Raw genomic sequence first — 57671 nt, 5'->3', positions numbered from 1 at the left:
AAACATGCTTATTATCAAGTCAAACAAGTTTTTAGTCAGCCAGTAGGTATCTATTATGGTAGGAAATACTTTGGTCCAAAAGCTAAAGCAGATGTGCAAGAGATGGTTGACCAGATGATCAAGGTCTATCAAGACCGATTAAATCAGAATGATTGGTTAAGCCCAGAGACGATCGAAAAAGCAATTCAAAAATTAGATGCCTTTGAAGTCTTGGTAGGTTATCCTGATAGCTATCCTGCTTATTATTCCGATTTAAAAGTCGATTCGGACCAATCTTATTTTAAGAATTTTTGTCAATTACAAGAAATAATAGTGGCCCATCATTTTGAAAAAATGGGTAAAAAAGTAGATCGTACAGAATGGCATATGCCAGCAGATATGGTTAATGCTTACTATAGTCCTTCAGGGAATTTAATTTGCTTCCCAGCGGCGATCTTACAAGCGCCATTTTATAGTTTAGACCAGTCTCGGTCTCAGAATTACGGTGGGATTGGAGCAGTTATTGCTCACGAGATTTCTCATGCATTTGATAATAATGGTGCGAAGATGGATGCTGATGGAAACATTAATAATTGGTGGACAGAAGAAGATTTCCGATCCTTTGAAGCCAAGGCTCAAGCTATGATTGATCAGTGGGATGGTATTCCTTTTAGGCAGGGAAGTGTTAATGGACGACTGACGGTTTCTGAGAATATTGCTGATTGCGGGGGCTTAACGGCAGCTTTACAAGCTTTAAAGCATGAGTCTGACTACCAAATTGATGAATTTTTCTATAATTGGGCGCGGATTTGGTGTCAAAAGGCTCGACCAGAATTTGAAGCGATGTTATTACAAATCGACGTTCACGCACCGGCGGAATTGCGGGCCAATATTCAAGTTCGAAATCTGGATGAATTCCATCAAGAGTTTGCAACGAAAGAAGGAGACTCCATGTATCTTGCTCCTGAAAAACGAGTTCGAATTTGGTAAAACAAATTACAATTAATCATTGACAAGATGAAGATCAGTCTGCTAGAATAAGACTGTTGTTGTATTGTGTAGCACCACATCTGCAACCGCTCAGCTTGTGTATTAAGCACATTGGTCGCGCAAGTTGGCGAGTCTCAAAATAAATTATAGGAGGTGCTTAAATGTACGCTATTATTAAGACAGGCGGTAAGCAAATCAAAGTTGAAGAAGGACAAACAATTTTTGTTGAAAAATTGGACGCTCAAGAAGGTGATAAAGTAAACTTTGAAGAAGTAGTTCTTGTAGGTGGCGAAGGCGAAACTAAAATCGGTTCACCATTCGTATCAGGAGCTTCGGTAGAAGCAACTGTTGAAAAACAAGGACGTGCTAAGAAAGTCGTTACTTTCAAATATAAACGTCGTAAAGATTCACATCGTAAGCAAGGACACCGTCAACCTTATACTAAGTTGACGATTAATGCTATTAAAGCCTAATGATTCGAATTCAGATAGGATTGAGCTCAGATCAAAAGCAAGTTCGTTTTATTGAATTGAAAGGACATGCTGAGATGGCTGATCCAGGATTAGATATCGTTTGCGCGGCAGTTTCTAGTCAGATTATTTCGCTTGAAAATTCTTTGGATCAATTGTTGTCACTTGAGACAGAAGTTGAAATAGATGATGTTCATGGCGGATATTTGAAGCTGACGATTCCACACTTGGACATAAAGAATAGAGATCATGATATCCAATTGTTATGCCAACATGTGATTTTGGCGCTGACAGTGACGCAAGAATCTTATCCAGAGTATATTCAGATCAAACAAGTTATCGCATAGGAGGTGCAAGTTGATGTTAAAATTAAATTTACAATTATTTGCGACTAAAAAAGGTGGAGGTTCGACTCAAAACGGCCGTGACTCCATTGCTAAACGTTTAGGTGCTAAGGTTGGCGACGGTCAAACGGTTACCGGAGGATCGATCATTTTCCGTCAACGTGGAACAAAAATCCATCCAGGACATAATGTAGGTCGCGGTGGCGATGATACTTTATTCGCAAAAATTGATGGTGTTGTTCGTTTCGAACGTAAAGGCAAAAAAGCAAAGCAAGTTTCTGTTTATCCAGTAGCTGCTGAAGCATAAATTTTTTAATAGATCTAAAAAGGCCTGCTAGATTCATGGGATTTAGCAGGTTTTTTTATTGCTTTATTTACTTTGATAAATTTTATGGCCGAAATAGTCTTTTAAGTATTCATGGTTGCCGAGGATTATTTGTTTTTCTTTAAGGATAGAATAGGATCGGATATTGATGGGTTCGCATTGACAATCCTGTAGACTAGGATTGGGTAATTGTTGCCAACGGATACTTAGTGGATCCTGATCATCGATTTGTAGGCTGACAATAGCTGGGTGGTCAGCGGTAAGGTAAGTAGCTAGATTGTTGTGGTCAATTGGATAGGGATAACCCTTGATGTTGGCAAGGATCGATGATCGATTAAGTACTAGCTGATATTGATCGATTTGTCCGTTTTCTATTTGATAGTTAAAGTCGTCAATTTGACTGATTGGAATGATGATCGTTTCAAGATCAGTAAAGTGAAGTTTTATGGAATGGTTCATATATATCCCCCTTTTAACTATATTATGAAGGTCAGTGGGTTAAAAATAAAGGGATTTGCTGAAAAAAACCAAGATTTTCCTTTACAATTGATTGTTTTCTAGTATAATTAAACAAGTGGTCAAGTGACCCTAATTAACGATATTCCGCTAAATAGAATGACTATTTAAGAATGTTTGTTGGAAGGAGAAATAAGAATGAGTCAATTGATTGAAAAGATCACTGCAGGTCAATTACGTAGCGATATCCCAGATTTTCGTCCTGGTGATTCCGTGAAAGTTCACGCTTTAATTGTTGAAGGCGAACGTGAACGTGTGCAAATCTTTGAAGGTTTAGTGATTAAACGCCGTGGTGCAGGAATCAGCGAAACGTATACTGTTCGTAAGATTTCAAACGGTGTTGGTGTTGAACGGACTTTCCCAGTTCATTCACCACGTGTTGCTAAAATCGAAGTGACCCGTAAAGGTAAAGTACGTCGTGCGAAACTTTACTACATTCGTGCTTTATCTGGTAAAGCTGCTCGTATTAAAGAGCGCGGTTTCTAAGATAAGAATTATAGGCCCATTAATAGGGCCTATTTTTTATGGACTGATAAGAAATCCTCCCAAGTACATGTTTGTTAAGTGTTTGGGAGGATTTCTTTTATAATTATTCATTTTCTAAAAGCATTTCTTTTAATCGGTCAGCCTTTTTATCGAATTCCATACCTAAATCGGTATCTGCGACAAAGAGTCGTTTAGGACGTTCGGTAACAATGTATTTTTTAGGGAGAATGTCTTTCTTCGATTGGATTGCTTCAGATCGACTCGTAAAAGGCTGGTGGGCACAGATATATATTTCATGGGAATTATCGACGAGTGTGTAGCCGGCAATGCCGGTGACTTTTTGGTAGGGTTTAGCAAGACCTCCGTCTATCACGAGCATTTTTCCATTTGCTTTTACTGGTTTTTCTCCCTCAATGGCTTTGATCGGTGTATGACCATTAATAATATAACCAGATTCATCAAGACCAAATTCCTTTAAGACTTTGAAGCAAAAGTCCTCTTCTTCTCGCAAGCTATAATATATATTTTGCTTTTCTTTATGGCTGGATTTATCCTCGATGAAGTAACGTTCAAAGGTGGTCATTGCATGTTTTCCAAAGAGTGGAGAAACTGGACCACACCAGAGATACCAAATAAGATCTTTATTAAAGTCATCTTGATCATTTTTATGAATGTAGGCTTGGCGGATCGCATATTCAAAGCGGTCCATTAAGGAGCGTCCTTGATAGGTCTTGCCATCTAGGGTGAGTGACATAAAGTCGCCATCATCGGTCATCGGTAGGCAACCATGAAAGAGTAGATTTTTATTATAAGTCAAGTATAGAGTTCCCTGTTGGGCTAAAAAGTTCATATGACGACTAAGGGCTGGAGAAGTTTGAAATTGATGCAATAGGTCTAATAGGACGAGTTCTTCACCAAGTGTTAGCTCATAGGGGTTATCTGGATTGACCCGTTGGAAGCAACCGTTTTTAATACTATATTTTTTACCGTTCAGATGAATTGATTGTCGATCTGCTGATAATTTATCCAGTAAGAGTCGATCCTCCATTTGGAAGTCACTCCGTCGTTGAATGACTTGTCCTTCAACCTTAAATTGCATAATGGAAATTGCTTGATGCATCAAGGTGATTTCTAGCTCATCTTCTGGGCTTAAGTTTAAGTTGCTACCCCGAGGACGAAAGGCTTCATTATCTTGGTAGTAACGGTGACCATATTTAGCAAGACGGGAAAGATCGATACCATAATCTTTAAGTAGTTGGGTATTTCCGTAACGCAGTTGAATTCGCAAGACAGTCGTTAGACATGCCAGTGAGCCGGCATAAGCTCCCATCCAGATAATATCGTGATTGCCCAATTGAATATCCATTGATGGAATCACCATGAGTCGATCCATGATCTTATCTGGATTCGGACCACGGTCATAGATATCCCCTAATACATGGAGATGATCGACTACAAAGCGTTGAATTAAATGGGCCAGAGCAACCGCAAAGTGACGAGCGAGATCAAGGTCGATCATGGTGTTGAAGATCGTATGATAATAACGCATCTTATCGTTTTCAGCATCATATTGATAGATGAGTTCCTCCAGAATATACGCATAAGCGGAAGGCAAGGCCTTGCGGACTTTTGAGCGCGTGTATTTTGAGGTAACATGACGCGTTAGTCGAACTAATTGGTCGAGCAAGATCATCCATTCTTCTTTGGATTTTTCAGCATTTAAGACTAAATCTTCCGGATAGTAAATGTTAAAGCAGAGATCGAGTTTTTCTTCTTCGCTTAATATCCCATCAAACAAGTCGTCTACTTTAATGGATATAACACCGGAACAATTCCGGAGCAGATGGTCAAAGGCTTCAAATTCCCCATGCACATCCGAAATAAAGTGCTCTGTGGATTTAGGTAATTGTTTGATGGCTTCGAGATTAATAATTTCCATTAGGTCATTGATTGTGTGATCAGATAATTGATTTTTCATGAATTCGATCCCATCGCTTTCTCTGGTATTTTAAGCGCTTGCTTACTCTTATAAGTTACCATTTTTGCAATGCTTGTCAATCGCTTTAAGATTATATAATAATTTGTTATACTTAAGAAGATTTCAAACAAATTAGAAAGTTGGGTAGTTATGTTAGAATTTAAAACACAATTTGAGGCCCTGTTAAAAGAAAAGGAACTTCCGACACAGTATCAAGCTATTGAAGGGGGACACCATTTATATCGTTTTCAGTTTAGAGCATCCAAAGAGCGAATGTTAATGGTAGAAGTCATCTTACAAAAGAGTGAGGAAGCTTATTTTGATGCGCAAATTATTTATCGTCAAGTTCATGTTTTGGACGATTACCAAAAGAAATTCCAAGCTTTAGAAGCGATTAATGACTTAAATGGTGCGAAAACAGGTTATTATAATCTTTATTTAGCTGGGGATGGGGAAATCTATCTACGCAGTCTCATCAGATGCGGTCAGGATCCCAGACCTTTATATGATACCCTAGTGATCGGATCGACGATTGCACGACTATTGCAAAAATCATTGCCTGAAAAGTTGGGCAAAAGTCTCTAATCTATGATAGAATGATCTGGTTTCATTTTATTAATAAGGGGGAGTATGGTTGTTTGAACAATATATTCAAGATAGGCCATTGGTGCGTATCTTATTTCAAGTGTTGATTGCAAATATGGCTGCGTTTTTTATAGCCATGGGTTTAAATTTCTTTTTGATTCCGGGAGACATTTTTTCTTCGGGGACTTCTGGGATTGCTCAAATTATTAATTATTTTGCACCCGTTATTCCAGTGATTGGGCCTTTCTTGACGGTCGGAAACCTAGTGTTTATTCTGAACGTGCCCTTACTCTTATTGTCATGGTTTAAGATTGGTCGTGATTTCACTTTACTAAGTTTGTTGGTCGTTTTTTTATCGACTGTTTTTACGAATATTGTACCAGTAATTCAAGTTTCAACGAATCCCTTACTTAATGGCATTATGGGGGGCGTGATTTGTGGTTTAGGTTCAGCCGTTGCAATTAAGTTTGGCCTATCCTGTGGTGGATTGGATATTGTGTCGCTGGTCTTAGCACGGGTTGTGAATGTGAATATCGGGATCTTAGGATTTGCGATTAACTCCTTGATCATTTTTGCGTCGGGTGTTTTGTTCGAATGGGAGAATGCACTTTATACGTTAATTTCGATTTATGTATTAGCCAATACGATTGATAGCATACATACCTCTGAACAACGTCTCACTGCCTTGGTAGTCACTAACAAGATGGATGAGGTTGTGAATGCGATCTATAAGTCCATTGTTCGTGGTGTAACGATATTAGATGGTCAGGGAGGCTATCTTCGAGACAAGCGGAGTGTGGTCATGGTTGTGATCAACCGTTATGAATTATATGCCTTACAGCAAGCCGTTAAGCATGCTGATGATAAAGCCTTTATTAATATCGTGCCTTCGATTAAGGTCGTTGGTCATTTCTTTAGTCGAGATCAACAGCGAGCCATGAAGAAACAAGTTCAAACCACCCAGCCTTTACCTGAAAGCTTGACGGATAATAGTCACAACTATAGTTATGGGTTAGAGTTCGATCAACTTTATGAGAATGTGGATGATTTAAACGATTAAAAAGCCTGTCAGGCTTAGAAACTTTGTTGGATCAAACTGTTTGAAACAGTTATCCTCATAATGTTCCTGAGTCTGCAGGCTTTTTTATGAAAGAATTTTTAGATCAAAGGCTTTAATCAAATGTTTGGCGAGACCATCTTGATCATTGGTAAAATCAGTAATTTCATCTGCGCTATTTTTGATCGACGCAATGGCATTCGCCATTGCGACACCATGTCCAGCATACTCAATCATTTCCCGATCGTTATCTTCATCGCCAAAGGCGTAAATACTTTCTCTGGGGATATGGTAGAAGTCGGCAATAGCCTTAACACCGACCGCCTTATTAATTCCGGCTCGAACGACTTCAAGAACTGGAAATTCTCCTCCCCAAGTTCTTACTGCAACTTGATTTGAATACTTATCTTCAATCTGTTGTTTGATAAACGTTTGCTGGTCTTCACTTGAAAAGAGGGTTAGGGCGGTAGGGTTTTTAGTTAAGCTTGATCGGGTCAGCTTAGACAATTGGGTTTCTTCTTTAGGATAGTAAGGTGAATCTGGTAAGTTCATCGATGAAGAATAGAGGCGATCAATCCCTTCAGCACAGATTAAATTGACATTTAAGCTGTCTTGCCTTTTTAAAAGCTCTAAAGCGATTGACCGGTCTAAGTCATAATGATAGGCAGCAGTCCAAGCTGGACGCTGAGGAAAACAACAATAGGCCCCATTGAAATTAACCATCGGACTTGTAATCCCTAATTCTTGATAAAGGCCAATGGATGTGCGATAGGGTCTTCCTGTTACGATTGCTATAAGATGCCCCATTTCATCGAGTTTTCTTAAGCATTGTCGTGTTAAGGGGCTAAGTTTGGATTGGTTATTGAGAGTGGTTCCATCTAGATCAATGGCAATTAAATGTTGTTGCATAGTTTTCCTCCTTGATGATTGTCCATTATATCATAGTCAGACTCTTGTTTTAAGAAGATAATGATCACTGGTTTTCAATTGGTCGTTGATATTTCCTAATTATTCAAAATATCTAGAAGACTCAATGGTCACTGAATTCGTATTGATTGCAATCTCATTCATTTTATTTACAATAGAGTAGTTAAAGGAGGTAGTGTATGGATTTAGAGATGATGCGACAGGGAAGAGATTTAACGGAATTTCAAACTCAAATTGTAGATCAGTTGTCTCAAGTCATTGATCCAGAATTAGGCTTGGATTTGATTAATTTAGGATTAATTTATGAGGTGATCGAGGAAGCGCCTGGTAAGTTAAAGGTCTTAATGACATTAACGACTCCGATGTGTCCCTTAGCGGGGGTTTTAATTGGGGACATTCAGGCAGCATTAGGAGAAATTCCTGGCGTCGAGGATATTCAAGTTGAACTGACCTTTGACCCACCTTGGTCATTGGAAAAATTATCTCGCTATGCCAAGATTGCCTTAGGGATGCTTTAGAATTAAGAGGACAGGATGATTATGTCTCAAGTTAAACAGTGTATTACTCATCAATGTTATTTAAGTCGTTACTTTAGTGATTTAACGAAAGAGTCTGTGAGTCATTTTTCACTAGAATTTATATTATTAGCCCCTGCATATTTAATTTCTACGGATATTCAAACAGGTTTTCCTTATCTTCAGGTCAGTTACCGTCAAGCATTGGACCAATTTATTAAAGAACAATTACGCCTCTATATTGATAAACACCCTTATCAAGAAAAAGAAGAACTTCCATATATAGCGGATTTTCTAAAGGAATTGAATGCTCGTTTAGACCTTTATTTTTCGTCGCAGAATGAGTTGGACTTTGATTCATATGCCTTGAATTTATCTCTACAATTAAATCGATAAAAATTTTTAAAAAAAGATTGACCTTTTTTGACCAATGGTATATACTAAACATAAGCTCTTAAGTAAGAGCTATTTTAAAACATTAAAAAGTTTGACTAATTTTGACATAAGGAGTGATACGATGATCGATAAAATGACAACCACGGTCCAAGAGGCCTTGGGTCAAGCCCAACAAGTCGCCATTACTCGTCACCATCAAGCGATTGACATACCACATCTCTGGTTGATCTTTACGCAAGATGATCATTTTGCAGGAAAAATTTACCAAGATTTGGGGATTCGCTTAGCAGATTTTCGCCAAAAAATTGAAAGCGAGATTGATAAGATATCCGAAGTGACAGGGAGCAATGTCACTTATGGTCAGCAGTTATCCAGTCGTTTGAATCAATTGATCAGTGATGCTTCTGCAATTGCCGAGGAATTTGAAGATCAGTATATTGCGACGGAAGTATTATTGCTGGCTCTATATAAGCAGAATAATAATCCATTAACTCAATATTTATTGGAGAATGGATTGGATGAAGCCACACTCAAGGAACGAATTAAAGTATTGAGAGGAGGAGAGTCTGTGACCTCACAAAATCAAGAAGAAACTTATGAATCTTTAGCGAAGTATGCTAAGAATTTAAATGAAGCTGTTAAGAACAATGAACTGGATCCGGTAATCGGTCGTGATGAAGAAATCCGGGATGTTATTCGTATACTTTCACGTAAAACGAAGAACAACCCGATATTGATTGGTGAACCTGGGGTAGGTAAGACCGCTATTATAGAAGGCTTGGCTCATCGAATTATTAAAAAGGATGTTCCTGAAAACTTAAAAGGTAAGGAGATTTATTCCCTTGATATGGGTGCTTTAATCGCGGGTGCAAAATACCGCGGTGAATTTGAAGAACGGCTAAAAGCGGTACTCAAAGAAGTTAAAAAGTCAGAAGGCCGAATCCTTCTATTTATTGATGAGATCCATACCATTGTCGGTGCCGGTAAAACAGAAGGATCCATGGATGCGGGGAATCTTTTAAAACCTATGCTGGCTCGTGGTGAATTGCACTGTATCGGAGCAACGACCTTGGATGAATATCGTGAAAATATTGAAAAGGATAAGGCCTTGGAACGGCGTTTCCAAAGGGTTATGGTGCATGAACCCACGGTTGAAGATACTATTTCAATTCTAAGGGGATTAAAGGAGCGTTATGAAATCCATCATGGAGTATCCATTCATGATAATGCTTTGGTAGCGGCAGCGACTCTATCTGATCGTTATATTACAGATCGCTTCTTACCAGATAAGGCAATTGACTTGGTCGATGAAGCTTGTGCGACTATTAAAGTCGAAATGAATTCCATGCCGACCGAGATGGATGCAGTAAATCGGAGACTGATGCAATTAGAGATTGAAGAAGCCGCTTTGAAAAAAGAGGAAGACGAAGCTTCTAAGAAGCGTTTAGAGAACTTACAAGAAGATTTATCTGCCGTTCGGCAAGAAGCTAATGAATTAAAAATGCGTTGGGAAATCGAGAAGGAAGCTTCGAACAAGATTCGTGAAAAACGCGAAAAATTAGATCAAGCTCGTCATGATTTGGAAGAAGCTGAAAATAATTATGACCTTGAAACGGCGGCGCGTTTGCGGCACGGTGAAATACCTAAGATGGAAGAAGAGCTTCAAGAAATCGAAGCGCAAGCGAGTCAAGAAGTCGGTCATCAAGCGGAACGGCTAACCCAAGAGAGTGTTACCGAAACGGAAATTGCGAAAGTGGTGGAACGATTGACCGGTATACCCGTTAATCGTTTAGTTGAAGGAGAGAGAACCAAGTTGTTACACTTGGATCAAACGCTCCATCAAAGAGTGATTGGTCAAGATGAAGCTGTACAGAAGGTCAGTGAAGCAGTCCTTCGTTCACGTTCAGGTCTACAGGATCCTAATCGTCCAATTGGTTCCTTCTTATTCTTAGGACCAACTGGGGTAGGTAAAACTGAACTAGCTAAATCCTTAGCAGAAGTGCTTTTTGATGATGAACACCATATGGTCCGAATTGATATGTCGGAATATATGGAGAAACACACGGTTTCTCGGCTAGTTGGAGCCCCTCCAGGTTATATTGGTTATGAAGAAGGAGGCCAATTAACGGAAGCGGTACGTCGTAGTCCCTATTCGATTGTCTTATTGGATGAGATCGAAAAGGCTCACCCCGATGTCTTTAATATTCTATTGCAAGTACTTGACGATGGTCGATTAACTGATTCTAAGGGTCGTGTAGTAGATTTTAAAAACACGGTGCTAATCATGACTTCAAATATTGGTTCTCACTTGTTATTGGAAGGAATGACGGATCAAGGAGAAATTAAAGATGAGACCGCTCAAGCCGTAGAAGGATTATTAAAGGATCATTTTAAACCAGAATTTCTCAATCGTATTGACGATATTGTCATGTTTAAACCATTGACTCAAGATAATCTCCATGGCATTGTAGAAAAATTCTTAGGTCAATTACGACAACGGTTGGCTCACCAAGACTTGGGCTTGACTTTAACCGATAAAGCCATTGATTGGATTGCAAGGAGTGCTTATGATCCAATATATGGTGCCCGTCCACTCTTGCGTTTTATTACTCGTGAATTGGAAAATCCATTAGCTCGAGCGATTATTAAAGGGGATGTGCTTCCTCATAGTATGATTGAAGCTGATTTAGAAGAAGATCATTTGGTCTTTAAATATAGCCCATTAAAAGACTAATCGGGTTAGTTAATGGATTTGATGAAGAAGTTGCAACAGTTTGTTGCAACTTCTTTTTTGTTCTTTCTTACTTATCTTAAAGGGTATTCAAGGGAGTTTGTAATCAGTAAGTTGAGTTAAAATAATGCTAATAGCGAGTCAGTATAAATTAAACTTTGTGAGCTTCAATGATGGACGATTATTGGAGCTTAGTAGCCAAGTAAAAGCATGTTCGTGATGCGTTAATTGATCGCTTTTGATAAAGTTTCATGGTAAAATGAAGAAAAAATAGAGAGGGTGAGTGAATGCAGGGATATCAAAAATTGGATAAAATTGTTGTGCGCTATATTCTATTGGTTGCGGCCTTAACCTTGGCCATTTTCAATTATAAGCTGATTTTTGCTTGGGTTGGTAAATTATGGATGGTAATGACCCCAATTATTGCCGGTTTTGTTATTGCTTATATCTTGAACATTCTGATGGTTCAGTTTGAAAGGATCTTGTGGCCTCATAAAAAGCAAGGTTATTGGCAAAAATCGCGGCGCCCCTTAGCGATTACTTTGTCTTTGTTAACGATACTCCTGGTTATGCTTTTTGTAATTGGATTGGTTGTACCACAAGTTTATAATGTTGCTACAGAAGCTATTAAGGCTTTTCCGGTCTTTATTTCTCACGTTGAAAAATGGACCCATCAGTTGGAAAGGGTTTTACCAGATAATTCGAACCCAGTTATGTCTCGCTTTGAAATAGACTGGTCAACCATGCTATCGAATTTTAAATCTTGGACGAATGATTTTCTATCTGGCTTTGTCAATACCACCTTATCGACGGTTGGTTCTCTAGCTTCGATTATCGTTAATGGTGTTTTGGCTTTAATTTTTTCATTATATCTGTTAATGTCTAAGGAAAAGCTAATAGATCAGTTTCTTCATGTTCTAACGACTTATGTCTCGAAGAAACGATCTCGAAAAATTTTATACGTTCTAACAACTTTAGATGAAGCATTTACGAACTTTTTAACCGGTGAAGTGATTGAAGCTACCATTTTAGGAGTGATGGTCACCTTAGGAATGTGGTTATTCCGCTTCCCATATGCAGGTATGATTGGTGTTTTAACAGGGGTATTTGCCTTAATCCCAATGCTTGGAGCTTATATCTCAGGTATTTTAGGAATGGTCTTGATTTCCGTTCACTCGATTTCACAGGCATTCTGGTTTTTACTTTTTATTATTATTCTCCAGCAGTTTGAAGGAAATGTCGTATATCCAAGGATTGTGGGATCTTCATTAGGGCTTCCGGGTATGTGGGTTCTATTTTCTATTACCATTGGAGGTGGCCTATTAGGAATTCCAGGAATGTTATTGGGGGTGCCGATTGCATCTGCTTTATATCGGATCATTAAACGAGATATTCTTGAACGAGATGGTTACTCGTATTCACAACGCCAGGCCTTTCTACGACATGCACCAAAGGACTCTTTCCAACAGATAGCTAAAGATGAAGCAAAATCTATAAATCCATAAAGAGTTAAGGAAAGGAGATGGTTTAATATGACTTTCTTTATTCTAATAGGTGTGTCTTTGTTAGTTTTATCAATTTTTACGAAACGTTCTTGGCTACTTTATCTTTTAGCATTGTTAGCCTTTATGATTTATTTTGGTTGGCAGGGGGCAAATTTATATTATTTTTTATTATTTGCCTTTGGTATGGCCTTGTTAGTGGTGGAATTGTATGTGCCAGATTTAGGTTTAGCAGGCCTTCTGGGCTTGATTCTTGCATTTGTTGGTCTGTGGTTAAAAATAGGACGTGTTGAGCTGACTTTGCTCTTCTTTCTTGGAACTATTATCTGGTCTGTGATCGAAGCAATTCTGTTATTGAATTGGGGCTTTCAATTGCAGATGAGTCCACGGTTTGTTCTTGATAAAACCATTGGCCATTCATCTGCGGACCAATCAGAGCTGTTATCAGACTTATCTCAATTAGTTGGCGAAACGGGGATTGCACGGACGGACCTTAAACCAGTTGGCAAGATTCAGTTGGGAGAGAAACTTTTTCAAGCTTTCAGTCAAGATGAATTGATTGAAGCTGGATCAAAAATAATGATTGTTGGCTACCAGTCGAATCAATTATATGTTAGGAGAGTGAAATAATGGAAAGTTTAATGTATGAGATTATGCTGAATCCTGGTTTCTTTTCAACACTGATGATAATTGTATTGATTATCATCCTGTTGACCTTGTTCTTACGGTTTGTTCCAATCGGCTTATGGATTACAGCTTATTTCTCTGGAGCCAAAGTATCCATTGCAGATCTAGCAGGAATGCGGTTAAGACGGGTTAGACCCTCTGATATTGTGAACCCTCTAATTAAAGCGACAAAAGCTGGGGTACCAATAACGACGAATGAGCTTGAGGCCCATTATCTAGCGGGTGGTAACGTCAATATAGTGGTTGATGCGCTGATTGCCGCTCAAAGAGCTAATATTGAATTAGGCTTTGAACAGGCAGCGGCCATTGACTTAGCAGGACGTAATGTCTTTGAAGCAGTTCAAGTATCTGTCAATCCGAAGGTGATTGAAACACCGGTTATTGCAGGGGTTGCGATGAATGGGATTGAAGTTCAAGCGAAGGCCAAGGTAACGGTACGTGCGAATATCGAGCGCCTTGTCGGAGGGGCTGGAGAGGAAACGATTATTGCTCGGGTTGGCGAAGGGATTGTAACCACAGTTGGTTCTGCTAAGACTCACTCAGAAGTCTTAGAAAATCCGGACTCCATCTCCCAAACGATTTTGCGCAAGGGGTTGGATTCTGGGACTGCTTTTGAAATTCTATCGATTGATATTGCGGATGTGGATGTAGGCCGAAATATCGGAGCAAAACTTCAAGCGGATCAAGCAGAAGCTGATAAAAAAATTGCTCAAGCTAAAGCCGAAGAACGGCGTGCCATTGCTGTCGCTTTAGAACAAGAGAATGTGGCACAGGTTCAAAAAATGCGTGCTAAGGTCGTTGAGGCTCAAGCTCAAGTTCCTTTAGCGGTAGCGGAGGCCTTTAGAAAAGGACAGCTGGGAGTTATGGACTATTATAAACTTGAAAATATTCAATCAGACTCTAAGATGCGTCAAGCGATTGCAGGCGAGGAGTCAGATTCATTTAAAATGAGTGATCAGAATGAATAATCTTCTCGTTATTCTATTTTTTCTAGCCTATGCCTTTGTTAAAGGCCGTTATCTAAAGCAAACTGACGATTCTAGTCAAGTAAGAAAGAGCGCGTCTAAAGTAAAAGAACCTGCTTTAAAAGCGACTAAGCGTTCTAAAAGAGCACAGACGAGTCAAATAGTCACCAGTGAACGGTTGGACAAGCATGCAGCAGCAAAAAGAAAAAACAATGCTCAAAAATGTCGAAAGATTAATCAAGCACAAAAACTGCCAACCCAAATGGATTCTCAAATAGGGAATCAAGATCCACTAATGCGATCTTCAAAAATAGGCTCAAATGACTTAAAACCCAATCAAGAAAATCTGCAAGTGGCAAACTCATTAGTTAGAAGAAGACAGCGATCTTCTCAATTGAAGAAGGCGGTGGCACTTAAGGAGATTCTTGATCTGCCCGTATCATTAAGATCTAAATAAATTAGAGCTTGATTTTTTGATTGATTTATTCTAAAATGCTAAGAGTGCGATTGAGCACAATTCACACAAGTATGGATAATTTGAGGGTTGCTTACTGAAGTCCTGAAGTTAGAAGAAGTACTTGGAGGAAATAAAAACAAAAGGAGTTATATTATGTCAGTAATCTCAATGAAACATTTACTCGAAGCCGGTGTTCATTTTGGTCACCAAACAAGACGTTGGAACCCTAAAATGAAACGTTATATCTTTACAGAACGCAATGGTATCTATATCATCGACCTTCAAAAAACCGTTAAATTAGTTGATGAAGCATACAACTTTATGCGTGAAACTGTAGCTGATGGTGGCGTTTGCTTATTCGTAGGAACCAAAAAACAAGCAGCACAATCTGTTCAAGAACAAGCTGAACGTGCTGGTCAATATTACATCAATCACCGTTGGTTAGGTGGACTATTGACTAACTGGAAAACAATCCAAGGACGTATCCGTCGCTTGAAAGAAATCGAACAAATGGAAGTGGATGGTACTTTTGATGTTCTACCTAAAAAAGAAGTGGTTGAAATTCGTAAAGAATGGGATCGCCTTGAAAAATTCTTAGGTGGAATCAAAGATATGCCAAGAATCCCAGATGTTCTTTTCGTTGTAGACCCTCGTAAAGAACGCATTGCTGTTCAAGAAGCACGTAAGTTGAACATTCCAATCATCGCTATGGTAGATACAAACTGTGATCCAGATGAAATCGACTATGTTATCCCTTCTAACGATGACGCAATCCGTGCCATCAAACTGATTACAGCGGCAATGGCTGATGCTTGTGTTGAAGCAAAACAAGGTCAGGTAGATGTTGAAGTTGATGAAGAAAATGATAAAGAATTCTTCGACAACCTATTTGAAGAAGGCAAAGAAGCAAACGAAGAAACAGCTGAAAACGAGGCTGAGTAATCGTGTTCACTACCCGGAGACGTCTGAGCCTCTCGGGTAGTTTTTTTTGAAAGACGATAATAACACTTTAGTTGGGACAAAAATTTTGTTATAATTAAATAAATGCTTATCTAAGCAAGATATTCCAAGGAGGATTTTTAATGGCAAACATTAGCGCAAAACAAGTTAAAGAATTACGTGACATCACCGGTGTAGGTATGATGGATGCAAAAAAAGCATTGGTTGAAGTAGATGGCGATTTAGATAAAGCAATCGACAACCTACGTGAAAAAGGATTAGCAAAGGCTGCTAAAAAAGCTAATCGTATTGCAGCAGAAGGTTTGACAGCTAGCTATGTTGATGGAAATGTTGCAGCATTAGTAGAAGTCAACTCAGAAACAGACTTTGTGGCTAGCAATGAAAAATTCATCAAGTTAGTTAACGATATTGCGCAAGCTGTAGCAAAAGCTCAACCAGCAGATCTTGAAGCAGCTAACGAAATTCAAATTGATGGCAAGAGCATTGCTGACCAAGTTATTGAAGCAACTCAAGTCATTGGCGAAAAGATTTCTTTCCGTCGTTTTGCGATTTTAACTAAATCTGACAATGACGTCTTTGGTGAATATGCTCACCAAGGTGGACGTATCGGTGTATTAACAGTTATTGCTGATTCTAAAGATGAAGAAGTGGCTAAGGATGTTGCAATGCACGTGGCAGCGATTAATCCGAAGTACTTAAATCCAGAAGATGTAGATGCGGAAGAAGTTGAACGCGAACGGACTGTACAACGTGAACTTACTTTAAATGAAGGTAAACCAGAAAACATCGTTGATAAGATCGTTGAAGGTCGTATGCATAAATTCTATAGCGAAATCTGCTTGAATGAACAAGCGTTTGTTAAAGATGGCGATCAAACTGTAGCTAAGTATGTTGCTAGCCATGGTGGTAAAGTTGCAGCTTATGTGCGCTTTGAAGTGGGTGAAGGAATGGAAAAACGTTCCGAAAACTTTGCTGAAGAAGTTGCAGCACAAATGAATAACTAATCAGATTGAATAAGGTGGGAGTTAAAGAAAGACGGGTATTGGCTTTCTTGCCCGCCTTTTTTTTACGAATTTGAGGCAAGTGTTTAAAGGAGGATGAAGATGTCAAAGACCAAGTATCAGCGTATTGTGTTAAAGTTATCGGGCGAGGCTTTAGCTGGTGAAAAAGGCTATGGAATTGACCCTCAAACTGTTCAGGCGGTTTGTCAGGAATTAAAAGAAGTCCATGAATTGGGGGTTGAAATTGCGATCGTTGTTGGTGGGGGGAATATCTGGCGTGGTTCCATTGGCTCACAGATGGGGATGGACCGAGCTCAAGCTGATTATATGGGCATGTTAGCTACTGTTATGAATGCTCTTTCCTTACAGGACTCATTGGAAAATCTAGGCGTACCGTCACGGGTACAAACTTCGATTGAGATGCGGGCAGTTGCAGAACCCTATATTCGTCGTAAGGCGATTCGACACTTAGAAAAACAGCGCGTTGTCATCTTTGCGGGTGGAACTGGAAATCCTTATTTTACAACGGATACGACTGCTGCATTAAGAGCTGCTGAAATTGAGGCGGATGTGATCTTAATGGCTAAAAATAATGTGGATGGGGTCTATTCTGCTGATCCAAAATTAGATCAATCAGCTAAGAAGTTCGAGCATTTAACGCATTTGGATGTTATTCAAAAGGGATTGAAAGTGATGGATTCAACAGCCTCATCCTTGAGTATGGATAATGATATACCTTTAGTGGTCTTTAATTTGAATCAACCAGGAAATATTAAAAAGGTTGTTCTGGGTCAAAATATAGGGACAACAGTTGGAAACGCCAATAATTAGGGGTTGATGACTGTTCGCCAATTAAAAATTTTGTTATAATGAATAAACAATACCTTCAGGAGGAATAGAATGGCTGATAATTTATTAAAAACAACGAAGGCTCGGATGGATAAATCCATTGAAGCTTTTCAAAGAGAATTAGGAAGTATTCGTGCTGGGGTTGCCAATGCGAGTATCCTAGATCGAGTGAGTGTTGAGTATTACGGCGCGCCTACCCCTTTAAATCAACTGGCATCGATCACCATTCCTGAACCAAGAATGTTAATGATCTCACCTTATGATAAAGGATCTTTAAAAGATATTGAAAAAGGAATTCTAATGAGTGATGTTGGTATTACACCTAACAATGACGGTGACGTTATTCGTTTAACCATCCCAGCTTTAACCAAGGAACGTCGTGAAGATCTTGTTAAAGTGGTTGGTAAGGAACAGGAAAATGCTAAGATCTCAGTTCGCAATATTCGCCGTGATGCGATTGATGATTGCAAAAAGATGGAAAAGAATAATGAGTTAACGGAAGATGACGTGAAGCGTTACGAAAAAGATATTCAAAAATTAACTGATAACGCAACGGATGAAATTGATCGCCTAGCCAAAGTGAAAGAAGAAGAAATTCGAAATAATTAATCATTATTTTGGTGATTGACTCAAGAATCTTTTATTCAGTTAAGAGGAACTATTAAGCTTTTTATAGATAGGGCTGTGACTTTTAGGTCGCAGCCTTTTAATAATGCTTGCCTGCATTACAGTCAATGAGTTGGCAAGTTAGATCATTTGTGGACTTTATTTTTATTTTCTGGGTGACTTTTGTTATAATAGATACTGAATTTGAATGAACGAGGAGTAAGCCATGCAAGTAACGCCAAATAGTATCCCTAAGCATCTCGCTATCATTATGGATGGTAATGGTCGATGGGCTAAAAAAAGAATGATGCCCCGAGTGTATGGACATCGAAAGGGTGTCGAGCGATTAAAAGAGATTGTCATGCGTTGTCACCAACTTAAGATTAAGGTCTTAACGGTGTACGCATTTTCAACGGAGAATTGGGCTCGTCCTAAGGATGAAGTGAACTATTTAATGAAGCTACCAGAAAGCTTTTTTAAAGATTTCATGCCTCAATTGATGGAAAATCAAGTGAAAATTACGGTGATCGGTCAAGTTGAGGCACTCCCAGCTGAGACTCAAGCAATGATGCGGGAAGCATTGGAAAAGACGAAAGACAATCAAGGTCTAATCCTAAATATTGCCTTGAATTATGGGGGGCGTGATGAGATTCTTCGAGCAGTTCAATCAATTAGTCGATGTGTAGCTAATCAGGAGTTAAAGGTAGATGAAATTGATCAAACCTTGATGGACCAGCATTTGATGACTGGCTTTTTAGGGGATTTAGCCCAGCCAGATTTGATGATTCGTACATCAGGAGAGCTACGTTTGTCGAATTTTTTATTATGGCAGTTAGCCTACAGTGAATTTTATTTTACCGAGGTATTGTGGCCTGACTTTACAGCGGAAGAATTGGATAAGGCCATTGAAAGTTATGCTAAACGGCAACGTCGTTATGGCAAAGTATAATAAATAGAGTAAGGGGATCAGTCATGAAGCAACGAATTATTTCAGCAGTGATTGGATTGGCTATTTTTTTGCCAATCTTAGTAAAAGGGGGGCGTATCTTTGCTTGGGCCATCCTGTTTTTGAGTTTCATTGCACTTTATGAGATTGCTAAGATGAAGAAGATTTCTTTTTTTAATGAGATCGGACTTATTTCTTGTTTCGCCATGGCTTCCATCGTCTTGCCTAATTATTATTATCGGATCATTCTTCCGTTATCTCAGCCGGTGTTTATGTTTTATGTGGCGGCCATGTTACTTTTAGTATTGACAGTATATCGCTATCAAATTTTTAACTTTGTGGATGCGGCAACATTGATTTTTGCAGCGCTTTATATTGGATCTGGATTTCGTTTTTTAATTCAGATTCGAGATGAAGGTTTAGCCACAATTATTTACCTCTTTTTAGTAATTTGGATGACGGATACAGGTGCCTACCTTTTTGGTCGGACTTTTGGGAAGCATAAGTTAGCTAGTCATATCTCACCTAATAAAACCATTGAGGGAGCCATTGGTGGAATAGCTACGGCTTTACTTTTCTCGATGATTTATGCTTGGATTTTTGAGCTGGATATTCGTCATCGTCAGTGGCTACCACTCTTGACCATTTTGATATCTATTTCAGGGCAGTTTGGTGATTTAGTAGAATCAGCTTATAAGCGTCATTTCAACGTTAAAGATTCAGGTTATTTTTTACCGGGACATGGAGGCGTATTAGATCGCTTTGATTCATCAATTTTTGCAGCGATTATGTTTATGGTTTGGCAAAGTATCAGTAAGTTTTAATGCTAGAGAGGGCGTATTAAATGTTAAAAACATTGATCTATTTTTTAATTATCTTTTCTGTCATTGTGGTGATACACGAGTATGGTCACTTATTTTGGGCAAAGCGGGCTGGAATTTTAGTGAGAGAGTTTTCACTAGGTATGGGTCCAAAATTGTATTCCCATCAAGCTGAGGATGGTACAACTTATACGATTAGGATGCTGCCACTAGGTGGATATGTACGATTGGCCGGCCTTAATGAAGAGGAAGAGATTCAGCCGGGGCAGTCGCTCGCTCTTTTATTTAATGACCAAAACCAGATTCAACAAATTAATACCTCTGATAGATCTCTCTCAGTAGAAGAACTTGCTGTTCGGGTAGATAAGGTTGACCTTAAAGATCAAATGATGTTGTGGGCTTATCTTCCAAACCAAGAGGATCTGCAAAGTTTTGAAGTAGCTAAAGATGCTCAAATTATTGAAGCTGATGGAACCAAGCTGATGGTAGCCCCTAGAGAAATGCGCTATGAAGCGGTCAGTGTTAAAAATAAAATTCTGACCAATTTTGGAGGGCCACTTAATAACTTCATTCTTTCAATTATAACCTTTATGATTGTGGGATTTCTTTTACCAGGAATTCCGTCATATTCTAATCAAATTGGTCAGGTTGTTGCAGATTCTCCTGCAGAAAAAGTTGGTTTGATGGCAGGGGATCGGATTGTAAGTTTAAATGATCAGCCGACAGAAGATTGGAATGCCTTAACGCAAGCTATTGGTCAACACGGCGGGGAAACAGTTCGCTTGACGATTGATCGTGGAGGACAGACCCTAACAAAGGAAGCTCACATTGATCAGGATCAAGATGGAAAGGTCGTTCTTGGTATCATGATGGCATCTAAAACGGCGATTAAAGACCGACTTCTTTTTGGTTTTACAGCGACATGGAACACCATTGCCATGGTGGTATCGGCCTTGGCTTCTCTTTTTACACGGGGATTTGACCTGAACTTATTTGGAGGTCCTGTTGCGATTGCTCAGGCGACCTCTACGGTGGCTAAACGGGGAATTCTGGATATTTTAGCCTTCACGGCTTCTTTATCAGCTAATTTAGGAATTATTAATTTATTACCGATCCCTGCCTTAGATGGTGGTAAAATTGTTTTGAATCTTATAGAAGGAGTTCGCGGTAAACCTTTAAGCCAAGAAAAAGAAGGAATAATTACGTTAATTGGAGTGGGCTTTTTGTTTATATTAATGTTATTAGTGACTTGGAATGATATTATGCGTGCTTTTTTCTAAGCTGAAACGTAAAATCAAGTCAAAAAGAAGGGAATCCAGGTGATAGTTGATGCCTGGGTTTTTCCTTATTTATCCATGATTGGTTATTGATCAGTCAAGGCCAAAGATTGGCTTATTAAGAAAGGGGCATTTTATGGATACTCAACCGTCTTTATTTGATATTTTATTGGATCAATTAGCGATTCAAGATACGGATCTACGCCATGTATTAAGAGGTGGACGAGTTGATCATGTGGATGTGTATCAGCAAAGTCAAGAATGGCATTTTTATCTTAGTTTGCCTCGTCGGATCCATCCGGATGTTTATCAGCTGGTTATGCATCAAATGGTGGCAGCTTTCGCTTCGATTGCTAAGGTTGAAGTTTGGTGGTCTTTTGAAGAAGATGAAGATCTTTCGAAGGAAGAATTACTGGAGTATTGGCAGGCTATAAAAACGGTCCTGATCCAAGAATCTCCTTTCTTAAAACTAGCTTTATCGAATTGTAAAGTCGATTATGATCGGGACTTAGGGCTTCGTATTGGATTATCTAGTCAAAGTGTTCAGGATAATTTAGAGGGCAAATACCAGACACTTATTCAGCAGCGTTTAAAACAAGCAGCGATCGAATCGGTTTCTGTGACTTATTATGTTGATGATGAACTTAATCAAAGAGAATGTGAACAGAACCGTCAACGCCTTGATGAGCTTGACCAAGCTTCTTTAATGCGCGCAATCGAACAAGCAGAAAAGAAACAAGAGCAAACGCCGATAGCGAGTGATATACCTGACATTGGTAAAGATATTCCTAATATTCCTGCACTTTCTATGCTTGATTTGATCGATCATCAAAAACGTCAAGTCATTGAAGGCTATGTTTTTGCTAAAGAGGAAAGAGAACTTAGATCGGGGCAACTTTTGGTAATTCTTAAATTGACGGACTATACGTCTTCTGTAGCTGTTAAGTTGATCTCTAATCGTCGATTAAGTAAAGAGCAAATTAGTCAATTTAATAAGGGGGATTGGCTGCGCCTAGAAGGTGATATGGAAGTCGATAATTATTCAGGGGAACTTGAATTTCGTCCACGGTCAATTCGCCGTATCAAGGGGCCGGAACGGTTGGATGATGCTGAAGGAGCCAAACGGGTCGAATTGCATTTACATAGTAATATGTCTCAAATGGATGCTACCAATTCGGTTTCGGATTTTATCCAGCAAGCAGCTAAATGGGGTCATAGTGCTATTGCAATTACCGACCATGCTGGTGCCCAGGCTTTTCCTGAAGCTTATAATGCAGGTAAAGCAGCAGGCATTAAAGTGATCTACGGTATGGAAGCTAATGTTGTAGATGATGGGGAACCAATTGCTTACTTTGAGTCGGATATTGATCTTTTAAAAGCGACCTATGTTATTTTTGACGTGGAGACAACAGGATTGTCTTCGGTATATGACCGAATCATTGAATTGTCTGCGACAAAGATGCACCAAGGCCATGAGATAGACACCTTCTCAAGTTTCATTAATCCACACCAAACTCTATCATCCTTTACGACAGAACTAACATCGATCACTAATGACATGGTAGCTAATGCGCCCGAAGAAGCACAAGTTATCAAGGATTTCGCAGAATTCAGTGAGGGTTGTATCCTAGTGGCCCACAATGCTTCTTTTGATATCGGTTTTTTAAGCCAAGCCTATCAACGGCATTTGAATCGAAAATGTGAACAAGCGACGATTGATACTTTAGCTTTATCTCGATTAGTGAATCCTCACCTTAAAGGGCATCGGTTGAATCAATTAGCCAAACATTATGAAGTGAATCTTGAGCAACACCACCGAGCCATCTATGATGCGCAAGCAACGGGTTTGATCTTCTTTAAATTATTGGACCAGGCGATTGAAGATTATCAAATGACTAACCATCAGTCATTGAACGACCAACTCGGCAAGGGCGATGCCTATAAACAATCCAGACCCTTCCATACGACACTTTTAGTTAAAAACCAAGAGGGTTTGAAAGATCTCTTTAAGCTTATTTCCTTATCCAACGTCAATTATTTTTATCGGACACCAAGAATACCAAGGTCCATCCTAAAACAATATCGTGCTAATTTGCTTTTAGGAACGGCCTGTTCTGAAGGAGAGGTATTCACCGCCATGATGCAAAAAGGTTATGAGGCGGCTTCACGCTTGGTGGATGATTACGATTATATTGAGCTTCAGCCTCTTTCAGTTTATGATGTCCTGATTGAACAAGGATTGGTTAATAGTCAGGAAGACCTTAAAGATATCATGCGACAACTTATACGTTTGGCAAAAGAAAAAAATAAGCCAGTAGTTGCGACAGGAGATGTTCATTATCTAAATCCTCATGATGCGATATATCGGGAAATCTTATTAAAATCCTTAAAAATTAATAGCCACCGTGAGCTGCATTTGCCACCGGTTCATTTTAGGACAACATCTGAAATGCTCGAAGAATTTGCTTTTTTAGGACAAGAAACAGCCTACGAGATTGTTGTTAAGAACCCTAATCAACTAGCGGATTCAATTCAGGATGATATTGAAGTGATTAAGAGTAAGCTTTATACACCAGTCATTGAAGGGTCTGATCAACAAATTCGTGACTTGGCTTATACCCGAGCTCACGAATTATATGGTGACCCCTTACCAGAATTGATTGAGCAACGTCTGGAAAAGGAGTTAAATTCTATCATTTCTAACGGTTTTGCCGTTATCTATTTGATTGCTCAAAAATTAGTGCTCAAATCAAATCAAGATGGTTATTTGGTAGGATCAAGAGGATCAGTAGGATCCTCCTTTGTTGCCACGATGACAGGGATTACCGAAGTGAATCCTTTACCACCGCATTATTTCTGCCCCGATTGTCATTATTGTGAGTTTATAGCAGATGGGTCGGTTGGGTCAGGCTTTGACTTGCCAAGAAAGGATTGCCCACAATGTGGTAAGCCTTTGAAACAGGATGGCCACGACATTCCTTTCGAAACCTTCTTAGGTTTTAAGGGGGATAAGGTTCCTGATATTGACTTGAACTTCTCGGGTGAGTATCAACCCAATGCCCACGCCTATACTAAGGTGCTATTTGGGGAAGACTACGTCTACCGAGCTGGAACTATTTCAACCGTTGCAGAAAAAACAGCCTTTGGATATGTCAGAGGATATTTAGAGCGAAAGCAGGAGCAGCTTCCTCAGGTCGAGAAAGAACGCTTGGCTAAAGGTGTCGAGGGGGCTAAGCGTACCACGGGTCAGCACCCTGGAGGGATTATCGTCATACCAGACTATATGGATGTGTACGATTTTACCCCGGTACAATTTCCTGCAGATGATGTGAATTCACCTTGGCGGACAACTCACTTTGACTTTCATGCTATCCATGATAATATTCTAAAGCTCGATATCTTGGGGCATGATGACCCGACCATGATTCGATTTTTACAAGATATCTCAGGAATTGACCCTCAGACCATTCCGATGGCGGATGAGAAAGTGATGTCAATCTTCTCGAGTCCGGAAGTATTAGGTGTGACTAAAGATCAGATCTATTCGGAAACTGGGACCCTTGGTGTACCAGAGTTTGGAACCTCCTTTGTTCGGGGAATGTTAACTCAAACCCATCCATCTACCTTTGCGGAGCTATTACAAATATCGGGACTCTCTCATGGAACTGATGTTTGGCTTGGGAATGCAGAGGACTTGATTAAGAAGGAGATTGTCCCCTTAGCCAAGGTGATTGGTTGTCGGGATGACATCATGGTTACCTTGATGCAATATGGATTAGAAGATGCTTTGGCCTTTAAAATTATGGAACATGTTCGTAAGGGAAGAGGAATCCCGGATGAATGGCAAGCTGAAATGCGTGCCAATAATGTTCCAGAATGGTATATCGAATCTTGCTTAAAGATCAAGTATATGTTCCCTAAAGCCCATGCGGCTGCCTATATTATGATGGCCCTCAGAGTGGCTTATTTTAAGGTTTATTATCCCTTATATTATTATGCTGCTTATTTTTCAGTGCGAGCAGAGGATTTTGATGTGATTGCTATGCATCAAGGTAAAGAAATGGTTAAGCATCGACTGAGAGAGATTATGGCCAAAGGGATGGAAGCTTCCGTAAAGGAAAACAGTCTGAGGACGGTTTTGGAGTTAGCCAATGAAATGCTTGAACGCGGCTTTAAATTTCAAATGATTGATTTGAATAAATCACAAGCCAGTCATTTTATAGTGGAGGGTGATAGCCTTATCCCACCTTTTAGAACGATTCCCGGACTTGGCGTCAATGTGGCAAAGCAAATTGTCCAAGCGCGTGAAGAGGCGGAATTTATTTCTAAAGAAGACCTACAAAAACGTGGCAAAGTTTCTAAGTCCTTGATTGAATTTATGGATGAAAATGGTGTTTTAGAAGACTTACCGGATGAGGATCAGTTATCCCTATTTTAATTGGCTGTACTTGATTGAGGAGGGTGTATCGAAGACCTGGGAAATAGACCTATAAAACTTGTTGTGTTAATATGGGTGTGTTATAATGGTCATATCAAATGTCTAGGAGGAGTGAGCGGGAACGCTCGCTCTTTTCATTTAATTGTTGTTGTTAGGAAAGCTTGGTTTTCTTTTTAATGAAAAGGAGGGCCATAGAATTAAGACCTAGGAGAGGTGAATATGAGCGCCATTGTTGAAAAAGTCCAACCCCTCATTGTTCCGATTATTGAGGAAATGAATTGTGAGTTAGTGGATATCGAATATGTTAAAGAAGGAAAGAATTGGTATCTTCGTTTGTATGTGGACCAACCCTCTGGTATGGACTTAGATACTTGCGCAGCCATTTCTGAACGAGTGTCTGAATGCCTCGATCAGATTGAACCAGATCCTTTTCCTGCCGCCTATTTTTTAGAAGTCTCTTCGCCTGGAGCGGAAAGACCACTGAAGACAGCTGAACAGATTGCCGCAGCAGTCGGCGAGTATGTTCATTTTGACTATTATACGCCTCAATATGGATCGAAATCTCATGAAGGAGAATTGCTCGCGGTTGAAGCGGAAAGTTATCTATTAAAAGTTCAGGATAAAACGATGACTAAACAACTAACCATCGATAAAGCCAGTGTGGCAAAAGCCCGTTTGGCAATCAAGTTTTAGAATTGGAGGAAATAGTGTGAGTAAAGAACTTGTTGCTGCCATGCAACTGTTGGAAGAAGAAAAAGGAATTAAGCCAGAGGTTATCAAAGAGGCATTGGAGTCTGCATTAGTTTTGGCCTATAAGAAAAACTATGACCAAGCGCAAAATGTTGAAGTAGAATTTAACGATAAAACAGGGGATATCAAAGTTTATTCGGTAAAAGAAGTGGTTGAAACAAACTATGACTCGACTCAAGAGGTTTCCTTAGAAGAGGCTTTAAAGATTAACCGAGCTTATGAAATCGGGGATAAAATAAAATTTGAAGTGACACCTAAGGATTTTGGTCGAATTGCCACTCAGACGGCTAAACATGTCGTTTTGCAACGAATCCGCGAGGCAGAAAGATATATCATCTATAATGAATATATTGATTATCAAGATGAGATTTTAACAGGGACTGTTGAGCGAAAAGATAGTCGCAATGTCTATGTATCTTTGAATCGAGTGGAAGCAATGATGCCCTTATCGGAGCAAATTCCTAATGAAGATTTAGCGATTGACCAACGCGTTAAGGTCTATGTTTCCAAGGTGGATAAGACCTCTAAGGGACCTCAAATTATCGTTTCACGAGCTCATCCTGATTTTTTGCGTCGTTTATTTGAGCAGGAAGTGCCGGAGATTTATGATGGAATTGTTGAAGTGATGTCGATTGCGCGCGAAGCGGGAGATCGGTCGAAAGTGGCTGTTTTTTCACGAGATGCTAATATCGATCCAATTGGAACCTGTGTAGGTCCAAGAGGGGCTCGGGTGCAGGCCATTGTTAATGAATTAAATGGCGAGAATATGGATATTGTTCAGTATAGTGAGGATCCTGAAACCTTTATAAAAAATGCCATGAATCCAGCAGAAGTCTTAAATGTTCATTTTATGGAAGAAGAACGGACTTGTATTGTGGTAGTTCCGGATTATCAACTTTCTTTAGCGATTGGTAAGAAGGGTCAAAATGCTCGACTTGCAGCGCGGTTAACAGGATATAAGATTGATATTAAATCACAAGATTCTTATCAAGCTTATCTAGAAGAAGCAGAACGTCAAGCTCAAGCCCTTGAAGAAGCTGAAGAACAAGTAGCCATCGATGAACAATTAGCTGCTAATGTGGAAGATGAAATGCTTGAGATTAATGAAGAACAGGAAGCCCTTGAGGATCTTCGTCAGACTCAAGAAAAAGCAGAGGCAATCTATGATCCAGAAGATGTTGAAGCCCAAATTGCTGAATTAGAAGAAGACCATGAGCCGGATTATCAAGACTTACTGGATGATGCTGATACAGTTAGCGATGCGGAAGCTTAGATCATAAGGAGGGGAATTATGACCCAAAATAAAAAAAGAAAGATACCCATGCGTAAATGTGTGGTTTCAGGCCAATCCTATCCTAAAAAGGAATTAATTCGAATAGTCCGTACGCCGGAAGGAAAGATTGAATTGGATCCTTCTGGACGTATGAATGGTCGCGGAGCTTATATTGCATTGGAGCCGGAATTAGCCAAAGAAGCTAAGGCAAAGAAGGTTTTCAATCGTGTCTTTAAAACAGAAATTGATGATCAATTCTATGACAAGCTTTTTGACTATATTGATCATCAAAAAGCCAGAAAAGAATTGTTATAAGTTATGATAACCAAACAGAAAGCATTAAATATGTTAGGACTTGCCCAACGCGCTTCATTTTTGGTGAGCGGTGATGAGCAAGTCGAAAAATCAATCAAAGCAGGAAAAGTTCAACTGATTGTCCTAGCCCATGATTTAAGTCAAAATACACAAGATCGCTATGAACGCTTTGCGAAGCAACATCATATTGAGCTTGATCAAAGTTTTAGTCGAGAAGAAATCTCGCAAGCTTTAGGGAAATCACGTGCCATCTGTGGTTTATTAAATCAAGGAATGGCAGAAAAGTTTTTATCTTATACGATAGGAGAAGACGATCAAATGAAATAATTGAATCAGGAAGGTGATTAAATGTCAGGTATTCGAATTTACGAATTAGCTAAACAAGTCAACATGAAGTCAAAAGAAGTACTAAAGGTCGCTCAAAGCCATGGAATGGATTTTAATAGTCATATGTCCTCAATTTCTGAGGAGGAGCAAGCTCAGCTTACTAAATGGTTGAAAGGGGAAAATCCGTCTGCTAAGGATCAAAAGAAAGCAGTATCCGCTGAAGACCAGTCATCCTCTAAAACAAAAGAGTCTCCTAAGAATAAGAAAGAATCGAAGTCACATTCATCCAGTGTAAATCATTCAAAAGATAAGGAACACGTGACGACGAAAGAAAAGAATCCTAAAAAAGAGCAGCGACTAAAGGGACACCAACAGTCAAAAGAACGTCAGTCAGATGAAGAAGATACGCTATCACGGTCCAAAAGAAGAGGTGGACGTCGGGATCGTCGACGTCAGGGTAGAAATAATTCGACGAATAATAAACCACAAAGTAAGGGAATTACAGCTAGAAAGCATAAGGATTTGCCGGAAGAATTCCATTATACGGAAGGAATTAATATTCAAGATATTGCTAAAGCCTTTCACCGTGATGCCACGGAAATAATTAAAAAATTATTGATGCAAGGCGTGATGGCCAATCAAAATCAGGCCCTTTCTACAGAAGTTATTGAATTAATCTGCCTTGAATATGGGGTAGAACCGATCGAAAAGGTCCAAGTGGACGAATCTGACCTTGATGTTTATTTCGAGAATGCTGACAAGCCAGAAAAAGCAATCACCCGTCCTGCGGTTGTTACCATTATGGGACACGTAGACCATGGTAAGACAAGTCTGCTAGATGCTTTGCGTCACTCGAGAGTCACTGAAGGTGAAGCTGGTGGAATTACCCAGCACATTGGTGCCTATCAAATTGAAGTCGATGGCAAACCAGTTACATTCTTAGACACACCAGGGCACGCAGCCTTTACAACAATGCGGGCGCGTGGAGCCAATGTAACGGATATTGTTGTCATTGTTGTTGCAGCAGATGATGGTGTTATGCCTCAAACGGTCGAAGCGATCAATCATGCTAAGGCGGCCGATGTTCCGATCATTGTTGCGATTAATAAAATCGATAAACCTGAAGCCAACCCTGATCGCGTGATGAACGAATTGACCGAATACGGTATTGTATCAGAAGCTTGGGGTGGCGATACGATCTTTGTAAATATTTCTGCTAAATTCAAACAAAACTTGGATGAATTATTAGAGATGATTATCTTAGTGGCAGAAATGCAAGAACTGAAAGCTGATCCAGATCGCTTGGCCTTAGGATCTGTTATTGAAGCTCGCTTAGATAAGGCGACAGGAGCGACTGTGACGCTTTTAGTACAACATGGTAGCCTGCATGTTGGCGATCCAATTGTTGTTGGAAACACTTATGGTCGGGTACGGACCATGGTTAACGATCAAGGTCGTCGTATTCGTCAAGCAGGCCCATCAACTCCAGTAGAAATTACCGGATTAAACGATGCTCCGTTAGCCGGTGATAAGTTTGTTGTCTTCGAAGACGAAAAAACTGCTCGTCATATCGGTGAGGAAAGAGCTCAAAAAGCGCAAGAACGTAGTCGTGATTTGAAGAAGAAAGTAACCTTGGATAATTTATTTGAGACGTTACAAGAGGAAGAGTTACGTTCTGTTAATGTTCTTATTAAAGCGGATGTTCAAGGTTCGGTAGAAGCTTTAGCTGCTTCCTTACTTAAGATTGATGTCGAGGGAGTTAAGGTGAATATTGTTCACCAAGCAGTTGGAGCAATCAATGAATCGGATGTGACCTTAGCTAATGCTTCTTCGGCGATTGTGATCGGCTTCAATGTTCGACCTACGCCACAAGCAAGAAGTCAAGCAGAGGTAGATCAAGTAGACATTCGTTTACATAACGTTATTTATAACGTGATTGATGAGATTGAAACAGCTATGAAAGGAACCTTAGATCCTGAATACGTGGAAGAGATTACTGGTCAAGTTATTGTCCGCGAAACTTATACTGTTTCTAAATTAGGAACGATTGCCGGTTCATATGTCCTCGAAGGTTTTATTGAAAGAAGCTCTAAGGTACGTGTCATTCGTGATAATATTGTGATTTATGATGGAGAAATCGCAAGCTTAAAACGATTTAAGGATGATGCCCGTGAAGTAAACAAGGGTTTAGAGTGCGGTATTATGATCGAGGGATATAACGATCTGAAGGTGGACGATATTTTAGAACCTTACCGCATGGTTGAAGTGGAAAGAAAATAAGTCAGGAGGTGGCAGGATGTCGAACCATCGCTTAGGAAGAGTACGTCAAGAAATTTTAAAAGAAGTCAATGATATCTTGTATTTTACAGTGAAGGATCCGCGGGTTGAAGGAGTAACGATCACTGATGTCGATTTGACGGGCGATTTACAGCACGCGACCATTTATTATTCGACGCTGTCGGACTTAGCTAGTCAACGGAAGAAGACCCAAGAGGGCTTGGAGGCAGTAACCGGAAAAGTACGGTCAGAACTCGGAAAACGACTTCGCCTTTATAAGGCACCTGAGATCGTTTTTGAGCGGGACCGATCAGTTGACTATGGAAACCATATTGATCAATTAATCGATCAAATTAAAGCCAAAGAAGACTCAGTGGACTAAAGATAGAATCATGGAGGAAAGCAATGTATAACGGATTGATCGCCATTTGGAAAGAAAGCGGCATGACCTCCCATGACGTGGTGTTTCAACTGAGGAAGATTTTTGCGATGAAGAAAATTGGACATACAGGTACCCTAGACCCCGATGTAGAAGGGGTCTTGTTGGTTTGCCTAGGTCAAGGGACCAAGCTGGTTGATTATTTAATGGATGGGAGAAAGTTGTATCAAGGGGAAGTAACACTTGGAATTGCAACTGACACGCAAGATGCAAGTGGGCAAGTCATTGATCAAAAACCGATTCAAGTTGCGATTGGAGATTCGCTGATTGATCGTGTTTTATCTGGATTTAATGGTTGGATCGATCAAGAAGCACCCCTGTATTCCGCGGTTAAGGTCAATGGTAAAAAACTCTATGAATATGCTCGAGCTGGAATCGAGGTAGATCCTCCAATACGATCGGTTTGGGTGGATTATTTTAAACGAACAGGACCTAGTATTTATAATCCAAATCAACGTACTCAATGCTTTAACTTTGAAGTATCCTGTGGTAAGGGGACCTATGTACGAACCTTAGCAGTTGATGCTGGTAAGAAGTTAGCTTATCCGGCTCATATGTCTAAACTTGAACGATTGGCGACAGGTGGTTTTAATAAGGATCAATCATGGTCCTTAGACCAATTAAGAGTTTTAAAGGAAGAAGGACGGTTGGATCAAGCTGTCATTCCATTGGAAGTAGCGGTTGCTAACTTGCCTCGCTATGACTTAAGCTCTGAACAAGCCCAAGAAGTTCAAAATGGTGTCCTATTAGAGAAGGATTATTTTGATATTCTACCTGATCCTTATTTAGCTTTATTTGAGGAGGATCGCTTGCTGGCCATTTATCAAGTTCATCCCAAAAAAACAGATTATTTGAAACCTTATAAGATGTTTCCTAAGGAAGAGGGTTAATTATGAAGAAAGTCATTTTGAATCATCCTTATGCGAAAGATGACTTGATTGATACGGAGATTGTCCTTGCTTTGGGTTTTTTTGACGGTGTTCATCTTGGCCATCAAAAGGTGATTGAGCGTGCTCTTCAGATAGGAAAAGCTAAAGGCTATTCAGTCGCCGTTTTGACCTTCAATCATACTCCGAAACTTATTTTTGAAAAAATTCATCCTCATGAGTTTGATTATTTAACAGATTTGCGTCATAAAATGACACACTTTGAAGCTCTGGGGGTAGATATCGTTTATGTGGCTGACTTTACTTGGGATTTAGCGCATTTAAGTCCGGAAGAATTTGTGGAACAATATATTGTAGCTTTGGGCGCCAAAGAGGTTGTTGCAGGTTTTGATTATACGTATGGACCTCGAGAAATTGCTAATATGAGCACCTTACCGATTCATAGTCAAAATCGTTTTATGGTTCATGATGTCAGCCCGATTTTGATTGAGGGTCAGAAGATAGCTTCATCGACGATTCGTCAATTATTGTTACAATCGAAAATTCAAGAAGCAAACCAAGCATTAGGGTATATTTACCAAACATCGGGTCAAGTGATTAACGGTGAAAAGCGCGGAAGAACACTAGGTTTTCCAACAGCTAATATTGCCAGCGATTATAATCAAGTCATTCCAGGTATTGGCGTTTATGTCGTTGAATTAAAGCTTAAAGATCAATGGTATCCTGCGATGGCCTCAATTGGATATAATGTTACCTTCAAAGCCTTGGAAGAGCCTTCTATTGAAGTAAATATTTTTGATTTTGACCGAATGATTTATGGCGAACACGTGGAGATCCGTTGGCACTCTTTTCTACGTCCTGAGCTAAAATTTGATTCTTCTCAGGGACTGATTGATCAGTTGAATCAAGATCGTGTCAATAGTTTAGCGTATTTTAAACAACTATAAATTGCATGGAAATAAGGAATTAGCACTCTTTTGTGAAGAGTGCTAATTTTTTTAGAAAAAAGCTTGACAAAGTATGAATTAGAGGTTAAACTAAAGACAGTTAGCACTCAGATATTAAAAGTGCTAATTAAGTGAGGTGATGGAAATGTTAACGCCGAGACAACATGAGATCCTTGATCTGATTGTTCGTCTTTATGCGAGTTTAGAATCGCCAGTCGGTTCCAAGACCTTGTTGAAAAAGAGCTTATTAGAAGTATCACCAGCAACGATTCGGAATGAGATGGTGGTTTTAGAAAAGAACGGGTATATTGTGAAGGCACATACGTCTTCTGGGCGGATCCCTTCCTATGAAGGTTATCGTTATTATGTAGACCGTTTGATCCATCATGAAAACCGAAGCCTCGCTGACCAATATCAAAGCGACCGCCAAGCCGTCAAAGAAATATTTGACAATCGTAGTCAGGATTCTTTTAAAATGGCAAAGATGGTTGCAGATCTCTTAGTCTCTTTGACTAATTATCCGACATTAATCTTTGAACAGAGTAATGAGGAGCACTTAATTGATAATTTTAAGCTAGTTCACCTGTCTGACCATCAAGTAATGTTGGTCTTACTAACAAATTTGGGCTATGTCGAAAGTCGTATTTATACGATGCAGTTCGATCTTAACCCACAGGTGATGAACGAGCTTATTCAGCTCTTGAATGACGAATTAATAGGCGTTTCTTTAGAAGATGCTTATCAACGGCTCAAGTTAACCATTCCTATGCTAATGCAGAGACGATTTGGCATTGCCTATGATTTTTCGGATCTTGTTGAAAGAGCTATCCATCAAGTGAAGGGCCAACGCTATCAAGTTTTGGCTAAGAATAACCTATTTGACTTGATTGGCGCTCAAGAAGATGTCTCTCATTTTAAAGATTTGTTCAATTTAATAGACGGGTCGAAAGAAATCTTTGAATTGTTAGAACAAAGAGATTTAGGTATTGATGTTTTGTTTGGTCAGGATTTCCTGCCAGTTGGCAATGAACACCTTGCGTTGGTCACTGGGACTGTTAAGCAGGATAACCAAAAAATGACCATCGGTATACTAGGACCTTCCACCATGCGATTTACTCGTATTATCGCATTGATGGAGCAAGTGCTAATCGAATTTAATCATTAAAGGAGGTCATTTAGTGACAGAGAATCAAATGAATCATGATGAAGAGATCACCCTGAATGAAAATCAGGAAGTCAGTCATCCGGAAGCATCCAATCATTCAACAGATGAGGATGTGTTAACAGAAGCTGAAGTCGAAATTATTCCAGAGGATGATAAGACAGAGGATTCCGCAGAAGAAATCCAATCGGAGGCCGTTGATATTCAAGCTTATGAAGATAAAATTGATCAATTAGAGGATCATAATCTCAGACTACAAGCGGAAATTGCTAATATGCAGCGATCGAATAGTCGTGAACGAAGTGAAGCAGCTAAGTATCGGTCGCAATCCTTAGCCAAAAAGTTATTGGATGCGATTGATAATTTAGAAAGGGCCTTAGCGGTTAAAGCGGATAATGAAGAAGCCTTAGCGATTCATAAAGGAGTTGAGATGGTTTACCAACAAATCTTAGCAGCCTTTAAGGAAGAAAAAATTGAGGTCATCGATCCATTAAATGAACCTTTTGACCCGAATTTCCATCAGGCCGTAACCACTCAACCGGTTCAAGAAGGGCAGCAAGCAGATCATGTCGTGCAAGTGTTACAAAAAGGCTATATATTAGACGATCGGATCATTCGTCCAGCGATGGTGATCGTTTCCGCATAATGAGTGATCAATAATCATAAAATTAGTAAATTCAATATTAATAAAATTCTAGGTAAACGAAATTTAAATAAAGGAGAAATGCATTATGGCTAAAATTATAGGTATTGACTTAGGTACAACAAACTCAGCAGTTGCCGTACTTGAAGGTGGCGAAGCAAAAATTATTCCAAACCCAGAAGGAAACCGTACTACGCCTTCAGTGGTTGCTTTCAAAAATGGTGAGATTCAAGTCGGTGAAGTCGCAAAACGTCAAGCAGTAACCAACCCTCATACCGTTGCTTCTGTAAAACGTCATATGGGTGAAGCAGGCTTCAAGGTTGAAGCAGCAGGAAAAGAATATACAGCTCAAGAAATCTCAGCAATGATCTTACAACATTTAAAATCTTATGCTGAAGAATATTTAGGAGATAAGGTAGACAAAGCAGTTATTACGGTTCCAGCTTATTTTAATGATGCTCAACGTCAAGCAACGAAAGATGCTGGTAAAATTGCTGGTCTCGAAGTTGAACGGATTGTTAATGAGCCAACGGCTGCAGCTTTAGCTTATGGACTTGATAAAACAGATAAAGAAGAAAAAGTTCTTGTCTTTGACTTAGGGGGCGGAACCTTCGACGTATCCATTCTTGAATTAGGTGATGGAGTCTTTGATGTTCTGGCCACAGCTGGTGATAATAAACTAGGTGGGGATGACTTTGACCAAAAAATTATTGATTTCTTAGTTGAAGAATTTAAGAAAGAGCATTCAATCGACTTATCTAAAGATAAGATGGCCTTACAACGGTTAAAAGATGCTGCTGAAAAAGCTAAGAAAGACCTTTCAGGAGTTACTTCAACTCAAATTTCCTTACCATTTATTACGGCAACGGATGAAGGACCTCTTCACTTGGAATCAACCTTATCTCGGGCAAAATTCGATGAATTAACTCATGATTTGGTAGATCGAACTAAGAATCCAGTTCGTCAAGCTTTGAAAGATGCAGGTTTAGATCGTTCTGAAATCGATGAAGTAATCTTAGTGGGTGGTTCTACACGGATTCCTGCTGTTCAAGAAGCCGTTAAACGTGAAACCGGAAAAGATCCTAACAAATCGGTTAACCCAGACGAAGTTGTAGCTATGGGGGCAGCGATTCAAGGGGGAGTTATTTCGGGCGATGTGAAGGATATTGTCCTCTTAGACGTAACACCACTATCATTAGGAATTGAAACAATGGGTGGCGTCTTCACTAAGTTAATCGATCGTAATACAACGATCCCAACTTCTAAGTCTCAAGTCTTCTCTACAGCAGCAGATAACCAACCGGCAGTAGATGTTCATGTCTTACAAGGTGAACGTGAAATGGCGGCTGATAACAAGACACTTGGACGTTTCCAATTAACAGATATTCCAGCTGCACCAAGAGGCGTTCCACAAATTGAAGTGACCTTTGATATTGATAAGAATGGTATCGTGAATGTATCTGCTAAGGACTTAGGTACCAATAAAGAACAATCGATTACTATCAAATCTTCTTCAGGTCTATCCGATGAAGAAATTGATCGCATGGTGAAAGATGCTGAAGCGAATGCTGAATCAGATAAGAAACGTCGTGAGGAAGCAGATCTACGTAATGAAGTGGATCAATTAGTCTTCACTACCAATAAGACCTTGGATGAATTAAAGGGCAATGATAATATTTCTGAAGATGAAATTAAGAAGGCTGAAGATGCTCGTGATGAATTGAAGGCAGCGATTGAAGCCAATGATCTTGATCAAATGAAGGAAAAACGTGATGCTTTAATGGAAGTTGTTCAAAACCTATCTGTTAAACTTTACGAACAAGCAGCTAAACAAGCTCAAAGTCAAGAAGCAAGTCAAGCAAATGACGGTCAATCTGCATCGGATGATAATGTGGTTGATGCAGACTTTGAAGAAGTAGACGAATAATCTAAAAGACATTACTTGGGGGCTGGGAGTTCTTCCCAGCCTTCCATTTTAACGAGTTTGTTGTAAGGGAGAGGAGTAGACGATGGCAGAAAAACGAGATTATTATGAAATCCTGGGGGTATCGCGCGATGCCTCGGATGCCGAGATAAAAAAAGCTTATCGTAAATTATCAAAAAAATACCATCCCGATATTAATAAGGAAGCTGGCGCTGAAGAAAAATTTAAAGAAGTGTCGGAAGCTTATGAAGTATTAAGTGACGCACAAAAGCGGGCTGCTTATGACCAATATGGTCACGCCTCGACGGATCCTAATTTTGGACAAGGCTTTGGTGGTTTTGGTGGCTTCTCAGGAGCCTCTGATTTTGGCTTCGATGATATTCTTAATTCCTTCTTTGGCGGCGCTGCTGGTGGTCAAGCTTATCGTTCAGCTAATGCCCCACAGAAGGGGAGAGATTTACAATATCGGATTAAATTGACGTTTGAAGAAGCGATATTTGGTAAGGAAACAACGATTAAATATAATCGCAATGAAGAATGTCATAGCTGTCATGGCAATGGTGCTAAGCCCGGTACTAAACCAGTCACTTGTCATAAGTGTCATGGATCCGGGACTATTCAAGTTGAACGCTCAACGCCATTTGGTCGTGTGATGACTCAAACTACCTGTGATGTCTGTCATGGTAGCGGAAAAGAAATTAAAGAAAAATGCCCAACCTGTCATGGTTCAGGGATTGAATCACAAAGCCATTCGGTTAAGGTAACAATTCCAGCAGGAGTTGAAGATGGAAATCAAATGCGCTTAGCTAATCAAGGAGAAGCTGGACGAAACGGTGGACCTTATGGTGACCTCTATGTTGTCTTCCAGGTACAATCTTCTAAGACCTTTAAACGGCGAGGTTCTCAGATTTACTATCAATTACCGATTAGTTTCTCTCAAGCTGCTTTAGGGGATGAAATTGAGATACCGACGGTTCATGGTAAGGTGAAATTCAAGATTCCGGCTGGTACACAAACGGGAACAAGCTTCCGTTTAAGAGGTAAGGGAGCTCCGGATATTAATACCGGACGAACCGGTGATCAAGAGGTACAGGTAGAAGTCGTGACACCAAAGAAACTAACCGATAAGCAAAAAGAATTGTTGAAGGCTTTCGCCAAAGAGTCTGGTGAATCTGTTAAACAAGACGATGGAAGTTTCTTTGATAAGATGCGAGATATGTTTAATAATGATTAATATTATAAAGCAGACTAGCACGAGGTGTGGGTCTGCTTTTTATTGATTATTAGCTGAGGCGATTGAGCGCTCTATTTTTCGTTAAGAACGAGTCTTTATTTCAGGAGTTTAGCCCGTCCTTATTTTACAAATAAATAATAACTAGAACTATCTATCCTTATAGATTTTTGATAAGATTAAGGGTGATGATTGATAATGCAGTGAAGGAAGTGACTGAATTTGGATATAAATGAACTAAAAAAACGTCAAGAGCGGATTCGAAATTTCTCAATTGTAGCTCATATTGACCACGGTAAATCGACGCTAGCAGATCGTATTTTGCAACAGACCCATACCGTTGCTGAGCGTGATATGAAAGCACAACTACTGGATTCCATGGATTTAGAACGGGAACGTGGCATTACTATCAAGCTTAATGCTGTCGAAGTGAATTATGACGCTAAGGATGGTCAACGATACATATTTCACTTGATTGATACGCCAGGGCACGTCGACTTCGCCTATGAAGTATCAAGGTCTTTAGCAGCTTGCGAAGGGGCCTTGTTAGTGGTGGATGCGGCGCAAGGTATCGAAGCACAGACACTCGCCAATGTGTACTTAGCCTTGGATAATGACTTAGAGATCTTACCTGTTATTAATAAAATTGACTTACCTTCAGCTAATCCTGATCACGTAAAACAAGAAATTGAAGATGTTATTGGCTTAGATGCTTCACAAGCAGCACTTTGTTCAGCAAAAACTGGAATTGGAATTGATACGATTCTGGAACAAATCGTTGAAAAAGTACCTGCTCCCTCAGGAGATTTAGAAGCTCCTTTACAGGCTTTAATTTTTGATTCGGCCTATGATGCTTATCGAGGAGTCGTCTTAAATGTTCGAATCGTTAATGGAATGGTTAGACCAGGAGATAAGATTCGTTTAATGAGTAATCAAAAAGAATTTGAAGTCATTGAGGTGGGTGTTTTTTCTCCCAATGCTATTAAGCGTGATTTCCTGATGGTAGGAGATGTGGGTTATATTACTGCCGGGATTAAGACAATCCAAGATACCCGTGTTGGTGATACGATTACTTCTGCCAATCGATCTGCTAAGGAACCCTTGCCTGGTTATCGTAAGCTTAATCCGATGGTTTTTGCGGGACTGTATCCAGTTGATTCTGCCGATTATAATGATCTACGAGAAGCCCTTGAAAAATTACAATTGAATGACGCTTCCTTGCATTTTGAACCAGAAACTTCTCAGGCGCTAGGCTTTGGCTTTAGAACTGGCTTCTTAGGTCTTCTTCACATGGATGTGGTTCAAGAGCGGTTAGAACGTGAATTTAATTTGAACTTGATTATTACGGCGCCATCCGTTATCTACCGAGTGGTTAAGACGGATGGTGAGGAAGTGATTGTGGATAATCCTTCAGAGATGCCTGATCCAACTGAAATCGATCATATCCTGGAACCCTATATTAAGGCATCCATTATGGTTCCTAATGATTATGTTGGACCGGTGATGGAATTAGCTCAACGAAAACGCGGCAAGTTCATCACGATGGAATATCTGGATGATACTCGGGTGAACGTCATCTATGAATTGCCAATGGCTGAGATTGTCTATGATTTCTTTGACAAGCTTAAGTCTATGACAAAAGGTTATGCTTCCTTGGATTATGAATTAATCGGCTATCAAACGTCTAACCTAGTTAAGTTGGAAGTGCTGCTTAATGGTGATGTGATTGACGCCTTCTCCTTAATCATTCACAAGGACTTCGCCTATCCAAGAGGACGCGCTTTAGTCGAGAAATTAAAAGAAATTATTCCGCGTCAGATGTTTGAAGTGCCCGTTCAAGCAGCTATCGGGAATAAAATTATTGCTCGATCAACCATTAAGGCTTATCGTAAGGATGTAACCGCTAAGCTTTATGGTGGTGATGTTTCTCGTAGGAAGAAATTGCTTGAGAAACAGAAAGAGGGTAAGAAGCGGATGAAGGCTGTTGGTAATGTGGAAATTCCCCAAGAGGCCTTTATGGCCGTCCTACAAATGGACGATGAATAAAATACTTGTTTTAACTGACTTGGTTTGGCGAGTGATGCCAGCCAAGTTTTTTAATTTAAAATAGAATTAGAAGCGCGACTGTTATTTAAAATAATTTCGAATATTAAATAAAATTATTAAAATGATTGACTTTTTATTTCAAATAGGTGATGATAAAATGTGACCATATGATTTTGTCCCCTTTAAATTAAATAGCTACTAGAGAGGTGGTGTCTTATGAGGTATCGGCTACTGTCTCAAAAGGCACAACGACAACTACATATTATTAAGATATTCTATGATCCAGAGATCAAAGCAGTTTCAACAAGGCAACTGGCGAAAATGATTGGTTGTTCATTGAGTATTTTATTAAAGGATCTTGAAGAAATTGAAACATTATATGACCAAGAACTAACCTTGAAAAGAGAAGATGGACAAGTCTATATTGTTATTCATACAGATTATACCTATGGATATTTCTTTCAAAGTTATGCACATGCATGCTCTGAATTTATGATTTTAGACACTTTATTTAAGCGTCAAATTAATACCATGGATGAAGCAGCTGAGATATTTTATATGTCAAGGACGAGTCTCAGTCGAGCTATCCAACGAATTAATAATTTTTTTACCGACTTAGAGATACCCGCTCAGATCACTAAGTCTCCATTAAAACTAGATATGTCAGAAACAGTATATCGGACCTATTATCCATTATTTTTAGATATCTATTATAGTGTGGATGAATGGCTTTGTAAGGATGTCACCTATCAGGAAGTATTGGATTTTTTCCTGAAGGTGAGTGATCATTCAAATTTTATTGAATTCTATATGAAGAATCCTTTTATTTATTTGAGGTTGGCGATCAATATGCAACGAACTTTTGAAGGAAGTTTGGTCGCCAAAGGAGAATGGGCAGTTAGTGATACTAAGTTGGAACATATCTTGAAAAAAATTCCGGAAGATAAACGGCAAATAACGATCGGAGGACGATCCTACACGATTGATAAGCCTCTTTTGTATCAATTAAGCGCTGGAATTGTGGATGATCATATTATTCTCTATCCCCAATGTTTAAAACAAGCTTATTTCCCTCAAATCGCCTATTTTAACCGCTTAAAAGCTCTTTATCAGCAGCTTAAGCATCTTTCAATCAGCTATCAATTGATAAGTATTACGGATGAGCAGCTTCAGTTGATTTCGATTATTATTCATAATTATTGTTTTATGAATCGAATTGTTCGGGAATATTTTTCAGATTTTAATGTGTTTTCCATTGCTGATTATCGGAAAATGATCATGGATTTAAATGATGACTTCGTGAGTGAGTTAGAAGCGTGTATTTATGAATTTATTGAGCCTTTTAAGATTCAAGGGCCAAGCTATGGGCAACTTTGCTTTACGGTCTTGACTGTTTGGACTAATTTGATTAATGATTTAAAAGCTGGAAAGCCAAGATATAAGGCCTTGATCTCTACAGAAAATTATTATTTTGACCGTGCCTATGCGGACTATTTAAACGGACAATTTTGTAATTCGATTAAATTTTACAATACTGATCAACCATGGAATTGGGTGGATGCTCAAAAGCTTGATTATGATCTTTATTTGATTTCGCATAAGATTCCATGTGATCATAAGGAAAGCAGCTTAATTATCACGAATTTATCGACTAAGCAGGTTGTGGAGTGGGTCAAGTCGAAAGTCCAATTATTAGATGAGCAGAATAAAATGGGTGAACTTAGGATAGGGGACTCATAAATAACTAGGGATGTTTCAATGAATAATCAACATTGAAACTTTAAATAACACTGATTCTTTTAAATGATGATTTTAAAAGAAGCAAGCTTATATAAACTTGCTTCTTTTTTGAATGAATAGATTTCGTTTATACATAGTAAAAAACTGCGACTTAGTCGCAGTTTTCTTAATGAATTATTTATTGGCAGAAGCATCATAAATGCCGTCGATGGCATGAGAGAGGCTTTCATTGAAAGCTTCTTCACTTTGATCGGCTCTTAAGTCTTGGGCCAATGCTCTAGAGAAGGAAGCGATCACGCCTGGTGTTTGTTTTAATTTTTGGTTGGCTTCATCTGTTGAATAACCGCCAGATAGGGCAACCACTCGAATCATTTGAGGATGGTTAATAATTTCTTGGTAGATATCTGCTTGAGTTGGAATGGTAATCTTTAGCATGACATATTGGTCTTTATCTAATTGATTAAGGCCGGCTAAAATTTCTTCGGCAAGCTTAGCTTCGATTTTTTCTTTATCTTCCGCGTGAATATTGACCTCTGGTTCGAGAATAGGAACTAAGCCTTTAGCGATAATTTGTTTGCCCACTTGGAATTGTTGGTCAACGATAGCCTTGATGCCAGCTTCATTATAAGCTAGGATATTTGACCGCATCTTGGTTCCGAAGATATGACGTTCTTTAGCACGGTCTAATAGTTGATCGAGTTGGGTTAGTTCTTTCATTAATTGAACGCCATTAGCTTCAGGGGCTAAGCCTTGGTCTACCTTCACAAAAGGAACAACGCCTTTTTCTTCCCAGAGGTAATCAGCAGTATATTTACCATCGATTTGACGATCCATTGTCTGTTCGAAGAGAATCGCGCCGATCACTTTATCTTGTTTAAAGGCAGGGGCTTTAATGATGCGTGTGCGCATTTGGTGAACGAGATCAAACATCTCATCCTCATTCGCATACTGGTCTTCATTGATACCATAAGCTTTAAGGGCTTTGGGGGTTGAACCACCGGATTGGTCCAGGGCAGCAATAAAGCCTTTAGCATTCTTCATTTGTTCAAATTGTTCTTGGTTCATAGTCATTCTCCTTTGTTATACTAGTCTAATGATAGCGTTTTAGAAGCACTTTTGCAAGTTAATCCTTGCTTCTTAAATCAATCGTTCCTTCTTCAGTAATCACAACATCAACGGTTTGGTCATGATCTTCAGTAGGAATTTCTTCCGACTGTAATTTGGCAAAATAAGGAAGGATTACAGGGACATTTTTGGCTCTTAGCAGAAAGCGGTCATAGAAGCCACCTCCGTAGCCGATCCGCTGTCCTTGATTATTGCATGAAACACAGGGCATAATAATTAAATCAAGGTCTTGGGGATCAATGATGGGAGAATCTGCTAGGGGCTCTGGGATGCCAAATTTAGAAACTTGATAAGTGGAGTCAGGAGTAATCACATGAGCTTCCATCTGCCGTTTAGGATAGACACGGGGAACGGTCATTGTTTTACCCAATTTCCAGCCTTCTTCAATGATGGGACGACTATCCATCTCTTCTTCGGTTGAGGTATAGATGAGGACGGATTTGGCTGCTTTAAAAAGGGGCAAGTCAAAGACTTGTTGGTAGATTTTGTTTTGGGCTTTCTGCCGATACGCTTGACTTAATTGTTGACGTTTCTTAAAAATAACCTGTCTGAGTTCATTCTTACTAATCATATAGTCGCCTCCTTTTGGATACCTTTATTATATCAGTTTGTTTAGAAAATTAAATCCTTATACAAATCTTTACGAAGTCTACTGAGGCTTAAAGTCTAAATGCTAACGGATCCTTTGCATGTGGCTTGTTGCTTAGTGTAATATTCGATACACTATGAAGGATAAAAAAGTGATCAGGAGGAAGAATATGTATCAGCTAGCTCATTTTTCGGTGGTGGCGAGTGATTGGGCGAAAGCCATTGAAGCTTATTATGACCTCAAACAGTTAGATCATATTGAGAATCAGTTACTAGAACTCAGTCAACAACAAACGATTTACCCACCCAGTCATCAGGTTTATCAAGCTCTCACTTTGACCCCTTTTTCTCAGGTGAGAGTGGTTATTATTGGTCAAGATCCTTATCATGGACCAGATCAAGCGAATGGCTTAGCCTTTTCGGTGAATCCGGGTCAAAAGCTACCACCATCCTTACGCAATATTTTTCAAGAGTTAGCTCAGGATCTAGGCCAACCGTTTCGTCAGTCAGGGGATTTAAGTGACTGGGCCAAGCAGGGGGTCCTATTATTGAATCGAACTTTGACGGTTGCTAAGGGACAGGCTAATTCTCATCAGGGGTTGGGTTGGAAGGCATTGACCCGGGCAATTGTGCAAAGTCTCAACCAGGCAGATCCAGGTATTGTCTTTCTATTATGGGGAAATCCAGCTCAAGCATTGATTCCAGATATTGACCAGACCAAACATCAAATCTTCACCTCTTCACACCCCTCACCTTTATCCGCTTATCGATCTTTCTTTGGCTCGCGACCTTTTAGTCGCGTCAATCATTATCTCATTCAGCAAGGCAAAACACCGATTCAATGGTGATTCATCAAAAATGAAGAGAGAGTCTCATTAGGGATCTAGGGGACTCTCTCTTTATTTATGGTTCTTGAATGGGATTTGCCAGGATTCGGGGATGATTTTCTTTTAGAAAATGGATTAGGTGAGCCTGGTAGGGCGCTAGTTTTTGTGGAAAGAGGCAAATAACCTCTCGGTATAATTGCACATCTTCAATCTCTAGCGTATGGATGGTATCCTGAAATTGATTTTTCTCTAAGGCGAGCTGTGATACGATCGCGACTCCTAATCCATAACTAACAGCCGATAGAATGGTATTTTGATGGTTGATAGCCTGCATTTTTTCGACTTTAAAATCAGGATCGACAGCTTTAATTTGTTTGACGATGTGATGGTATAGCGCACTGTCACGCCCTTTGACGATAAAGGTTTCATTTTTTAAGTCACAAAGACGGACCTTGGTCTGAGTCTTTAATCGATGATTTTTAGGAACTGCCAACATAAAGTGATCGCTCCCTAAAAGGTAAGAATCAAAGAGTTGGCGGTCATAGGGGATGTAGCCAGAGACAATAGCTAGGTCGATCTTGCTTTGATTGAGCTGGTCGACCGTTTCTTGAGAGTGATTTATCTGGATATGGATGGTTTGATCGGGGTAAAACTGTTGGTATTGATGAATTAAAGGAGCCAAGAGGTGTTCACCATAAAGGCTGGTTGAACCAATCGTCAGAGCCTTGTGGTGAGGATTACTTTCTTGACTGATCGCATTCATGCCTTGATGGTAGAGGCCCATCATCTTTTGAGCGTAGTCGTAAAAGATCTTTCCTTCATGAGATAACTGAGTTCCTTTGGCAGTTCGTTCAAAGAGCGGAGCTCCAATCTGTTCTTCTAATTTTTTAATTTTTTTAGATACTGAGGATTGACTGGTATAGTTTTGTTCAGCAACCTCTGAAAAGCTCTCATACTCAGCGAGCATTAGGAAGAGTTTGATCCATTCAAAATCCACACGGAACACTCCTTTCAAAAATATCAGGGACCGTTTTCTTATTTAGAATACCATGTAAAGCTATGAAAACCCATTCTACTTTGGAATGTTGCTATTCTAAAGATCAATTGTAGTCGATATTGATAAGGATTACACTAGGGTTAGATATCGATATTAAATACTAATTATATAAGGAGTTTGCTATGAACGAGATGACAAAAGAAAAGAAACAGTCTCTTAGTTGGTTAATCGTGGCATTGCTTTGCGGGGCCGTTCTTTATTTCTTTCCCGGATTTCCGGGAATGTCGGTCGAAGGGCAAAAGAGTTTAGCGATTTTTGTTTTCGCCTTAATTCTATGGATTGGTAAACCAATTCCGATTTACTTAACATCGATTGGCGTGGTCTTGCTACTTCCTATGGTTGGGGCGGTTGAAAGTCAGAAGGTTGCCTTTGGGACTTTAGGATACGATATTATTTGGCTGATGGTTGCAGCCATGGTATTGTCTTCAGCAATTAGTGAGACCAATCTAGGTAAGCGGATCGCCTTGAGTCTGGTGACTCGATTCGGATCGACACCACGTCGTACATTAGCCGTTTTAATTGCCGTTAATTTTATTTTAGCTTTTTTTGTACCTTCAACAACGGCTCGGGCATCACTCTTAGTTCCGATTGTATTAGTTTTACTGGAAGTTTACAAGGCGATTCCTGGTGAATCACAATTTGGTCGTTTGGCTTGTTTACAAGGAGTTCAAACTAATGCCTTTGCAACGTCGATGGTAATGACCGCTACTTCCGCTCAAGTTATTGCAATTGGCTTCATTAAAGAATTCACGGGGCAAGAGATCGGCTACATGACTTGGTTATTATCTTCCTTGCCTCAGGCAATCTTAGCAGCGGTCTTAATGTTCTTTATTGGTTTGCGAGTATATTCTTTCAAGGAAGAATTAACCACTGACCAATCTAATCAAGAAGTTCAATCGATTTTAACAGGACAATTACGAGATTTAGGTCCGCTATCTTCCGCTGAGAAAAGGGCGGCAGGAATCTTCCTTCTAACATTATTCTTGTGGGCAACGGGAGATTATCAAGAGCAATTTTTAGGTTTTGAGATTTCCACTGAGCAGACGGCGGTATTGGCCATGTTCCTATGCTTGATGCCTAAGATAGGTGTTCTAACCTGGAAACAAGCTAAGATTAAATGGGACTTGATGGTATTCTCTGCGGGAGCCTATGCCGCTGGAAATGCATTGAACGATTCTGGAGGGGCCACTTGGTTGATTGAACATCTCGTAGCCGCCTTAAAACTAAACCAGTTAAGTCCATCATTAGTAGCGATTTTATTAATTTTTGTCACGGTCTTTAGTCATTTAATATTCACGAGTAAGACGGTTCGAACAACAATTCTTATTCCAGCCATTATTAGTTTAGCTCAAAATTTAGGGATGGATCCTGTTCAATTAGCCTTAGCTTGTTCGTTTGGCATTGCAGCAACGATTTGCTTGCCACCGCATTCTAAGGTGAATACTCTTTACTTTTCAACCGGCTATTTCTCTGTTTTAGATGAATTGAAATTCGGTCTAATAGGGTGTACAGTGGTGTCCCTCTGTATTTGTTTGGTTTACTTCTTCTGGTTACCAATTATCTTGTAGAGGAGGGACTTTATGAAACAACGAAAAATCATCATTGCGATTGCGGATGGGGTTGGTGATCGGCCGATTAAAGCCCTTGAAGGTTTGACACCTCTTCAACTGGCCAAAGCGCCACACTTGGATAGAATCGCTCGTGAAGGCGTGACTGGTATGATGGATCCTCTTTTCCCGGGGATTCCTGTAGGTACCGATATGGGTCATCTTATTCTTTTTGGGAATGATCCTAAACTTTATCCAGGAAGAGGGCCGATTGAAGCTGCTGGTGTGGGTCTAACGCTTCAGGCGGGAGATATTGCTTTTCGCTGTAACTTTGCTTACCGAGATGCAAACGGCATTATCGTCGATCGTCGTGCAGGACGTATTCGTCAAGGAACTCAAGAGATCGCTCAGGAATTGGAAGGTTTAATGGTAGAAGATGTTGAGGTTCATTTTAGTCCAGCAACAGAACACCGCGCGGTCTTAGTTTTAAGTGGTCCGGGTCTTTCACCAGCCGTGAGTGATACAGATCCTAAAGCCCCCAATGATGGGGTCGCATATAAGCCTGCTCAGGCTTTAGAGGATAGTCCATCCGCCCGTAAGACAGCTCGTATCCTGAATCAGGTATTAGAAATTGCTTATGAACGATTTTCTAGTCACCCCGTCAATCTTGACCGACAAGCAGCTGGTCTTTATCCCGCTAATTTTATCATTACTAGGGGCGCGGGCATGATGACGGATTTCCAACCTTTGTGTCAGGAATTTGGTTATCAAGCAGCCGTTGTGGCGCGTGAAGACACTGTGTTGGGAATGGGACGTTTGAGTGCTATGACTGTCATCACGGATGATCGGCTTACCGGTAATGTCGATACTGATCCAGAACTCAAGGCAGACCTGGCGTTACAAGCCTTGAAAACACATGATTTAGTCTATGCACATATCAAGGCACCGGATGTGATGGGACATGATAATCAACCCTTGGGCAAGATCCAGGCGATTGAAGTCTTTGATCGGATGGTAGGGCGTATTTTAGCTGGTCTTGATGATCAAACTTATATTGCCTTAGTAGCTGACCATTCTACCCCTTGTGAAAAGGGCGAACATAGCGGAGAACCTGTCCCTATTGCTGTTTGGGGCCCTAGTATACGTCAAGATATGGTGAGTCATTATGATGAGATAGACTGTAGTCGAGGTGGTTTAGGTCGCTTGACAGGTCGTGAATTCTTATTCAGTTTACTTGATTTAGCGAATTGGGTTAAAAAGCAAGGCAACTAATTAAATCCTCCTCAATAAAAGCCAACCACTAACTGCTATAAAAAGCATATAAGTGGTTGGCTTTTCTGAGTTTTAAGGCAGGAAGGAAAGTAGTAGCGCTGCAATGAGATTATTTAAGCCATGAAAGGCCATCGAAGCAATGACATTCTCCTGATAATGTCGGTAAAAATAAACGATGATGGCGGCCATCGGTAAATAAATTACAAAGTCTGCCCAGTGCATCATATGAGCTAATGTAAATAGAATGACCGAGACAAAGGTCATGATATTGATCCATTTTTTGGATTGAAAACTTCCAATCAAAGCTTGACGAAAGACCAATTCCTCCACAAAAGGAGCAAATAGGACAGTCATGAAGAAAGTCATTATATAGGGGGTTGATTGGGCAATTTGATTGATAATCTCTTGATTTTGTCCCAATAGATTAGGATCTACAAAAAGACCTATAATCTGCATAGAGATAATTCGAATAACCAACATGGCAAAATAGAGTTTCAAGAATTGCTTGGGGAATAATTGACGGAAGTTTTGTGCCTTCAAGTCTAACCATTGTTTTTTTAATTCATCTTTGTAGAGTAGGTATGCAATGATCATGGTTAATAGTTGACATAAGACAAGCAGATAGAGGGACCGTTGTCCTTGATTCATCCAAGTAAGCCGACTCAGGGCTACTGGAATGCCCATATTGAGTAGTAAGTAGCTAATAATTAAAGTTAAAGCTTGTTTTTTCATGAGAACCTCCCAATAAATTGAAATATTTAGTATATAATAGAGTATAGTTTAAGCATTAAATGAATACAAATATAAAGCAAGGAGTTTTTATGAAAGAACTAAAAATTGAAAAGCTCTCTAAATCTTATGGCATTAAAACCCTGATTGATCAGGTTGACTTTGCCGTTCGAACCGGGGACCGGATTGGCTTGATTGGGCCTAATGGCACTGGTAAATCTACTTTTTTAAAGGTGATTGCGGGTATTGAAAGTTATGATGCGGGAGAGATTAGTAAGCCTAACCAATACACGATCGCTTATTTAGGACAAAAGAATCACTTGAATCCAGACTTGACGATTCGAGAGACTGTCTACCAATCTAAAGATCCTTTAATTCAATTATTGTTAGAATATCAGTCAGCTCAAGTTGCTTTGGAAAAAGATCCGCAAAACCCGAAGTTACAAGACCGATTAACTCATTTGGGTGAAGCGATGACCCATCAAGGAGCCTGGGAAATTGAAGTCAAGGCTAAGACCATCTTGTCGCAACTTCAAATTACGGACCTTGACCAAAAACTAGGCCAATGTTCAGGGGGGCAACAAAAGCGGGTAGCCTTAGCACAAGTCTTGATGACTCAAGCTGATTTATTGATTCTAGATGAACCAACCAACCACTTAGATATTGATTCGATTCTTTGGCTAGAAAAATTCTTAGCCAATTATCCTGGCGCCCTATTGATCGTAACTCATGACCGTTATTTTTTGGAACGATCGGTCAATAAGATTGTGGAACTGAGTAACGGACGAATTCGAGAATACGAGGGGAATTATGAAGCTTACCTAACCCAGAAGAGTGAACAGGACGCCATTGAAGCACGTACGGCGCATAAGCGGCAACGATTTTATGAACGAGAATTGGCTTGGATGCGTCAAGGTGCCCAAGCGCGTTCAACCAAGCAACAAGCACGGGTTGATCGTTTTCATGAATTAAAGGACCAATTAGCTCAAAAACAGACGCCGCAAGCAGATTTGTCCATGGATTTTGGCCAGCAGCGGATGGGTAATCAGGTTTTGGAATTGGATGGGGTGGATTTAAGGGTAGCGGATCATCAAATTATTAAGGATTTTACCAAGACTTTTGTCAAGGGAGATCGTTTGGGGGTCGTAGGAGCTAATGGGGTTGGAAAGTCAAGTTTCTTAAACTTATTGGCGGGTTATCTTACACTTGATGCGGGAGAATACCGTATCGGTCAGACGGTTTCCATCGCCTATTATCGTCAATTAGATCAGGACTTACCGCATGATATGCGGGTTTTGGCCTATCTGACTCAATTGGCAGATCAATTCAAACGACCTGATGGTTCCAAAGTTTCAGCTTCGCTTTTGTTAGAGCAGTTTAACTTTGCCAAGGAGAGTCATGGCTTATTGATTGGCCAACTTTCAGGAGGAGAGCGTCGGCGGCTCTATTTATTGACCCTGCTGGTTCAAGAGCCTAATGTTTTGCTTCTAGATGAGCCCACCAATGACTTAGATATTCAAACTCTATCTAGTTTGGAAGAATATTTGGAAAGTTTCCAAGGTTTGGTCATTATTGTCTCCCACGATCGTTATTTCTTGGATAAGACGGTCGACCAGATCCTAGAATTACAAGGCCAAGGTCAGAGTCAATTTTTCTGGGGAAATTATTCTGACTTTTTGGCCAAAAAATCAAGCAATTCATCCAATGGCAAGGCCTCAAGTAAAGCGGTGACTGAGAAGGACTTGCCGCAGCCTCAAGCTACTAGTAAGAAGCAACGAATGACCTATCACGAGAAGAAAGAGTGGCAAGTTCTGCCTCAAGCCATTGAAAAGTGCGAACAAAAGATTGAAGAAGTCGAAGACTTGATGCAGGAGGCCGGCAGTGATGCAGACCGACTCATGGATTTACAGACAGAATTAGAGGAGACGGAAGCTCAATTATTGGAATATTATGAACGTTATGACTATCTCAGTGACTTGGAACAATAAGAGGAGGAAACATGATGATCACATTTGTTTATGCTCAGGATTTAAAGGGGGCAATTGGCTATCGAAATGATCTACCTTGGCATCTCCCCAATGATCTTAAATTTTTTAAGAAAGTCACCATGGGACATACGACTCTAATGGGGCGCAATACTTTTGAGTCGATGAATCGCCGCTTGTTACCCGGACGACAATCGGTGGTTTTAACCTCTGATTTAAATTATTGTCAAGAGATTGAAGGATTAACTTGTGTCCATTCAATTGATCAAGTCCTTGAATTAGCTGAAGATCAAGAGTTGATGGTGATCGGTGGGGCGGGTGTTTTCAAGCAATTGTTTGACCATGCGGATAAAATAATTCGTACTGTGATTGAAGCAGAATTTGAAGCGGATACCTATATGCCAAAGATTGATGAAAGCCTGTTTGAACGGGTGAATGTAGAAGAGGGTGTAATGGACGAAAAAAATCCTTATGCTCACCGTTATGAAAGCTGGCTTAGAAAAGCATCGAAATAAAATGTGGAAGAGATTACGCATTTTAGCGGGAACATGCTATAATAAGTAAAAATCAAAAGCCTGCAAAGGAGTGAAGGATTGACATTTTATAATTTTATAAAACGCTTTGTAGATGAGGGAGCGGATGATCCGCGGAGTCGCTTGGCGAACACCATTGTTAAAGATACCGCTTTTCCCAAGCAGTCTGATGATTTTGAGGAGATATCTGATTATCTAGAGAAGAGCTCGCTCTATAGCAAGTTGCTTAGCCATTTTGATCAGGCTTGGCAGGATTATCAGTACCATTCATAATTTTACATAGAAGGAGACGATTTTATGACAACACATATTAATGCCAAAAAAGGAGATATTGCTCCATACGTTCTATTTCCGGGAGACCCTTTGAGAGCAAAGTATATTGCTGAGAACTATTTAGAAGATGTTCATTGTTATAATGAAGTGCGCAATATGTTTGGATTTACTGGAACCTATAAGGGGCTTCCAATTTCGGTTCAAGGGTCTGGGATGGGAATCCCTTCGGCCATGATTTATGCGGAAGAATTATATACAGGGTTTGATGTCCAAGCGATTATTCGAGTAGGCTCTGCAGGTGCCCTACAAGAATCAATTCATGTGCGTGATTTGGTTCTAGGTCAAGGAGCAACGACGGATTCATCTTGCCTACGTAATATTTTCAATCAACAAGTCTCTTTTTCAGCCATCAGTGACTTCCAATTATTGGACAAAGCTTACCATATTGCTCTAGACCAAGGAAAAGCTAAAGTCCACGTTGGAAACTTGCTATCCAGTGACCGCTTCTACAACGAAGAAATAGACAAGAAAAAATTAGCCCGTTATGGCATGTTAGCCGTTGAAATGGAAGCGGCCGGTCTTTATGCTGTCGCTGCTAAACATCAACGTAAGGCCTTGGCTTTATGTACGATATCAGACCATGCTGTTACTAAAGAACAAACGACCGCCCAAGAACGGGAACAGACCTTTACGGATATGATGGAAGTAGCCCTTGAAACCTTCTATCAAACGGCGCAGGCCGATTAAGAAGTTGACTATGTCAAAACAAGGACACACTTCAAAAAGCACTACTAAAGCCTATCGTTCTAAGCAGCTTTTTATGGGGACGGTGGCGATACTCGCATTGATTATTTTTTTGTGGGGGCAAGGCCCTAATTCGATCGAAAGTCGTCAACCGTCACTCAAGAGTGCGACTCAAATCGAAGAAAAGGAGTCCAAAGACGCCTTAAGTCAAGCGGATTTAGCCAAATTCCAAGCAGTTTATCAGGCTATTCAGTCGAGTTATATTGAGGATATCGATAAGAAAGAGCTAATCCAAGGGGCACTTAAAGGCATGGTTGGTGCGACCCAAGATCCTTTTTCAGAATACTTGACCCCTGAAGAAACTCAGCCATTAGATGATTCGATGGATGGTTCTTTTACTGGAATTGGTGTTCAATTTACGATTAAAGAAGGCAAAGTAACGGTTATTGCTCCGATTGATAAGACGCCGGCTCAAGAGGCGGGTATCTTAGCCAATGATATCTTTATCGCTGTCGATGGGAAGAAACTCGAAGGACTCGATACGCAAGCTGTGGTTCAATTGATTCGAGGTAAGGCCGGCAGTTCTCTAACGCTCACTGTTCAACGTGGGGACAGTCAGTTTGATGTGGACTTAGTGCGGGCTGAGATTCCTTTAACGACCGTTGAAGGTAAGTTAGATCCGACTGATAAGGAGGTTGGCTATCTCAAGATTAGTCAATTTGCTTCAACAACTTATGAGGAACTCGTAGACCAATTGGATCAATTACGCACGCAAGGAGCCAAACGCTTTATCTTTGACTTACGCTATAACCCAGGTGGTTTATTACCGACCGCCTTGTCAGTAACCAACCTCTTTATGGAGAATGGTCAGGTTTTGATGCAAGTTCAAGAAAAAGATAAGCAAGCGATGCCGTATTTTGCTAATGATAATGAATATGGCAAGGAAAAGGTGACAGAGCCTTATGTGGTCTTAGTGGATGAGGGGTCCGCTTCAGCCAGTGAGATTCTAGCAGTTGCTATCTCTGAAAACACGGATCGTCCGTTAGTCGGTACGACAACCTTTGGTAAGGGGACTGTCCAAACAGTTTCAGAATTAAGTGATTATGGTGAGCTTAAGTTAACCATTGCTAAGTGGTTAAGTCCAGAAGGTCATTGGATTCATAAGAAAGGGGTAAAGCCGGACAAGCAAGTAGAACGTCCAGCGGTGGCAAAGGCGATCACCCTCGATAGCAAGACTCCGCTTAAGAAAGGAGATGCTTCCGCCCAGGTTCAATCGGCTTCCTTGATGCTAGATGCCCTAGGTTATGACCTAGCTGAGACAAGTTATTATGATGAAAAGATGGAAGCAGCGGTTAAAGCCTTTCAAAAAGATCAAGGATTGGAAGTCACTGGACAGGTTCAAGGGCAAACAAGTGAACGACTCATGGACCTAACCCGTGATTATCTCAAAGAGCACGATCCTCAATACCAAGCCGCTCTAGACCTCGTCAAACAAGAAAAATAATAGAGTGAGACCATGATTGGTCTTCTAAATTATTGAATTTTTATGAATAAGAGGCTAAGACATCGTTGTCCTAGCCTCTCTTATGTTAGAACTGATTTGCTGATCTAATACAAAGAAAGGATGAATATTATGCCAACCATCCAATGGTATCCTGGACATATGGCCAAAGCTAAGCGTGAGGCCCAAGAAAAAATAAAATTGGTCGATTTAGTGATCGAGCTGGCTGATGCTCGCATTCCCGAGTCTTCTCGGAATCCGATCATTCAAGAAATTATCGGCCAAAAGCCTTCTCTGCTTATTTTGAATAAAGCTGATTTAGCAGATCCTGCTACTACTCGCGCTTGGGAAGATTACTACCGGAGCCAAGGTCAACAGGCACTCAGTCTTGATGCCCAACATCTTCGCTCTACCAAAGCGATAAATCGTGTGATTCAAGATCAAATGCAGGATTTTTTTGCTAAACGTAAAGCCAAGGGAATCAAGCCTCGTGCCATTCGACTTATGATTTTAGGGATTCCTAATGTGGGAAAATCTACTTTGATCAATCGATTTGTAGGTAAGAATCAAGCACAAACGGGTAATAAACCAGGAGTCACTAAAGCTCAACGCTGGCTTAAAATTGGTAAAGAATTTGAATTGTTGGATACCCCAGGGATTCTTTGGCCAAAATTTGAGGATCCCATGACGGGACATCATTTGGCTCTGACTGGGGCGATCAAAGATCAATTATTACCCATGCAAGAGCTAGCCTTGGTTTTAATTGAACAATTACGTCAACATTATCCTGGCTTATTAGAGAATCATTATCAGTTAGAAGTTCCTGAAGACCTATCCTCTAGTGATTATTTGATTCAATTTACTCAGGCCATGAACTTGGGAGAGGATTTTAATCAAGCGGGTGAAGGGCTCATCCAAGATTTTCGATCAGGAAAGCTGGGGGCTTTGAGTCTAGAATTCCCGCAAGATGGGGTGGATTAATGACTCAAAGGCTAACGATTCAACAAATTAAGCAAGCCCTAGCCTTAGTTGAAGACCTAAGCGATCCGCTGCTAGAAACTTTGACTCAAGATTCGCGAAAAGGAGTCCAACGAATTCTTCAACAACGTATTCGGCAAATTGAAAATCAGCAGGCCCTAAAGGTTGCTTACCTTGAACGATTGCGTTATGAGTCAGCCATTCTAACAGACAATCCGCAAGCTATTATTGGTGGGGTGGATGAAGTCGGACGGGGTCCTATTGCAGGACCGGTGGTGGCTGCTTGTGTGGTACTGCCTCAAGATACGTCTCATTGGTACCAGGTTAATGATTCTAAGAGCCTATCTCATGATAAACGCTTGGAATTAGCTCAGATGATTCAAAAAGAGGCCAAGGCCTATCAAATTGTCGAAGTATCGGAATCAGTCATTGATGAAATCAATATCTATCAGGCCAGTCGTCAAGCAATGAAGCAGGCAGTAATTTCTCTTTCACTTGATTTAGATCATATTTTATTGGACGCGATGACGCTTGATTTGCCAACCCCTCAAACCTCACTCATTAAAGGTGATCAAAAATCCTTGTCAATTGCAGCGGCGTCAATTATTGCCAAGGTCTATCGAGATCAAAAAATGGTGGAATTAGCGGCTAAGTATCCCGAATTTGGCTTTGATCAACATATGGGTTACCCGACTAAACAACATTTACAAGCCTTACAGACTTATGGCAAGACTCCTCATCACCGTCAAAGTTTTGGTCCAGTGATGAAGGTGGATCATTGGTATCATTAAGCTTTTTAAGCGCATTTAAGTCACTTTTCACTAGTTATTACTAGAGGTGATAACAATGCATTTTAAACAAGCGTTAATCTATTTAGATCTAAAAAAGGTCTCCTACCATGATCGTTGGGTTTATTTAAATCATCTATTAACAAGCTCGATCAGAGATAAGCAGGATTGTTATGCGTTGGCTGAAAAGTTAGGTCGGATTGGAGCCTTTAATAAAGAGCATCCCTCTCTTTTTAAGGATTGGGTTGAATACGAAGCCCAGGTTGCCCAACTATCTAAGCAGACTTTTGCCTTTGGTGAGAATACCTACCCAAAATTATGGCTACAAATTCCTCAACCACCGCTATTAGTCTACTATCAAGGGGATCTGTCCCTTCTAGAAAAGCAGTGCGTATCTATCATTGGTTCTAGAAAGCTATCGGCATATGGTCAAAAAGCGAGTTTGCATATCAGTCAGGCCTTGTTAGAGTCCGGATTTGTTTTGGTTTCGGGCCTTGCTAAAGGGGTGGATTATATTTGCCAGCAAAGGGCAGATCGCTATCGACCTAGAACGACGATTGCAATCTTACCTTCGGGCTTTAATCAGCCCTATCCTAGAGAGCATGCAGCCTTTCAAGACCGTCTGGCACAGCGTCATTTAATTTTGAGTGAGTACTTTCCCGATCAAGGTCCGCGCAAGTATCAATTTGTCGGACGTAATCGTTTAGTTGCTGGTTTAAGTCTAGCTACGGTTATCATTCAAGCGGCTCAGCGCTCGGGCTCCTTAATCACTGCTAATTATGCCTTGGAATATAATCGTCAAATTTATGCTCTACCTGGTCCGATCGATGACCCTCAATCGAAGGGCTGTAATGAACTGATAGCGGCTGGGGCAGCAGCGCTTACTGATATTCCTGGTTTTGTTCAAGACTTGCATCATCTATATGCCTGTCAACAAGATATAACTCGTCCCAAATAATCCATTCTATTCGCTGAATTTTTGCTAGATCAAAAAGCTAAAATGATTAAATAGTGGACAAATGACTTTTTGATGTTAAAATATGGATTGTTAACGCAGTCCGATGGAATTCAATCGAAGAACTGCGACGCGTGATCTCAGTCTTTGATGATCAGCAGCGGTCTAACTTAAAAACCAAGAAAAGGATGAATGCTACTTGGCCTATAAATATCTCGTGATTGTCGAATCGCCCACAAAAGCCAAAACAATTGATAAATACCTGGGACGTAATTATAAGGTGGTTGCGTCTAAGGGACACTTGCGTGACTTACCTAAGTCACGGATGGGTGTCAATATTGAAGAAGGCTTTGAGCCGGATTATATTTCGATTCGCGGTCGTGGCGACACAATTAAAGAGCTTCGTAAATTAGCGAAAAAGGCCGAGAAAGTCTTCCTGGCAAGTGACCCGGACCGTGAAGGGGAAGCCATTGCTTGGCATCTATCTTATCTTTTAGATCTGGATCGAAATGAGCCTAACCGGGTGGTCTTTAATGAGATTACTAAGGCAGCGGTGAAAGAAGCCTTTAAACATCCACGTAAAATCGATCAGGATTTGGTGGATGCCCAACAAGCTCGGCGAATACTAGACCGTATTGTTGGTTATTCGATTTCACCTCTCCTTTGGAAAAAGATTAAGCGGGGCCTATCGGCAGGTCGGGTTCAATCAACGGCTCTAAAGATCATTATTGACCGTGAAAAACAGATCTCAGCCTTTAAACCAGAAGAGTATTGGAAGCTAACAGCCAAATTTAAAAAAGGGCGAAGCCAGTTTGAGGCAGATTTTTATGGAAAAGAAGGCAAGAAGCTCGATTTAAATAACGAAGATCAGGTTAATCAAATCTTGACTCTATTAGATGAAAAAGAAGCTTTCACAGTGGATAAGGTAGAAGAGAGCACCCGGCAACGTCAGCCCTATGCACCTTTTACCACTTCGACGATGCAACAGGATGCGGCCAAT

55 protein-coding genes and 1 other annotated feature (2 of these 56 running past the window's edge) are annotated in these 57671 nt (G+C 40.1%); of the genes, 48 read left to right on the top strand and 7 right to left on the bottom strand.

The features are described 5' to 3' along the window. The 4 genes from HMPREF9706_RS02070 to rpmA all read left to right on the top strand — a co-directional run. Positions 1–969 carry the 3' portion of a M13 family metallopeptidase gene (locus HMPREF9706_RS02070; RefSeq protein WP_006907704.1) on the top strand. The gene continues 936 nt to the left of window position 1, outside the view, so 969 of the gene's 1905 nt are visible here — the last part of the coding sequence; its start codon lies off the left edge, out of view; the stop codon is at positions 967–969. Between the two features lie 74 nt (positions 970–1043). Then, positions 1044–1114 (top strand) — a sequence feature (ribosomal protein L21 leader region). A 16-nt stretch (positions 1115–1130) separates the two neighbouring features. After that, positions 1131–1442 (top strand): 50S ribosomal protein L21, encoded by a 312-nt coding sequence (gene rplU, locus HMPREF9706_RS02065; RefSeq protein ID WP_006907703.1) that lies wholly within the window; start codon positions 1131–1133, stop codon positions 1440–1442. Continuing rightward, positions 1442–1786: a ribosomal-processing cysteine protease Prp gene (locus HMPREF9706_RS02060; RefSeq protein WP_006907702.1), complete on the top strand. Its 345-nt coding sequence runs from the start codon at positions 1442–1444 to the stop codon at positions 1784–1786. Before rplU ends, HMPREF9706_RS02060 begins: the two co-directional genes overlap by 1 nt. Positions 1787–1799: 13 nt before the next feature. Next, positions 1800–2090, top strand: a complete 291-nt coding sequence (rpmA, locus tag HMPREF9706_RS02055; RefSeq protein WP_006907701.1) for a 50S ribosomal protein L27 — start codon at positions 1800–1802, stop codon at positions 2088–2090. A gap of 63 nt (positions 2091–2153) precedes the next feature. Here the strand turns inward: rpmA and HMPREF9706_RS02050 are convergent, their stop codons facing one another. After that, the gene (locus tag HMPREF9706_RS02050; protein WP_006907700.1) at positions 2154–2567 is read right to left on the bottom strand and encodes a hypothetical protein; all 414 of its coding nucleotides are present in this window, start codon (positions 2565–2567) and stop codon (positions 2154–2156) included. 189 nt (positions 2568–2756) lie between these two features. Here HMPREF9706_RS02050 and rplS point away from each other — a divergent pair, with 189 nt between their 5' ends. After that, complete coding sequence (gene rplS / locus HMPREF9706_RS02045) at positions 2757–3110, top strand: 50S ribosomal protein L19 (protein ID WP_277985550.1); 354 nt, start codon at positions 2757–2759, stop codon at positions 3108–3110. 103 nt (positions 3111–3213) lie between these two features. Here the strand turns inward: rplS and HMPREF9706_RS02040 are convergent, their stop codons facing one another. Further along, positions 3214–5088: a fructose-bisphosphatase class III gene (locus HMPREF9706_RS02040; protein WP_006907698.1), complete on the bottom strand. Its 1875-nt coding sequence runs from the start codon at positions 5086–5088 to the stop codon at positions 3214–3216. A gap of 150 nt (positions 5089–5238) precedes the next feature. Between HMPREF9706_RS02040 and HMPREF9706_RS02035 the strand changes: the two genes are divergently transcribed. Both HMPREF9706_RS02035 and HMPREF9706_RS02030 read left to right on the top strand, forming a co-directional pair. Then, the gene (locus tag HMPREF9706_RS02035) at positions 5239–5673 is read left to right on the top strand and encodes a hypothetical protein (protein ID WP_006907697.1); all 435 of its coding nucleotides are present in this window, start codon (positions 5239–5241) and stop codon (positions 5671–5673) included. A 49-nt stretch (positions 5674–5722) separates the two neighbouring features. Continuing rightward, positions 5723–6733, top strand: a complete 1011-nt coding sequence (locus HMPREF9706_RS02030) for a YitT family protein (RefSeq protein WP_006907696.1) — start codon at positions 5723–5725, stop codon at positions 6731–6733. A gap of 84 nt (positions 6734–6817) precedes the next feature. On the opposite strand, the gene HMPREF9706_RS02025 is transcribed toward HMPREF9706_RS02030, so the two are convergent. Then, positions 6818–7639: a Cof-type HAD-IIB family hydrolase gene (locus HMPREF9706_RS02025; RefSeq protein ID WP_006907695.1), complete on the bottom strand. Its 822-nt coding sequence runs from the start codon at positions 7637–7639 to the stop codon at positions 6818–6820. Between the two features lie 197 nt (positions 7640–7836). Here HMPREF9706_RS02025 and HMPREF9706_RS02020 point away from each other — a divergent pair, with 197 nt between their 5' ends. The 29 genes from HMPREF9706_RS02020 (at position 7837) to HMPREF9706_RS01880 (ending at position 41769) form a co-directional block, all read left to right on the top strand. Beyond that, complete coding sequence (locus HMPREF9706_RS02020) at positions 7837–8175, top strand: metal-sulfur cluster assembly factor (RefSeq protein ID WP_006907694.1); 339 nt, start codon at positions 7837–7839, stop codon at positions 8173–8175. A 21-nt stretch (positions 8176–8196) separates the two neighbouring features. After that, a complete protein-coding gene (locus tag HMPREF9706_RS02015; RefSeq protein ID WP_231285827.1) occupies positions 8197–8568 on the top strand; it encodes a hypothetical protein in 372 nt (123 codons plus the stop codon). A gap of 121 nt (positions 8569–8689) precedes the next feature. Beyond that, a complete protein-coding gene (gene clpB / locus HMPREF9706_RS02010; protein WP_006907692.1) occupies positions 8690–11302 on the top strand; it encodes an ATP-dependent chaperone ClpB in 2613 nt (870 codons plus the stop codon). A 284-nt stretch (positions 11303–11586) separates the two neighbouring features. Next, the gene (locus HMPREF9706_RS02005; RefSeq protein ID WP_006907691.1) at positions 11587–12804 is read left to right on the top strand and encodes an AI-2E family transporter; all 1218 of its coding nucleotides are present in this window, start codon (positions 11587–11589) and stop codon (positions 12802–12804) included. A gap of 27 nt (positions 12805–12831) precedes the next feature. After that, a complete protein-coding gene (locus HMPREF9706_RS02000) occupies positions 12832–13431 on the top strand; it encodes an NfeD family protein (RefSeq protein ID WP_006907690.1) in 600 nt (199 codons plus the stop codon). Then, positions 13431–14456, top strand: coding sequence for a flotillin-like protein FloA (gene floA, locus HMPREF9706_RS01995; protein ID WP_006907689.1), 1026 nt, complete (start codon positions 13431–13433; stop codon positions 14454–14456). Before HMPREF9706_RS02000 ends, floA begins: the two co-directional genes overlap by 1 nt. Further along, complete coding sequence (locus HMPREF9706_RS01990) at positions 14449–14910, top strand: hypothetical protein (protein WP_006907688.1); 462 nt, start codon at positions 14449–14451, stop codon at positions 14908–14910. Before floA ends, HMPREF9706_RS01990 begins: the two co-directional genes overlap by 8 nt. A 153-nt stretch (positions 14911–15063) precedes the next feature. After that, positions 15064–15852 carry a 30S ribosomal protein S2 gene (gene rpsB, locus HMPREF9706_RS01985; RefSeq protein WP_006907687.1) on the top strand — a complete coding sequence of 263 codons (789 nt, stop codon included), beginning with the start codon at positions 15064–15066 and terminating at the stop codon, positions 15850–15852. A 140-nt stretch (positions 15853–15992) separates the two neighbouring features. Continuing rightward, positions 15993–16874, top strand: coding sequence for a translation elongation factor Ts (gene tsf / locus HMPREF9706_RS01980; RefSeq protein ID WP_006907686.1), 882 nt, complete (start codon positions 15993–15995; stop codon positions 16872–16874). A gap of 99 nt (positions 16875–16973) precedes the next feature. After that, positions 16974–17702, top strand: coding sequence for a UMP kinase (pyrH, locus tag HMPREF9706_RS01975; protein ID WP_006907685.1), 729 nt, complete (start codon positions 16974–16976; stop codon positions 17700–17702). A 69-nt stretch (positions 17703–17771) separates the two neighbouring features. After that, positions 17772–18329, top strand: coding sequence for a ribosome recycling factor (gene frr / locus HMPREF9706_RS01970; protein ID WP_006907684.1), 558 nt, complete (start codon positions 17772–17774; stop codon positions 18327–18329). Between the two features lie 223 nt (positions 18330–18552). Continuing rightward, entirely contained in the window at positions 18553–19275 is a 723-nt protein-coding gene (locus tag HMPREF9706_RS01965) for an isoprenyl transferase (protein WP_006907683.1), read from the top strand. A gap of 23 nt (positions 19276–19298) precedes the next feature. Beyond that, positions 19299–20096, top strand: coding sequence for a phosphatidate cytidylyltransferase (locus HMPREF9706_RS01960; protein ID WP_006907682.1), 798 nt, complete (start codon positions 19299–19301; stop codon positions 20094–20096). Between the two features lie 20 nt (positions 20097–20116). Then, positions 20117–21373, top strand: coding sequence for an RIP metalloprotease RseP (gene rseP, locus HMPREF9706_RS01955; RefSeq protein WP_006907681.1), 1257 nt, complete (start codon positions 20117–20119; stop codon positions 21371–21373). Between the two features lie 133 nt (positions 21374–21506). After that, positions 21507–25808 carry a PolC-type DNA polymerase III gene (locus HMPREF9706_RS01950; RefSeq protein ID WP_006907680.1) on the top strand — a complete coding sequence of 1434 codons (4302 nt, stop codon included), beginning with the start codon at positions 21507–21509 and terminating at the stop codon, positions 25806–25808. Positions 25809–26027: 219 nt separating this feature from the next. Continuing rightward, on the top strand, positions 26028–26501 hold the full coding sequence (rimP, locus tag HMPREF9706_RS01945) for a ribosome maturation factor RimP (protein WP_006907679.1): 474 nt from the start codon (positions 26028–26030) through the stop codon (positions 26499–26501). Positions 26502–26517: 16 nt separating this feature from the next. After that, on the top strand, positions 26518–27831 hold the full coding sequence (gene nusA / locus HMPREF9706_RS01940; protein ID WP_006907678.1) for a transcription termination factor NusA: 1314 nt from the start codon (positions 26518–26520) through the stop codon (positions 27829–27831). A gap of 18 nt (positions 27832–27849) precedes the next feature. Continuing rightward, positions 27850–28146 (top strand): RNase P modulator RnpM, encoded by a 297-nt coding sequence (gene rnpM / locus HMPREF9706_RS01935; RefSeq protein ID WP_006907677.1) that lies wholly within the window; start codon positions 27850–27852, stop codon positions 28144–28146. Between the two features lie 30 nt (positions 28147–28176). Beyond that, positions 28177–28473, top strand: coding sequence for a L7Ae/L30e/S12e/Gadd45 family ribosomal protein (locus tag HMPREF9706_RS01930; RefSeq protein ID WP_231285826.1), 297 nt, complete (start codon positions 28177–28179; stop codon positions 28471–28473). 21 nt (positions 28474–28494) lie between these two features. Beyond that, the gene (infB, locus tag HMPREF9706_RS01925; RefSeq protein WP_006907675.1) at positions 28495–30753 is read left to right on the top strand and encodes a translation initiation factor IF-2; all 2259 of its coding nucleotides are present in this window, start codon (positions 28495–28497) and stop codon (positions 30751–30753) included. A 16-nt stretch (positions 30754–30769) separates the two neighbouring features. Further along, positions 30770–31132, top strand: coding sequence for a 30S ribosome-binding factor RbfA (gene rbfA / locus HMPREF9706_RS01920; protein WP_006907674.1), 363 nt, complete (start codon positions 30770–30772; stop codon positions 31130–31132). A gap of 23 nt (positions 31133–31155) precedes the next feature. Further along, a complete protein-coding gene (gene truB / locus HMPREF9706_RS01915) occupies positions 31156–32079 on the top strand; it encodes a tRNA pseudouridine(55) synthase TruB (protein ID WP_006907673.1) in 924 nt (307 codons plus the stop codon). A 2-nt stretch (positions 32080–32081) separates the two neighbouring features. Next, on the top strand, positions 32082–33023 hold the full coding sequence (gene ribF / locus HMPREF9706_RS01910; protein ID WP_006907672.1) for a riboflavin biosynthesis protein RibF: 942 nt from the start codon (positions 32082–32084) through the stop codon (positions 33021–33023). Between the two features lie 145 nt (positions 33024–33168). Continuing rightward, positions 33169–34188: a heat-inducible transcriptional repressor HrcA gene (gene hrcA / locus HMPREF9706_RS01905; protein ID WP_006907671.1), complete on the top strand. Its 1020-nt coding sequence runs from the start codon at positions 33169–33171 to the stop codon at positions 34186–34188. Positions 34189–34201: 13 nt separating this feature from the next. Beyond that, the gene (gene grpE, locus HMPREF9706_RS01900; protein WP_006907670.1) at positions 34202–34831 is read left to right on the top strand and encodes a nucleotide exchange factor GrpE; all 630 of its coding nucleotides are present in this window, start codon (positions 34202–34204) and stop codon (positions 34829–34831) included. A gap of 85 nt (positions 34832–34916) precedes the next feature. After that, positions 34917–36755, top strand: coding sequence for a molecular chaperone DnaK (gene dnaK, locus HMPREF9706_RS01895; RefSeq protein WP_006907669.1), 1839 nt, complete (start codon positions 34917–34919; stop codon positions 36753–36755). 82 nt (positions 36756–36837) lie between these two features. Beyond that, complete coding sequence (gene dnaJ / locus HMPREF9706_RS01890) at positions 36838–37986, top strand: molecular chaperone DnaJ (RefSeq protein WP_006907668.1); 1149 nt, start codon at positions 36838–36840, stop codon at positions 37984–37986. Positions 37987–38205: 219 nt separating this feature from the next. After that, positions 38206–40029 (top strand): translation elongation factor 4, encoded by a 1824-nt coding sequence (gene lepA / locus HMPREF9706_RS01885; protein WP_006907667.1) that lies wholly within the window; start codon positions 38206–38208, stop codon positions 40027–40029. Between the two features lie 216 nt (positions 40030–40245). Further along, complete coding sequence (locus HMPREF9706_RS01880) at positions 40246–41769, top strand: helix-turn-helix domain-containing protein (protein ID WP_006907666.1); 1524 nt, start codon at positions 40246–40248, stop codon at positions 41767–41769. Between the two features lie 174 nt (positions 41770–41943). Here HMPREF9706_RS01880 and HMPREF9706_RS01875 read toward each other — a convergent pair whose 3' ends face one another. Both HMPREF9706_RS01875 and HMPREF9706_RS01870 read right to left on the bottom strand, forming a co-directional pair. Continuing rightward, positions 41944–42834 (bottom strand): fructose bisphosphate aldolase, encoded by an 891-nt coding sequence (locus tag HMPREF9706_RS01875; RefSeq protein WP_006907665.1) that lies wholly within the window; start codon positions 42832–42834, stop codon positions 41944–41946. A 58-nt stretch (positions 42835–42892) separates the two neighbouring features. Continuing rightward, a complete protein-coding gene (locus tag HMPREF9706_RS01870) occupies positions 42893–43465 on the bottom strand; it encodes a 5-formyltetrahydrofolate cyclo-ligase (protein ID WP_006907664.1) in 573 nt (190 codons plus the stop codon). Positions 43466–43652: 187 nt separating this feature from the next. Between HMPREF9706_RS01870 and HMPREF9706_RS01865 the strand changes: the two genes are divergently transcribed. Next, positions 43653–44330 (top strand): uracil-DNA glycosylase, encoded by a 678-nt coding sequence (locus HMPREF9706_RS01865; protein ID WP_006907663.1) that lies wholly within the window; start codon positions 43653–43655, stop codon positions 44328–44330. A gap of 55 nt (positions 44331–44385) precedes the next feature. Here HMPREF9706_RS01865 and HMPREF9706_RS01860 read toward each other — a convergent pair whose 3' ends face one another. Beyond that, positions 44386–45306, bottom strand: a complete 921-nt coding sequence (locus tag HMPREF9706_RS01860) for a LysR family transcriptional regulator (protein ID WP_006907662.1) — start codon at positions 45304–45306, stop codon at positions 44386–44388. A gap of 182 nt (positions 45307–45488) precedes the next feature. Between HMPREF9706_RS01860 and HMPREF9706_RS01855 the strand changes: the two genes are divergently transcribed. Together HMPREF9706_RS01855 and apgM are read left to right on the top strand one after the other, a co-directional pair. Beyond that, on the top strand, positions 45489–46934 hold the full coding sequence (locus HMPREF9706_RS01855; RefSeq protein ID WP_006907661.1) for an SLC13 family permease: 1446 nt from the start codon (positions 45489–45491) through the stop codon (positions 46932–46934). Between the two features lie 12 nt (positions 46935–46946). After that, entirely contained in the window at positions 46947–48185 is a 1239-nt protein-coding gene (gene apgM / locus HMPREF9706_RS01850; protein ID WP_006907660.1) for a 2,3-bisphosphoglycerate-independent phosphoglycerate mutase, read from the top strand. A gap of 72 nt (positions 48186–48257) precedes the next feature. Here apgM and HMPREF9706_RS01845 read toward each other — a convergent pair whose 3' ends face one another. Beyond that, positions 48258–48917 carry a CPBP family intramembrane glutamic endopeptidase gene (locus tag HMPREF9706_RS01845; protein ID WP_006907659.1) on the bottom strand — a complete coding sequence of 220 codons (660 nt, stop codon included), beginning with the start codon at positions 48915–48917 and terminating at the stop codon, positions 48258–48260. A gap of 89 nt (positions 48918–49006) precedes the next feature. Here HMPREF9706_RS01845 and HMPREF9706_RS01840 point away from each other — a divergent pair, with 89 nt between their 5' ends. From HMPREF9706_RS01840 to topA, 9 genes are all read left to right on the top strand, one after another. Continuing rightward, positions 49007–50902 (top strand): ABC-F family ATP-binding cassette domain-containing protein, encoded by a 1896-nt coding sequence (locus HMPREF9706_RS01840; RefSeq protein WP_006907658.1) that lies wholly within the window; start codon positions 49007–49009, stop codon positions 50900–50902. Between the two features lie 14 nt (positions 50903–50916). Then, the gene (locus HMPREF9706_RS01835) at positions 50917–51414 is read left to right on the top strand and encodes a dihydrofolate reductase (RefSeq protein WP_006907657.1); all 498 of its coding nucleotides are present in this window, start codon (positions 50917–50919) and stop codon (positions 51412–51414) included. A 78-nt stretch (positions 51415–51492) separates the two neighbouring features. Beyond that, positions 51493–51705 (top strand): YozE family protein, encoded by a 213-nt coding sequence (locus tag HMPREF9706_RS01830; protein ID WP_006907656.1) that lies wholly within the window; start codon positions 51493–51495, stop codon positions 51703–51705. A gap of 24 nt (positions 51706–51729) precedes the next feature. After that, a complete protein-coding gene (gene deoD, locus HMPREF9706_RS01825; RefSeq protein ID WP_006907655.1) occupies positions 51730–52452 on the top strand; it encodes a purine-nucleoside phosphorylase in 723 nt (240 codons plus the stop codon). Between the two features lie 10 nt (positions 52453–52462). Further along, on the top strand, positions 52463–53953 hold the full coding sequence (locus tag HMPREF9706_RS01820; protein ID WP_006907654.1) for a S41 family peptidase: 1491 nt from the start codon (positions 52463–52465) through the stop codon (positions 53951–53953). A 129-nt stretch (positions 53954–54082) separates the two neighbouring features. After that, the gene (ylqF, locus tag HMPREF9706_RS01815; protein ID WP_006907653.1) at positions 54083–54931 is read left to right on the top strand and encodes a ribosome biogenesis GTPase YlqF; all 849 of its coding nucleotides are present in this window, start codon (positions 54083–54085) and stop codon (positions 54929–54931) included. Then, entirely contained in the window at positions 54931–55719 is a 789-nt protein-coding gene (locus HMPREF9706_RS01810; RefSeq protein WP_006907652.1) for a ribonuclease HII, read from the top strand. The genes ylqF and HMPREF9706_RS01810 overlap by 1 nt, the downstream gene beginning before the upstream one ends. Positions 55720–55774: 55 nt before the next feature. Beyond that, the gene (gene dprA, locus HMPREF9706_RS01805; RefSeq protein WP_006907651.1) at positions 55775–56674 is read left to right on the top strand and encodes a DNA-processing protein DprA; all 900 of its coding nucleotides are present in this window, start codon (positions 55775–55777) and stop codon (positions 56672–56674) included. A 196-nt stretch (positions 56675–56870) separates the two neighbouring features. Continuing rightward, on the top strand, positions 56871–57671 hold the 5' end (the start) of the coding sequence (gene topA / locus HMPREF9706_RS01800) for a type I DNA topoisomerase (protein WP_006907650.1). 1260 nt of this gene lie beyond the right edge of the window; the window shows 801 of its 2061 coding nt (coding positions 1–801); the start codon lies at positions 56871–56873; its stop codon lies off the right edge, out of view.

This window comes from Facklamia hominis CCUG 36813 (assembly GCF_000301035.1).
In the GTDB taxonomy this organism is placed as follows: domain Bacteria; phylum Bacillota; class Bacilli; order Lactobacillales; family Aerococcaceae; genus Facklamia; species Facklamia hominis.
This window is presented reverse-complemented; position numbering and strand designations above follow the sequence as displayed.

What these genes read in the sequence shown, in the direction of transcription:
- HMPREF9706_RS02005 (WP_006907691.1), top strand. Translation starts at nt 11,587, where the DNA reads ATGCAGGGATATCAAAAATTGGATAAAATTGTTGTGCGCTATATTCTA.
- dprA (WP_006907651.1), top strand. Translation starts at nt 55,775, where the DNA reads ATGCATTTTAAACAAGCGTTAATCTATTTAGATCTAAAAAAGGTCTCC.
- rpmA (WP_006907701.1), top strand. Translation starts at nt 1,800, where the DNA reads ATGTTAAAATTAAATTTACAATTATTTGCGACTAAAAAAGGTGGAGGT.
- HMPREF9706_RS02040 (WP_006907698.1), bottom strand. Translation starts at nt 5,088, where the DNA reads ATGAAAAATCAATTATCTGATCACACAATCAATGACCTAATGGAAATT.
- ylqF (WP_006907653.1), top strand. Translation starts at nt 54,083, where the DNA reads ATGCCAACCATCCAATGGTATCCTGGACATATGGCCAAAGCTAAGCGT.
- HMPREF9706_RS01810 (WP_006907652.1), top strand. Translation starts at nt 54,931, where the DNA reads ATGACTCAAAGGCTAACGATTCAACAAATTAAGCAAGCCCTAGCCTTA.
- HMPREF9706_RS01880 (WP_006907666.1), top strand. Translation starts at nt 40,246, where the DNA reads ATGAGGTATCGGCTACTGTCTCAAAAGGCACAACGACAACTACATATT.
- rimP (WP_006907679.1), top strand. Translation starts at nt 26,028, where the DNA reads ATGAGCGCCATTGTTGAAAAAGTCCAACCCCTCATTGTTCCGATTATT.
- HMPREF9706_RS01835 (WP_006907657.1), top strand. Translation starts at nt 50,917, where the DNA reads ATGATCACATTTGTTTATGCTCAGGATTTAAAGGGGGCAATTGGCTAT.
- HMPREF9706_RS01960 (WP_006907682.1), top strand. Translation starts at nt 19,299, where the DNA reads ATGAAGCAACGAATTATTTCAGCAGTGATTGGATTGGCTATTTTTTTG.
- HMPREF9706_RS02050 (WP_006907700.1), bottom strand. Translation starts at nt 2,567, where the DNA reads ATGAACCATTCCATAAAACTTCACTTTACTGATCTTGAAACGATCATC.
- HMPREF9706_RS01840 (WP_006907658.1), top strand. Translation starts at nt 49,007, where the DNA reads ATGAAAGAACTAAAAATTGAAAAGCTCTCTAAATCTTATGGCATTAAA.
- floA (WP_006907689.1), top strand. Translation starts at nt 13,431, where the DNA reads ATGGAAAGTTTAATGTATGAGATTATGCTGAATCCTGGTTTCTTTTCA.
- HMPREF9706_RS01930 (WP_231285826.1), top strand. Translation starts at nt 28,177, where the DNA reads ATGTTAGGACTTGCCCAACGCGCTTCATTTTTGGTGAGCGGTGATGAG.
- HMPREF9706_RS01875 (WP_006907665.1), bottom strand. Translation starts at nt 42,834, where the DNA reads ATGAACCAAGAACAATTTGAACAAATGAAGAATGCTAAAGGCTTTATT.
- HMPREF9706_RS01855 (WP_006907661.1), top strand. Translation starts at nt 45,489, where the DNA reads ATGAACGAGATGACAAAAGAAAAGAAACAGTCTCTTAGTTGGTTAATC.
- HMPREF9706_RS02020 (WP_006907694.1), top strand. Translation starts at nt 7,837, where the DNA reads ATGGATTTAGAGATGATGCGACAGGGAAGAGATTTAACGGAATTTCAA.
- truB (WP_006907673.1), top strand. Translation starts at nt 31,156, where the DNA reads ATGTATAACGGATTGATCGCCATTTGGAAAGAAAGCGGCATGACCTCC.
- HMPREF9706_RS01845 (WP_006907659.1), bottom strand. Translation starts at nt 48,917, where the DNA reads ATGAAAAAACAAGCTTTAACTTTAATTATTAGCTACTTACTACTCAAT.
- deoD (WP_006907655.1), top strand. Translation starts at nt 51,730, where the DNA reads ATGACAACACATATTAATGCCAAAAAAGGAGATATTGCTCCATACGTT.
- rpsB (WP_006907687.1), top strand. Translation starts at nt 15,064, where the DNA reads ATGTCAGTAATCTCAATGAAACATTTACTCGAAGCCGGTGTTCATTTT.
- HMPREF9706_RS02025 (WP_006907695.1), bottom strand. Translation starts at nt 7,639, where the DNA reads ATGCAACAACATTTAATTGCCATTGATCTAGATGGAACCACTCTCAAT.
- apgM (WP_006907660.1), top strand. Translation starts at nt 46,947, where the DNA reads ATGAAACAACGAAAAATCATCATTGCGATTGCGGATGGGGTTGGTGAT.
- infB (WP_006907675.1), top strand. Translation starts at nt 28,495, where the DNA reads ATGTCAGGTATTCGAATTTACGAATTAGCTAAACAAGTCAACATGAAG.
- HMPREF9706_RS02000 (WP_006907690.1), top strand. Translation starts at nt 12,832, where the DNA reads ATGACTTTCTTTATTCTAATAGGTGTGTCTTTGTTAGTTTTATCAATT.
- HMPREF9706_RS01965 (WP_006907683.1), top strand. Translation starts at nt 18,553, where the DNA reads ATGCAAGTAACGCCAAATAGTATCCCTAAGCATCTCGCTATCATTATG.
- HMPREF9706_RS01990 (WP_006907688.1), top strand. Translation starts at nt 14,449, where the DNA reads ATGAATAATCTTCTCGTTATTCTATTTTTTCTAGCCTATGCCTTTGTT.
- tsf (WP_006907686.1), top strand. Translation starts at nt 15,993, where the DNA reads ATGGCAAACATTAGCGCAAAACAAGTTAAAGAATTACGTGACATCACC.
- rplU (WP_006907703.1), top strand. Translation starts at nt 1,131, where the DNA reads ATGTACGCTATTATTAAGACAGGCGGTAAGCAAATCAAAGTTGAAGAA.
- HMPREF9706_RS01950 (WP_006907680.1), top strand. Translation starts at nt 21,507, where the DNA reads ATGGATACTCAACCGTCTTTATTTGATATTTTATTGGATCAATTAGCG.
- pyrH (WP_006907685.1), top strand. Translation starts at nt 16,974, where the DNA reads ATGTCAAAGACCAAGTATCAGCGTATTGTGTTAAAGTTATCGGGCGAG.
- dnaJ (WP_006907668.1), top strand. Translation starts at nt 36,838, where the DNA reads ATGGCAGAAAAACGAGATTATTATGAAATCCTGGGGGTATCGCGCGAT.
- HMPREF9706_RS01865 (WP_006907663.1), top strand. Translation starts at nt 43,653, where the DNA reads ATGTATCAGCTAGCTCATTTTTCGGTGGTGGCGAGTGATTGGGCGAAA.
- HMPREF9706_RS02060 (WP_006907702.1), top strand. Translation starts at nt 1,442, where the DNA reads ATGATTCGAATTCAGATAGGATTGAGCTCAGATCAAAAGCAAGTTCGT.
- hrcA (WP_006907671.1), top strand. Translation starts at nt 33,169, where the DNA reads ATGTTAACGCCGAGACAACATGAGATCCTTGATCTGATTGTTCGTCTT.
- rbfA (WP_006907674.1), top strand. Translation starts at nt 30,770, where the DNA reads ATGTCGAACCATCGCTTAGGAAGAGTACGTCAAGAAATTTTAAAAGAA.
- ribF (WP_006907672.1), top strand. Translation starts at nt 32,082, where the DNA reads ATGAAGAAAGTCATTTTGAATCATCCTTATGCGAAAGATGACTTGATT.
- rnpM (WP_006907677.1), top strand. Translation starts at nt 27,850, where the DNA reads ATGACCCAAAATAAAAAAAGAAAGATACCCATGCGTAAATGTGTGGTT.
- HMPREF9706_RS02015 (WP_231285827.1), top strand. Translation starts at nt 8,197, where the DNA reads ATGTCTCAAGTTAAACAGTGTATTACTCATCAATGTTATTTAAGTCGT.
- HMPREF9706_RS01870 (WP_006907664.1), bottom strand. Translation starts at nt 43,465, where the DNA reads ATGATTAGTAAGAATGAACTCAGACAGGTTATTTTTAAGAAACGTCAA.
- dnaK (WP_006907669.1), top strand. Translation starts at nt 34,917, where the DNA reads ATGGCTAAAATTATAGGTATTGACTTAGGTACAACAAACTCAGCAGTT.
- rseP (WP_006907681.1), top strand. Translation starts at nt 20,117, where the DNA reads ATGTTAAAAACATTGATCTATTTTTTAATTATCTTTTCTGTCATTGTG.
- frr (WP_006907684.1), top strand. Translation starts at nt 17,772, where the DNA reads ATGGCTGATAATTTATTAAAAACAACGAAGGCTCGGATGGATAAATCC.
- HMPREF9706_RS02035 (WP_006907697.1), top strand. Translation starts at nt 5,239, where the DNA reads ATGTTAGAATTTAAAACACAATTTGAGGCCCTGTTAAAAGAAAAGGAA.
- clpB (WP_006907692.1), top strand. Translation starts at nt 8,690, where the DNA reads ATGATCGATAAAATGACAACCACGGTCCAAGAGGCCTTGGGTCAAGCC.
- HMPREF9706_RS01820 (WP_006907654.1), top strand. Translation starts at nt 52,463, where the DNA reads ATGTCAAAACAAGGACACACTTCAAAAAGCACTACTAAAGCCTATCGT.